Source organism: Lachnoclostridium sp. An131, from assembly GCF_002160825.1.
GTDB lineage: Bacteria > Bacillota > Clostridia > Lachnospirales > Lachnospiraceae > Laedolimicola.
The window spans coordinates 1-57,671 of record NZ_NFLI01000018.1; the positions used below are offsets into that span (position 1 = coordinate 1).

General features: G+C 53.2%; 46 protein-coding genes (1 of these 46 running past the window's edge). 7 read left to right on the top strand and 39 right to left on the bottom strand.

Going from position 1 to position 57,671, the window contains the following annotated elements:
- Positions 1 to 258: 258 nt before the first annotated feature.
- From B5E77_RS13865 to eno, 4 genes are all read left to right on the top strand, one after another.
- On the top strand, positions 259 to 567 hold the full coding sequence (locus B5E77_RS13865) for a DUF6514 family protein (protein ID WP_087165950.1): 309 nt from the start codon (positions 259 to 261) through the stop codon (positions 565 to 567).
- Between the two features lie 11 nt (positions 568 to 578).
- Positions 579 to 1,247: a YigZ family protein gene (locus B5E77_RS13870; protein WP_087165951.1), complete on the top strand. Its 669-nt coding sequence runs from the start codon at positions 579 to 581 to the stop codon at positions 1,245 to 1,247.
- The gene (locus tag B5E77_RS13875) at positions 1,244 to 3,712 is read left to right on the top strand and encodes a CotH kinase family protein (RefSeq protein WP_087165952.1); all 2,469 of its coding nucleotides are present in this window, start codon (positions 1,244 to 1,246) and stop codon (positions 3,710 to 3,712) included. The genes B5E77_RS13870 and B5E77_RS13875 overlap by 4 nt, the downstream gene beginning before the upstream one ends.
- Positions 3,713 to 3,829: 117 nt before the next feature.
- Positions 3,830 to 5,128 (top strand): phosphopyruvate hydratase, encoded by a 1,299-nt coding sequence (gene eno, locus B5E77_RS13880; protein ID WP_087165953.1) that lies wholly within the window; start codon positions 3,830 to 3,832, stop codon positions 5,126 to 5,128.
- A 483-nt stretch (positions 5,129 to 5,611) separates the two neighbouring features.
- Here the strand turns inward: eno and araD are convergent, their stop codons facing one another.
- The 29 genes from araD to B5E77_RS14025 all read right to left on the bottom strand — a co-directional run bounded on the left by araD (position 5,612) and on the right by B5E77_RS14025 (position 42,022).
- Positions 5,612 to 6,307 carry an L-ribulose-5-phosphate 4-epimerase gene (gene araD / locus B5E77_RS13885; protein ID WP_087165954.1) on the bottom strand — a complete coding sequence of 232 codons (696 nt, stop codon included), beginning with the start codon at positions 6,305 to 6,307 and terminating at the stop codon, positions 5,612 to 5,614.
- 145 nt (positions 6,308 to 6,452) lie between these two features.
- The gene (locus B5E77_RS13890) at positions 6,453 to 7,301 is read right to left on the bottom strand and encodes an L-ribulose-5-phosphate 3-epimerase (RefSeq protein ID WP_087165955.1); all 849 of its coding nucleotides are present in this window, start codon (positions 7,299 to 7,301) and stop codon (positions 6,453 to 6,455) included.
- A gap of 35 nt (positions 7,302 to 7,336) precedes the next feature.
- Positions 7,337 to 8,383, bottom strand: coding sequence for a hypothetical protein (locus B5E77_RS13895; protein WP_087165956.1), 1,047 nt, complete (start codon positions 8,381 to 8,383; stop codon positions 7,337 to 7,339).
- 9 nt (positions 8,384 to 8,392) lie between these two features.
- Entirely contained in the window at positions 8,393 to 9,151 is a 759-nt protein-coding gene (locus B5E77_RS13900) for a DeoR/GlpR family DNA-binding transcription regulator (protein WP_087165957.1), read from the bottom strand.
- Positions 9,152 to 9,247: 96 nt separating this feature from the next.
- Positions 9,248 to 9,544 carry a PTS sugar transporter subunit IIB gene (locus tag B5E77_RS13905; protein ID WP_087165958.1) on the bottom strand — a complete coding sequence of 99 codons (297 nt, stop codon included), beginning with the start codon at positions 9,542 to 9,544 and terminating at the stop codon, positions 9,248 to 9,250.
- A 37-nt stretch (positions 9,545 to 9,581) separates the two neighbouring features.
- Positions 9,582 to 11,072, bottom strand: a complete 1,491-nt coding sequence (locus tag B5E77_RS13910; RefSeq protein WP_087165959.1) for a PTS ascorbate transporter subunit IIC — start codon at positions 11,070 to 11,072, stop codon at positions 9,582 to 9,584.
- A 46-nt stretch (positions 11,073 to 11,118) separates the two neighbouring features.
- A complete protein-coding gene (locus tag B5E77_RS13915) occupies positions 11,119 to 11,586 on the bottom strand; it encodes a PTS sugar transporter subunit IIA (protein ID WP_087165960.1) in 468 nt (155 codons plus the stop codon).
- A 59-nt stretch (positions 11,587 to 11,645) separates the two neighbouring features.
- Positions 11,646 to 12,749 (bottom strand): L-ascorbate 6-phosphate lactonase, encoded by a 1,104-nt coding sequence (gene ulaG, locus B5E77_RS13920; protein WP_087165961.1) that lies wholly within the window; start codon positions 12,747 to 12,749, stop codon positions 11,646 to 11,648.
- A gap of 215 nt (positions 12,750 to 12,964) precedes the next feature.
- Positions 12,965 to 20,347 (bottom strand): Ig-like domain repeat protein, encoded by a 7,383-nt coding sequence (locus B5E77_RS13925; RefSeq protein WP_087165962.1) that lies wholly within the window; start codon positions 20,345 to 20,347, stop codon positions 12,965 to 12,967.
- A gap of 17 nt (positions 20,348 to 20,364) precedes the next feature.
- Entirely contained in the window at positions 20,365 to 20,757 is a 393-nt protein-coding gene (locus B5E77_RS13930) for a hypothetical protein (protein ID WP_087165963.1), read from the bottom strand.
- Between the two features lie 4 nt (positions 20,758 to 20,761).
- Positions 20,762 to 22,498, bottom strand: coding sequence for a serine/threonine protein kinase (locus B5E77_RS13935; RefSeq protein ID WP_087166011.1), 1,737 nt, complete (start codon positions 22,496 to 22,498; stop codon positions 20,762 to 20,764).
- A gap of 76 nt (positions 22,499 to 22,574) precedes the next feature.
- Entirely contained in the window at positions 22,575 to 23,333 is a 759-nt protein-coding gene (locus tag B5E77_RS13940; protein WP_087165964.1) for a PP2C family protein-serine/threonine phosphatase, read from the bottom strand.
- Entirely contained in the window at positions 23,330 to 24,889 is a 1,560-nt protein-coding gene (locus B5E77_RS13945) for a DUF6382 domain-containing protein (protein ID WP_162609708.1), read from the bottom strand. The genes B5E77_RS13940 and B5E77_RS13945 overlap by 4 nt, the downstream gene beginning before the upstream one ends.
- Before the next feature lie 13 nt (positions 24,890 to 24,902).
- On the bottom strand, positions 24,903 to 25,703 hold the full coding sequence (locus B5E77_RS13950; RefSeq protein ID WP_087165966.1) for a hypothetical protein: 801 nt from the start codon (positions 25,701 to 25,703) through the stop codon (positions 24,903 to 24,905).
- Positions 25,704 to 25,706: 3 nt separating this feature from the next.
- Positions 25,707 to 26,246 carry a hypothetical protein gene (locus B5E77_RS13955; RefSeq protein ID WP_087165967.1) on the bottom strand — a complete coding sequence of 180 codons (540 nt, stop codon included), beginning with the start codon at positions 26,244 to 26,246 and terminating at the stop codon, positions 25,707 to 25,709.
- Positions 26,247 to 26,248: 2 nt separating this feature from the next.
- On the bottom strand, positions 26,249 to 28,864 hold the full coding sequence (locus tag B5E77_RS13960; protein WP_087165968.1) for a DUF5702 domain-containing protein: 2,616 nt from the start codon (positions 28,862 to 28,864) through the stop codon (positions 26,249 to 26,251).
- A 10-nt stretch (positions 28,865 to 28,874) separates the two neighbouring features.
- Entirely contained in the window at positions 28,875 to 29,543 is a 669-nt protein-coding gene (locus tag B5E77_RS13965; RefSeq protein ID WP_087165969.1) for a hypothetical protein, read from the bottom strand.
- 14 nt (positions 29,544 to 29,557) lie between these two features.
- Positions 29,558 to 30,868, bottom strand: a complete 1,311-nt coding sequence (locus B5E77_RS13970; RefSeq protein ID WP_087165970.1) for a WG repeat-containing protein — start codon at positions 30,866 to 30,868, stop codon at positions 29,558 to 29,560.
- A gap of 39 nt (positions 30,869 to 30,907) precedes the next feature.
- Entirely contained in the window at positions 30,908 to 31,528 is a 621-nt protein-coding gene (locus B5E77_RS13975; RefSeq protein ID WP_087165971.1) for a prepilin peptidase, read from the bottom strand.
- Positions 31,529 to 31,619: 91 nt separating this feature from the next.
- A complete protein-coding gene (locus B5E77_RS13980; protein ID WP_087165972.1) occupies positions 31,620 to 31,841 on the bottom strand; it encodes a Flp1 family type IVb pilin in 222 nt (73 codons plus the stop codon).
- Positions 31,842 to 31,871: 30 nt separating this feature from the next.
- A complete protein-coding gene (locus B5E77_RS13985) occupies positions 31,872 to 32,750 on the bottom strand; it encodes a type II secretion system F family protein (protein WP_087165973.1) in 879 nt (292 codons plus the stop codon).
- A gap of 24 nt (positions 32,751 to 32,774) precedes the next feature.
- Positions 32,775 to 33,644, bottom strand: a complete 870-nt coding sequence (locus B5E77_RS13990) for a type II secretion system F family protein (RefSeq protein WP_087165974.1) — start codon at positions 33,642 to 33,644, stop codon at positions 32,775 to 32,777.
- Between the two features lie 19 nt (positions 33,645 to 33,663).
- The gene (locus tag B5E77_RS13995) at positions 33,664 to 34,902 is read right to left on the bottom strand and encodes a CpaF family protein (RefSeq protein WP_087165975.1); all 1,239 of its coding nucleotides are present in this window, start codon (positions 34,900 to 34,902) and stop codon (positions 33,664 to 33,666) included.
- Positions 34,903 to 34,984: 82 nt separating this feature from the next.
- Complete coding sequence (locus B5E77_RS14000) at positions 34,985 to 36,040, bottom strand: hypothetical protein (protein ID WP_087165976.1); 1,056 nt, start codon at positions 36,038 to 36,040, stop codon at positions 34,985 to 34,987.
- Positions 36,041 to 36,622: 582 nt separating this feature from the next.
- Positions 36,623 to 37,840, bottom strand: coding sequence for a S41 family peptidase (locus tag B5E77_RS14005; protein WP_087165977.1), 1,218 nt, complete (start codon positions 37,838 to 37,840; stop codon positions 36,623 to 36,625).
- A gap of 184 nt (positions 37,841 to 38,024) precedes the next feature.
- Complete coding sequence (locus B5E77_RS14010; protein WP_087165978.1) at positions 38,025 to 39,239, bottom strand: murein hydrolase activator EnvC family protein; 1,215 nt, start codon at positions 39,237 to 39,239, stop codon at positions 38,025 to 38,027.
- Between the two features lie 52 nt (positions 39,240 to 39,291).
- A complete protein-coding gene (gene ftsX, locus B5E77_RS14015; protein ID WP_087165979.1) occupies positions 39,292 to 40,200 on the bottom strand; it encodes a permease-like cell division protein FtsX in 909 nt (302 codons plus the stop codon).
- Positions 40,190 to 40,879 (bottom strand): cell division ATP-binding protein FtsE, encoded by a 690-nt coding sequence (gene ftsE / locus B5E77_RS14020; protein WP_087165980.1) that lies wholly within the window; start codon positions 40,877 to 40,879, stop codon positions 40,190 to 40,192. The genes ftsX and ftsE overlap by 11 nt, the downstream gene beginning before the upstream one ends.
- A gap of 54 nt (positions 40,880 to 40,933) precedes the next feature.
- On the bottom strand, positions 40,934 to 42,022 hold the full coding sequence (locus B5E77_RS14025) for a PucR family transcriptional regulator (RefSeq protein ID WP_087165981.1): 1,089 nt from the start codon (positions 42,020 to 42,022) through the stop codon (positions 40,934 to 40,936).
- Positions 42,023 to 42,387: 365 nt separating this feature from the next.
- Here B5E77_RS14025 and B5E77_RS14030 point away from each other — a divergent pair, with 365 nt between their 5' ends.
- A complete protein-coding gene (locus B5E77_RS14030) occupies positions 42,388 to 43,272 on the top strand; it encodes a YitT family protein (RefSeq protein ID WP_087165982.1) in 885 nt (294 codons plus the stop codon).
- Positions 43,273 to 43,292: 20 nt separating this feature from the next.
- Here the strand turns inward: B5E77_RS14030 and B5E77_RS14035 are convergent, their stop codons facing one another.
- The gene (locus B5E77_RS14035) at positions 43,293 to 44,678 is read right to left on the bottom strand and encodes an MATE family efflux transporter (RefSeq protein ID WP_087165983.1); all 1,386 of its coding nucleotides are present in this window, start codon (positions 44,676 to 44,678) and stop codon (positions 43,293 to 43,295) included.
- A 13-nt stretch (positions 44,679 to 44,691) separates the two neighbouring features.
- Complete coding sequence (locus tag B5E77_RS14040; RefSeq protein WP_087166012.1) at positions 44,692 to 45,108, bottom strand: MarR family winged helix-turn-helix transcriptional regulator; 417 nt, start codon at positions 45,106 to 45,108, stop codon at positions 44,692 to 44,694.
- A gap of 167 nt (positions 45,109 to 45,275) precedes the next feature.
- Here B5E77_RS14040 and B5E77_RS14045 point away from each other — a divergent pair, with 167 nt between their 5' ends.
- Positions 45,276 to 45,725, top strand: a complete 450-nt coding sequence (locus tag B5E77_RS14045; RefSeq protein WP_087165984.1) for an FMN-binding protein — start codon at positions 45,276 to 45,278, stop codon at positions 45,723 to 45,725.
- 52 nt (positions 45,726 to 45,777) lie between these two features.
- Here B5E77_RS14045 and glgB read toward each other — a convergent pair whose 3' ends face one another.
- From glgB to B5E77_RS14060, 3 genes are all read right to left on the bottom strand, one after another.
- The gene (gene glgB / locus B5E77_RS14050; RefSeq protein ID WP_087165985.1) at positions 45,778 to 47,733 is read right to left on the bottom strand and encodes a 1,4-alpha-glucan branching protein GlgB; all 1,956 of its coding nucleotides are present in this window, start codon (positions 47,731 to 47,733) and stop codon (positions 45,778 to 45,780) included.
- A 4-nt stretch (positions 47,734 to 47,737) separates the two neighbouring features.
- Positions 47,738 to 49,096, bottom strand: a complete 1,359-nt coding sequence (locus B5E77_RS14055) for an alpha-amylase family glycosyl hydrolase (protein ID WP_087165986.1) — start codon at positions 49,094 to 49,096, stop codon at positions 47,738 to 47,740.
- Between the two features lie 92 nt (positions 49,097 to 49,188).
- The gene (locus B5E77_RS14060; RefSeq protein ID WP_162609709.1) at positions 49,189 to 49,767 is read right to left on the bottom strand and encodes a TetR/AcrR family transcriptional regulator; all 579 of its coding nucleotides are present in this window, start codon (positions 49,765 to 49,767) and stop codon (positions 49,189 to 49,191) included.
- Positions 49,768 to 49,936: 169 nt separating this feature from the next.
- Between B5E77_RS14060 and pfkB the strand changes: the two genes are divergently transcribed.
- Positions 49,937 to 50,869 (top strand): 1-phosphofructokinase, encoded by a 933-nt coding sequence (gene pfkB / locus B5E77_RS14065; protein WP_162609710.1) that lies wholly within the window; start codon positions 49,937 to 49,939, stop codon positions 50,867 to 50,869.
- Positions 50,870 to 50,887: 18 nt separating this feature from the next.
- Here the strand turns inward: pfkB and B5E77_RS14070 are convergent, their stop codons facing one another.
- From B5E77_RS14070 to B5E77_RS14090, 5 genes are all read right to left on the bottom strand, one after another.
- Positions 50,888 to 52,282, bottom strand: coding sequence for an MATE family efflux transporter (locus B5E77_RS14070; protein WP_087165989.1), 1,395 nt, complete (start codon positions 52,280 to 52,282; stop codon positions 50,888 to 50,890).
- 36 nt (positions 52,283 to 52,318) lie between these two features.
- A complete protein-coding gene (locus B5E77_RS14075; RefSeq protein WP_087165990.1) occupies positions 52,319 to 54,901 on the bottom strand; it encodes a tetratricopeptide repeat protein in 2,583 nt (860 codons plus the stop codon).
- A 231-nt stretch (positions 54,902 to 55,132) separates the two neighbouring features.
- Positions 55,133 to 56,002, bottom strand: coding sequence for a DegV family protein (locus B5E77_RS14080; RefSeq protein ID WP_087165991.1), 870 nt, complete (start codon positions 56,000 to 56,002; stop codon positions 55,133 to 55,135).
- A 163-nt stretch (positions 56,003 to 56,165) separates the two neighbouring features.
- Positions 56,166 to 56,603, bottom strand: coding sequence for a PTS sugar transporter subunit IIA (locus B5E77_RS14085; protein WP_087165992.1), 438 nt, complete (start codon positions 56,601 to 56,603; stop codon positions 56,166 to 56,168).
- Positions 56,604 to 56,625: 22 nt separating this feature from the next.
- On the bottom strand, positions 56,626 to 57,671 hold the 3' portion of the coding sequence (locus B5E77_RS14090) for a PTS mannitol transporter subunit IICB (protein ID WP_087165993.1). Its footprint extends 379 nt past the window's final position; 1,046 of the gene's 1,425 nt are visible here — the last part of the coding sequence; its start codon lies beyond the right edge, outside the window — the gene reads right to left on this strand; it ends in the stop codon at positions 56,626 to 56,628.

The following is a 57,671-nucleotide window of genomic DNA, read 5'->3' on the forward strand; positions in this document are numbered from 1 at the left end:
CAATAACATAAAATAACATACTAAAAAGCAAAAAAATTGACACAAAAAAAGCAGGTTTTATGCGGCCTGCAAGGTATTTTTCGATTATTCAACTGTCAAACTCCCGGGTAAATTGAAAATTCACAATTTCACATGTTTTTCTTAAGCTGTTATTATGATATAATGCATTTGAATTTTTTTATCTCCTGACAGTTTTCGACAGTGTTTTTGATTCCCTGCCTGTATAATACTCCTAAACCAATCTATGGAGGAACTGGCATGCAAAAGGAATTCTTAATCGAAACGCGTTCTGTCACCGATGAAAAAGGAAATCTTTTGAATTTAAAATACTATCTCATAGAAGAGGAATCTGTTCAGACCCGCGCTCCTCTGTACCGCATCTGCATCAAAAAATCATCCGCAGGGCGCCCCGGTGTGGAAGAAGCGGAGAGCACGCCGCCCGTCTCCGGTTCGGAGGCTTCCGCCCGTAAAATGCTCCGCCAGCTTATCCGGAATGCGGTTACTCCCGTATGCCTGCTGGAAATTGTGGATGACATGATGACAAAGGAGGACATGCAGGTCTCCTGAAAGGAACAAAAATGGCTGAATCATACCGCTTTACATGGCAGGGCGGAACGGGAGAAATCGTAGAAAAAAAATCCCGTTTCATCGCCACTGTCGCTCCTGTAAAATCTGAGGAAGAAGCGCAGAGCTTCATAGAGCACATAAGAAAACAGTACTGGGACGCCAGGCACAGCTGCACAGCCTTTACCATCGGCAGCCGGCATCAGCTGACCCGCTGCAGCGACGACGGGGAGCCTGCCGGCACCGCAGGACGCCCCATGCTGGACGTACTGCTGGGCGAAAATATTCATGACACCTGCGCAGTCGTAACGCGCTATTTCGGTGGCACCCTGCTTGGGACCGGAGGCCTTGTCCGCGCCTATTCCGGAGCCCTGAGAGAGGCCCTGAACCACGCCGTCATTCTGGAAAAGCAGAAAGGTGTGCGCCTGGAGATCCGTTCTGACTACGCCGATCTCGGCAGAATCCAGTATCTGATTGGACAGAATCAGATCTCCATCCTGTCCTCCTCTTACACAGACTCTGTTTTTCTGGAAACACTTGTTCCAGAGGACCGGTTTGATTCCTTTTACGCTTCCATCACAGAAGGCACCGCCGGAAAGGCCGGCTTGACAAAGGGCAGCTTTGCCTGGTATGCCCTTCAGGATGGAAAGGTGATCCTTTTTGACAAGGAGGGAGAGGAATGAAATTTTTCTCAGTCAGAAGGCACGCTCTTTTCCCGGTATCCCTTTTCGCAGCGGGACTTTTTCTGGTGCTTTTCTTCTTCTTTGTCTGGAAATACCAAAACGGCCTTTATACAGATCCCGCCCTTTCCCTGCGCATCAATGAAATCTGTACCATCAATCCCGGTACGCAGGAGGGGGAATCCACTATCTATGAGGACTATATCGAGCTCTACAATCCCACGGAACAGGCAGTCTCCCTGGAAGGACTTTACCTCTCCGACGATCCGGGCAATCCCCTGCTGGCCTCTCTTCCGGAGGGAGAGATCCAGCCGGGCGGCTACTGCGTCATCTATGCCCTGGGGGAAGGGGATTCTGTGCCAGAGGACTGCCTCTCTGTACCTTTCGGACTGGCGGAGGAAGAAACGCTTCTGCTTACCTGGGTCAGCGAAACTGATAACGGCACAGTCACTACGCACACGGTTGATTCCGTGTATATTCCCTCTTCCATCACCTCCGGAGCCGTCTATGCCGCCGCCTCAGATGGAGGCGGCAGCTTCACAGAAGCCCGCCCCTCTCCCGGCTCCTCCAACTCTGCCGCTTCTCTTATTGTGGACGAGCCTGTATTTCACACACCGGGAGGCTTTTACGAGGACAGCGTAGAGGTCACGCTCTCTGCTGCAGATGGTCTTTCCATCCGTTATACGCTGGACGGAAGCGAACCCACAGCGGATTCCATGCTGTACACGGAGCCTCTGATCCTTACCGATCCGAGCTCCTCTCCGAACGTCTGGTCTGCGCGTGAAGATATTACCTCTGAGGATCGAAATTACCAGGTTCCCGGCGAACCGGTGGATAAGGCTGTCATTGTGCGGGCAGCGGCCTTTGACGAAAACGGAAACCGCAGCAATACCGTGACGTCTACCTATTTTGTCGATTTCAGCGAAAAGGAAGGCTATGACGGCGCTGTAATGCTTTCCCTTGTCACAGATCCTGACAGCCTGTTTTCTTCCGAGGAGGGGATCTACGTGCGCGGCTCCCTTTATGACGAGGCTCTGGAGAATGGACAGATTTACAGTGAGCTTCCCTGGATCGAGCTGATGGATTATACGCAATATTATCTGGAGGGCCTGTCTTCCGAGCGCTCAGCCCATATCGAGCTGTATTCCGCATATGGAGATATCCTTCTTGATCAGGAATGCGGCATCCGTATCCGCGGCAACGAATCCCGCAGCTTTCCTCAGAAAAGCTTTACCCTCTATTCCCGGAAGCGCTATGAGAAGGAGAGCTTTGATCCGGTTCTTTTCGGGACGGACATCTCGTATCCAAGCCTGATTCTGAACAACAGCAAGACTCTGAAAAAGGTATTTTTCTTTTCCCTTGTGGAAGACCGCAGCGCAGCTGTCCAGGAATACATCCCCTGCCAGGTATTTCTGAACGGAGAATACTGGGGAATGTATTATCTGATGGAACGCTATTCCTCTGAATACCTGGAAGGACACTACGGAGCAGGACTGGAAAGCTCCACGCTGATTAAGGATACCAGATATGTGGCCGACGGAGATTCGGAGGGCCTTGAGAGCTACCGGGAGCTCCGGGATTATCTGGACCGGGAGGATCTGGACGACCCTGAGGTCTATGCCGGGCTGCTGGAACAGATGGATATGCAGAGCTTTATCGACTGGATGTGCACCAATATCTATATCGCCAACACAGACAGCAAGCCTCTGGAAAATAACGTCTATACCTGGCGTGACAACGGGGGCGCAGATACAGAGAGCACCGGCAGCCTTCAGTACAGCGACGGCAAATGGCGCTGGATGCTTTATGATTTGGACGACTCTCTCGCTGTCGGCAGCGCCGTGGAAAATGGAGAAGCCTATACCATGGACTCCTTTATCGAGCACGCCGGCTACGCGCCTTCCGGTTATCTGGACGACAAGCCCATGCCGGCTCTGATGAAGAATGAGGAGTTCTGCCGCCAGTTCGTCCTGACCTTTATGGATATGGCAAACGAAAACTTCCGGGCGGACCGCGTGCTTTCGCTTCTGGACGAAATCGAAGCGCAGTACGTCTCCTGGGCTGATAAAAGCTGGGAACGCTGGAACACAAATCCTCAGGACAAAACCTTTTCCGAGCAGATAGAGGAGCTGCGCGTCTTTTTCGAAAACCGCTATGATTCTATTGTCCCCTGTCTTGCGGAACATTTTGGACTGACAGGAGAGCTCGTAACCCTTACCCTGTCTGTAGAGGACGGAAGCCAACTGGCCTTAAATACGCTGGAGCTTGACCTGTCCTCCGGGGACTGGCAGGGGCAGTACTACACAGATTACCCCGTGACGCTGACCGCTCCGGAGCAGGAAGGCTTCGAGTTTATCCGCTGGGAAATCGAAGGCGGGACGATCATGCAGGGGAATGAAAGCGACAGCGAAATCCAGGTACAGCTCGAGGGCGACACCCGGATCCAGGCTGTATACGATGAACAATAGTTTTCTCTTTCCATTTATGAGATTGATATTTTTTGTCAATAATAATCCTGAATGGCAGTTTCCGGCGCATTGACTTCCCGGGGTGCTCTGCCAGAAAAATGGAAGGAGAACATCACCATGGATTATTTACAGATTGAAAAGGTCATCGGAAGAGAAATTCTGGACTCCAGAGGAAATCCTACGGTAGAAGCCGAGGTGACGCTCGCCGACGGCAGCGCAGCCCGCGGAGCCGCGCCCAGCGGCGCGTCTACCGGGGAATTCGAAGCCCTGGAGCTCCGTGACGGCGACAAGGCCCGGTATCTCGGCAAAGGCGTCACAAAGGCTGTAAAGCATATCAACACCGTCATCAGTGAAGCCGTCACCGGCATGGACGCCTCTGATATCTACGCCGTCGATCAGGCCATGATCGAGGCTGACGGCACAAAGGATAAGTCAAAGCTTGGCGCGAACGCAATTCTTGCCGTATCCATCGCCACAGCAAGGGCCGCTTCTATCTCTCTCGACATTCCTCTTTACCGCTTTCTTGGCGGCGTCTCCGGTAACCGCCTTCCGGTCCCGATGATGAATATTCTGAATGGAGGCGCGCACGCAGCCAATACGGTCGACGTACAGGAATTTATGATCATGCCTGCAGGCGCCCCCAGCTTCCGGGAAGCCTTACGCTGGTGCGCCGAGGTCTTCCACGCATTGGCAGCCATTCTCAAATCTGAAGGGCTTGCTACCTCCGTAGGAGACGAGGGCGGCTTCGCTCCCAACCTCGCCAGCGACGAGGAAGCCATCTCCTATATCCTGAATGCTGTAGAAAAGGCAGGATATGAGCCGGGCAAAGACTTCATGCTGGCTATGGACGCCGCCTCCAGCGAGTGGAAGGGCAGCAAAAAAGGGGAATATGTTCTTCCGAAGGCCGGAACCCGCTTTACCTCCGAATCCCTGATCGCGCACTGGAAGCAGCTCGTGGAAAAATATCCGATCATCTCCATCGAAGACGCTCTCGACGAAGATGACTGGGAAGGCTGGCAGCTGCTCACAAAAGAGCTCGGCGGCAAGGTACAGCTCGTAGGCGACGACCTCTTTGTAACCAATACAGAGCGCCTCTCCAGAGGAATCGAGCTTGGCTGCGGCAATTCTATCCTGATTAAGCTCAATCAGATCGGTTCCGTATCCGAGACGCTGGAAGCCATCAAAATGGCGCACAAGGCCGGATACACTGCTATCGCCTCACACCGTTCCGGAGAGACCGGCGACACCACCATCGCCGATCTGGCCGTGGCCTTAAACACCTGCCAGATCAAGACGGGCGCGCCGAGCCGTTCTGAGCGTGTGGAGAAATACAACCAGCTTCTGCGTATTGAGGAAGAGCTGGGCGCGGCGGCTGTGTATCCCGGGATAAATGCTTTCCGCATAAAGAGAAGTTAAGGAACCAAAATCTTGCTTCAAATGGACGCAGAGGCTTCTTCTGATTCCGCCGTTCGTCCCTTCACGGACAGGCGTGTGCTTCCGGACGGACTAAAAAGCAGTCCGCCGGAATCCCACACCAGTCCGCGAAGAGGCCGGACGCGTGAATTCAGAAGAAGCCTCTGCTGTCGGTTGAAAAAGCCTCCTATTCTCTATCCGTATATACACGCAGCTGAATATCAATTGGCACCTGTGTTGTGCTTAAAACATGACCACATTTGCAATTCATTCTGACCATATACACTCCCTTGGCGATAGTATATTAAAACACTTTCACGAAACAGCCCCTGTGGGGTTTCTGATATCCCAGTGTCCGGCTTTCCGCGAACGGCTGTATGATTCAGGCGGACTGCTTTTTAGTCCGTCCGGAAGCATACAGCCGTCCGTGGAATGTCCGAACACAGGATACAGAAACCCCACAGGGGCGTCCCGTGAATTTATTTTTTATTTCTTTATCTGTCCGTAATAAGCATTCGCCCCATGCTTTCTCAGGAAATGCTTATCCTGAATCACCTGCGGAGCCGGAGCCACGCCGGGCTTCAGGGACTCGGTACGGTAAGCCATCTTCGCCACCTCTTCCAGCACAACCGCGTTGTGTACGGCATTGGCAGCGTCGGTTCCCCAGGTAAACGGCCCGTGGTTTGTGCAGAGCACGCCCGGAATATGCATCGGGTCCCTGCCCTGGAAGGTCTCAACGATGACAAGGCCTGTGTTCTTCTCGTACTCACCGTTTATCTCTTCCGCCGTCAGACTTCTCGCGCAGGGAATCTCCCCGTAGAAATAATCTGCGTGAGTCGTTCCGTAGCAGGGAATGCTGCGTCCTGCCTGCGCCCAGGAGGTCGCCCACGGAGAATGCGTATGTACCACGCCTCCGATCTTCGGAAACGCCTTATAAAGCTCCAGATGGGTCGGGGTATCGGAAGACGGGTTGTAATCTCCCTCTACCTTGTTTCCGTTCAGGTCGATGACTACCATATCCTCCGGCTTCAGGAGATCGTACTCTACGCCGCTGGGCTTGATGACAAACAGGCCGCTCTCACGGTCGATGCCGCTGACGTTTCCCCAGGTGTAGGTGATAAGTCCTCTCCTCGGAAGCTCCATATTGGCTTCATATACCTTCTTTTTCAGTTCCTCTAACATGTTATTTCTCCTTCCTGACCGGGCCTCCCCCAATCACACTCTCAATATACCGGCCTTCCTTGGACAGACGCTTTGTCCTCAGAGTCCTGTGACTATATTTTACAGTCTGCAGCCATTTCCTTCAAGGAAAATATGAAATCCTTTTTCAGACGTCTGTTTTCTGATCCAGGAGCTTTCTCATGGCGCCGCAGGCAAAGTGAAGATCTGCCTTCCAGTCTTCCTTGCCCAGGTACCAGAATTCTGTCACAAAACGGCGTACGCCGATCTCCCAGGCCGTATCGATCATAGCCGGGAAATCCACCTGCCCCTCCCCGTACATCATATCACGGAATTTTCCGGGAACCGTTTCCTTCAGATGCATGGCCACCACATGGCCGGCGCAGCTGCGCAGATCCTCCAGCACATCGGTCCCGTAGGTCAGGGACGCGTTGTTGATATTTCCGCTGTCCGGATACACATTTAAGTAGACAGAGCCCACTGCGTCCACATATTTCATGGACTTGGCGCAGGTGTTCATAAACTCGGTCTCCATCGTTTCAAAGCCCATGAGAACTCCAGCCCTCGCTGCCATGTGAACCGCTTTTTTCAGGTTCTCTCCAAAACGCGCCACCGTCTCCGGCGTGGACTCGTCATAATATACGTCGTAGCCTGCCAGCTGGATGATGCGCACGCCCAGGTCATCCGCCAGCTGAATGGCCTTTTCCATAATCTCCATGCCGCGGGCGCAGGTGGCCGGATCGCTGCTTCCGATGGGATACTTGCGGTGGCCGGACAGGCACATGCTGCGAATCGGGAGCCCTACCTCATACATGGTCTTTACGAGCTCCAGGCGCTCTTCCTTCGTCCATTCCAGACGGGAAAGCTTTTCATCGGTCTCATCGATGCTGATTTCCACGAAATCGTAGCCTGCCTCCTTCGCCGCCTCCAGCTTTTCCTTCCAGGTCAGAGTATTCGGCATGGCCTTTTCATATAATCCAATGGTATATGCTTTCATTCTGCTTCCTTTCCTTCCGCCTTTCGGGAAATTTCCTACAGGCTCTCAATCTCATAGAATGCAATCTGATCGATCTCACGGTTTGTGGATACCAGGCCTACCTTTCCAGGCTTTTCATAGACACGCACATTGGCCGGTCCTACATCGTGATCCAGAACCTCCATCACGTAGTCGCTGCCGTCATAGGTGCAGGCCAGCAGATCGCGCTCACCCTTGCGGTGGCCGATGATAGCAGCGCCTTTTCCGAAAATCTCCGCTCCCCAGATGCCGTGAGCAAACTCATACGGCTTATCAAAGGTCTTGATGCAGGTATATTTTCCGTCCACTTTTTTATAGATTTTGATAATTTCACCGTGGAAGGGAGTCATCACCAGCATCTCCAGCTCGCCGTCTCCGTCAAAATCCGCGAAGGTCATATCGCTGGCAGCGTCCTCCGTCAGCGTCTCTAAGCTCCACTCTCCGCCCTTCTGCGCAGGGGGAACCACTTTGAAGATTCCGTTGTCGGCAGCTACAGCAGCCCACATGCCGCCTTCCTCTTCTACACGGCAGTAACCGTGGTTTTTCAGAAGGCCGTCCTTCAGCACGGTCAGCTCTATCTGATGCTCTTCGTCGACTCCGCTCAAATCCTCAGGCAGCACGCCTACCCAGATCTTCCCCGGGAATCTCCAGTCGTCCTTATATTCATGGTCTGATTTCAGCGCGCAGGCGATAATATAGTTGACGCCGCCGCTGGTCAGAATGTCAAAACGGTGTACGAAGGGCAGATCCACGAGGGTCTTTACCTCCCAGTTATTTTTTGCCTTTGGAGTCACCAGGACAAGCTTCGCCTCCTTGGAATCGTTGGGCGAATAGAATTTATGGGTGGCAAGGAACTGTCCGTTGCTTCCGGGGACCTGCACCATGCTCATGGTTCCGCCCGGCTCCTCCCATACAGTCTCCTCCAGATTTCCATCCAGATCAAACAAAAGGCATTTATTCACCTTCTCCGCCGCGATCAGAATATGCTCCGCGCCGTTATAGGTCAGCGGGCTGATCGCATAGCATTTTTCCAGTTCATGAGTTTTTATTTTATTTACTTTCATTTCCGTCTCCTAATCTACCTGATATACCCAGGTTCCGGACTCCCGGAATCTCCGGACCATTTCAGCCGGAGCCTCCGAATCCGTTATAATATTCTCTATTTTCTCCGGCGGGCAAGACACGCATCCAATCTTTTCCCCAAATTTGGAGCTGTCCGCCAGAATATACGAGGATCCAGTGACGCGTTCAAACATCATCTGGTTCAGATTTACTTCGCTGACCATTTCGGTCGTCATGCCCAAATCAGGGCTTAGGCCGCTGCATCCCATAAAACATTTTTTTGCCGTAACCTGAGCCAGATTATTTCTGGTAAAATCCCCTACCATTGCTCCCTTCGTATAGCGGAGCTCACCGCCCAAAAGAATGATGGTCGCCTGAGAGGGATTTTCTTCATTTATAATATTTCCATTGTTTGTAATGATTGTGACGTGGCGGCTGGTAATATATTTCACCATGGCAACCGCCGTAGAGCTGGTATTGATAAAAATGCTGTCCTTTTCCTCCACAAGGCTGGCCGCGTAACGGGCTATCCTTTCCTTGCGGAGCTCCCGGCTGTTTTTCCGGGTCTCTTCCGCGCTTCCTGTCCGCGCTCCTCCATAGAAGCGTTCTAAAAGCTTATGCTCCTCCAGATACTGCAGATCCCTGCGAATCGTCAGCGGCGACACCTGAAGCTGTTCGGCAAGCGTATTGACTGTCACATCGCCTTCACTGCGGACAGTCTCAAGAATCCTTTCTCTCCGGCTGTTTACAATCGAACGGCTCGCTTTCATGCCGGTCGCTCCTTTCTGCTGAAATGTAGAGTAAGATAAAAGAAGGTTCTTCCTCAGGCCTTCCGGACCTGAGGAAGAACCTTCCCGATCTGTGGTTTAATTCAGCTGAATTCCAGACTCCTTCAGCTTCTCTTCCATCTCAGCCTGAGACATTACGTTTTTCAGGCCGATTACATGTACGCCCTTTGCCTCTGCATCCTTGAACATGGAAATAAAGTTCAGCGGGCAGAACACGATATCAAACTGAGTCGCAGCGCTCTTTCCCTCGGAAAGAGAGCAGTGATGCAGCTTTCCGACCTTAATGTTCAGAGATTTGATCACCTTCTCAGCAGTCATCTTCATCATCAGACTTGTTCCGGCGCCATTTGCGCAGCATACCAAAATGTTCAGCATCTTATCTTCCTCCAATACTTATGAAATTAAAGCAGTTTTATTCAGCCTTCTTGGACTTAAGCTCCTTGTAAGCCTCCCAGTCCTCTGTCATCAGGAAATATCCATCCTTGTCCAGTCTGTACTGAATCTGCGGAATCGCAATCAGCGCAATGATTACAATTGCCAGACCAGCATAGCTTAAATACTTCATCAGAACTGTGAATACCGGCCATACAACCGCCCAGTCCCACATTCCAAGGTATCCGCCGTATGCAGCCATGCCTACCCAGCTTGCGATAAATGCCGAGCCAAATACCTGGCACAGACCGGAGATAAACGGAAGGACGATAGCCGCCTTCAAACCACCTCTGTTATTAGCATACACCGCAATGGTCGCGTTGTCAAAGAAAACAGGTACGAATCCTGCGATTACAAGTACCGGGCTCTTCAGAAGAATCAGAGCTCCGATAGCCAGGAACTGTCCTACCGCTCCTGCAAGGAAGCCGATGGGAACCGCATTCGGAGAACCGAAGCCATAGGATACCGCACAGTCAACAGCCGGAATGGAGCCGGGCAGCAGCTTGTTTGCAATACCCTGGAAGGAATTCGTCAGCTCTGTTACAAAGGTACGTACGCCAAGCTGCAGAATTGCCAGATATACAGCGAAGTTAAAGCATGTATTTAATATGTAGAACAGGAAGCTTGCTCCCTCTGTCATGAACCCTGCCTCTGTCAGGTAATCGCGTCCCAGAAGCAGAAGGATAATTCCAAAGAAGAGGGTCATCAGAAGCGCCGTACATACCATGTTCTCATTAAAGATGGCCATGAAGCCCGGAAGCTCAATATCCTCAATCTTTTTGGATGCCTTTTTGCCCTTCTTAACGTCATGCTCATGCCATTTTCCGGCAATCCAGGAGAACAGCGCCACACCCATGATCTGCTGGTGTCCAAGACAGAAGCCTGCGCCGTCGGTCAGCTCCTGGGTCGGCTTGATAGTCAGGTTAGAGCCTACCGCCCAGTACAGACCAAGCACGACAGCCATAACAAGAAGCAGGGCAGTGTTGTTTGTCAGAAGTCCCGGCAGCGCGAACAGAATCAGCCAGTAAGCGGTAGACGCCTGCTGTACCTGTACATGGCCCGTGGTAAACAGGGAACGAAGCTTCGTGAGCTTGCGGAAACGAACCAGCACGATATTGATGATAAACGCAAGCAGAAGAAGAATCATGACCTGTGAAAACGGCTTTCCGAATGTCTCTTCCACGCCTGCGGTAACTGCGTTCTGTCCAAAATACGGATCGATAACCATAGCGTCCAGATTAAAACGCTCTCCAAGGCCTACCAGCACCGGACGGAAGTTATTTACCAGTCCGCTGGAGCCTACGGCCAGAATCATGTATCCAATGACAGCCTTCAGAGTGCCTCCCAGCACATCATACCAGGGTTTCTTAAGCAGGATATAGCCAATCAGTACAATCAGGCCAATCATCCATGCCGGCTGCTGTAAAATATTAGTAGCAAAATACGACCAAGCGTCCATTAAAAAATTCATACACTTTTCCTCCAGTTTTTCCCTCTCGTGTTTCGTCCGGAAAAGATCAGCTCTCTTTACCGTCCAGATACTTCTCCTGAAGCCTCAGAAGATCCTCGGGTCCCTTTGCCTTCAGAAGCTCCGCCACCAGTTCCTCGTTCATCAGCATTTCCGAAAGGCGCATCATATTGTTCAGATGCTGCTCCGGATTGCAGGAAGCCAGCGTGAAAAACAGCTGAGCGTCCTTCTCCGGATCCTCCGGGTCAAAGCTGACCGGTTTCTCCAGCTTCATAAAGCCGATAGCCGTCTTATTGACTCCCACTGCTCCTTCCTGGGAATGGGGCATCGCGACATTCGGCATAATCACAATATAAGGTCCATATTTACGCACGCACTCTACAATGTCATGAGCGTAATTGGGTTCCACAGTTCCATCCGCCTCCAGGGAGCGGCAGCTCATAATAATGGCGTCTTCCCAGTCCTTAGCTTCCTCAGCGAACAGATAATGCTTTTTTTCCACGAATTCTCTTAACATATCTTCTCCTTACCGCCGTCTGTCCGGGAGCTCCGGACAGACCGGTGAAATTTTAATGATTACAGGCAGGAACGGAACGGAATATTCTGCGGATGCTCGAAGCAGTCCTCAAATCCTCTTCTGTGATGATAATAAATCTTATCCTTATCCTGCGGGTAGGTGTACTTTCCGCCCACCTGCCAGAAGAACGGATGGAACTTATACTCGTTGCGGTCCTTCTTGAAATCATACAGAAGCTTAATCTCCTCGCAGTCCGCCTGGAAGTTGGTCCACACATCCCAGTGAATCGGAACGACTACCTTGCACTGCAGATTCTCAGCCATGCGCAGCACGTCGATAGATGTCATCTTATCCTGCATGCCGATGGGATTCTCGCCAAAGGAGCCGAACGCCACGTCAATATCATAGTCCTTTCCATGCTTTGCGAAGTAAATGGAGAAATGAGAATCGCCGGAGTGATAAATGTTGCCGCCCGGTGTCTTCACCAAGTAGTTCACTGCCTTGTCATCCATATCTGTCGGGCATACGCCGGTCAGCTCTTCTCTGTTCTCACTGGTGTCGTCCGTGGTCACGATACAGGTACGGTCAAAGCTGTCAAGAGCAACAATCTCAATATCCTTGATCTTGATCGTGTCTCCCGGTTTTACCGTAATGCAGCGGTCTGCCGGAACTCCCCATTTCATCCAGGTCTCTACGGACTTCTTCGGTCCGATGAATGGAACAGGAATCTCCTTTCCATTCTCATCGGTGGTGGTCATGCCGCTCTTAATTACGTGTGCCGCCCACTCTGCAGACATATGATCCTGATGATAATGCGTCGCCAGAACCGCATCTACCTGTTTGAATGCAAACGGATCAATTACGAACGGAACATTACGCAGGTTCGGCTGCATCAGGCGGCCGCCGCACATATTTGCCATCTGATGCCCCGGCTTCATCTTGTTGTCGCCATGGGTCCTCTTTCCGTTGCCGCACCAGAGGTCAATTGTAATGTTTGCCCCGCCCGGGGTCTTGAACCAGATGCCGGTACAGCCCAGCCACCACATGGCTACGTTTCCCGGAGCCACGACCTCGTTCTCAATGTCTTCCACGAGCCAGGTCCCCCACTCCGGGAAGGTACTCATGATCCAGCTGTCTCTTGTGATTTCGTCAATCTTCGACATATCTGTTCTTCCTTTCTTAAAAATGATTTTCAGTTCCTTATGGTTCTATTGTAACCGAGCAGCAATTGACTTGCAAACATTTTTACGATTGTTTCATGCGTTTTATGTTCATTTTATGTGCTTTTTGATAATTTCGTGTTATCCAACAAGCAAAACCCCCTATTTATATGTTTATGTAAACTAAAATCCGGCATTTTGCACAGCCGGATTTTAGTTTATGATTGTTTTGAATGTTTTTGCTTGTTCTTTTTGTGCACTGTTATAAGGATACAGCCGGGAATCAGAACCAGCCCACCACAGACGCAGGCTGTCATGGCTCTTCCATTCCGCACAAACTGAATCCACGCACTGGAGGTGACAAGGAATCGCAGCTCTTCTGTCTCCTGCCGGTTTCCCGCTTCATCCTCCGCCCGCACCATCAGCGTCTGCCAGTCCCCGCTCCCCGGCACCCGGAAGACAAGCTGTCCCCGGCTCTCCTGAAGCTGTGCCCGATCAAAGGAGGCCTGCTTTTCATCGTTGATCCAGATCTCCGCCTGGCTGAGAGCAATATTATCCTGTATATCTATCCGGATTTCCCGGCTGTCGCTGCGGTACCGTCCGTTGTCCTCCACGCCTGTCACCACGACGCTGGGAGTGGTCTTGTCAACAGCGAATTCTATGCTCTTTTCCTTGATGCGGTTGCTGGAGACATTTTCCGCCCTGTCCTTTGAATACACCGTCACCACATATGTGCCCTCTCCACTGAAATTACGCGCCGCAATCTGATACCGATAGGTTTTCCAGGAGTCCTCGCCGCCGGATTCCGTGACCGTATAGTCCCGTCCCTCCTGCAGCATGACTACCTGTCCGTCCCGGCTGTAGGAGACCTCACCGAACTCCAGCGTGTCTACATTATATTCCTCGATCACGATATCCTGCTCCTGGCTTGTATAATAGGAACCATTCCTTCCAGCCAGCTGCTCCGTGGCCGCATCCAGCACATAGACAGAGCCGAAGCGGTTCACAGAAAACAGGAGCTCTGTCTCCGTCACATTTCCAGCCAGATCTGTGATGCTGGCGGTAAGCCGGTACAGGTCGTCATTTTCCGGCACATGTTCGAAATCTCTCCATTTCAGAGTGACGCCGTCCGCGCCGGCGCTCCTTGAAAACGGCATTTCACGGAGTCCTCCGCCGCTTCCCAGAAGCTGTACCTGGATTCCCTCCATGTCATAATTGGTATCCGCAATCCGCAGTCCGGGAGCGACTGTGCCGTTGTTCGCTGAGTGGTTCTCGATATCAAAAAAATCTGCCTCAGGAGCTGTCAGATCCACCACAAACTCCTCCTCCGTATAGATCTCTGCCTCATTTCCGGCCAGATCCGTATACTGAAGCTCCATCATAAAGACGCCGTCGTAATCGAAATCCACCAACGCCCGGTGCTCATCACCGTTTCCTGAGAAGCCCGAAATCCGGGGCGCGGCGATTCTCTGTCCTCTGTCTGTGGCCGTGGTCTCCGCGATCACATCCTCTTCCCTGAAGTTTTTCTCTGTAATCAGAATCTGAGCGGAGCGCGCTTCCCCGTAGTAATTTCCGTTCAAGGCACTGCCGCCGTTCCAGCTGACCGAGAGTACGGGAGCTGTCTTGTCTATCACGAATTCCTCTGTCTCTCCATAGCCGCCTTCATTTCCCGCAGAATCCCGGCAGGAAAAGCCAAAGCTGTACTCGCCGTCCTGATCGAAGACCACCTCCGCCGTCCAGCTGCAGCTGTCTGTATGCCCCAGATCGTATGGATCCCCGGATCCGGAGCAGCCTCCGCCTCCGTGATGGCTCCAGGACAGCCCCGGCGTGTCCATGCCGGTGATCTCAAGCTGCACATCCTCCGGATCAAAGTTCCGCTCCGTCACTGTAATCAGCGCCGTACGGTCTGCCTTATAATATTTCTCATTCAGAACCTCCTCGTTGTCCCAGCTTACAGACACCTGCGGAGCCACCGTATCAATGTGTACCTCAGGCATTCCTGCTGTTCCGGCTGTATGGCCTGCAAAATCTGTCAGAATCCCCTGTATCGGGATCTCATTCCGGTTATTTTCCGAGGCACGGATGGTCATTCTGTAGCTCAGCTCTGTGACGATCTCCCGGCCTTTCTCCTCGAAGCTCTGCCGCTCCTCCTGGCTTCCCGCCTGATAGAAGGCGTTCCGGATTCCGGAAAAGCCGTCCTTCATCACGAACTGAATTGTCACATCTCCGCGGTAAAAGCCTTCTCTTTTGGCTGTTCCGTCCACCACGGACACCTCCGCTGAGGAGGTCTTCTCATGCATCGCGGTCGTCTCGGAGACGATTCCTCTGGTCGTCACGCTTCCTGGCATGGCTGTGCCTGCCCGGTCAGCGGCACGGACCGTAAAGGTTCCCCGGAAGGATTCCGGGAGAGTGATTTCCATGAAGCAGACCGACGGGTCTGCCCCGTCCCGCTTCAGCATGCCATTCTGAAGAGACGCTGTTCCTTCCACGGTCTTCCCTGTCTCTCCGTCCTCATAATAGACCTCATACCTGTACCAGAGCTCGCCCACTCCGCTGACCAGATCCCTGGCCTGCATGCGGACCGTCATTTCAGGCTTGCAGAAGCACCCGAATGTCACGCCGTTTATGAGCTTTTCAATGAAATTCTGTTCCTTTGCTTCATAAGTGATGTCTCCCGCCGGTTTTCCCTGGCTGTCATACCAGTCTGCCAGCTCCGGAGCTGTACGGTCCAGGCAGCAGCTTCCGAGATCCAGCCTGTGATCCTGCTCCTGCCCGGTGAAAGAGGCGTAATTGCCTGCCTTATCCCGTACCTCCATGCTCAATGTATAATGAGCCTCTGTCTCGAGCCTCAGGGTAAGCCTGTGCACACCGTCCTCGAAGGTTCCGCCCAGGTCTTCCGAAAGCTCCGCCCAGGTCTTCCCGTTCAGGCTGTCCACCTCCCCGCAGGGCACCTGAGCGCCACGGATATCCGCCGCTTCCAGCCAGAGACGGGTAGCCTCCATATCCAGGTTCGGCTCGGCCACAGCCAGCTCCAGTGTGAGGAATTCCCCGCTTTGGTAATAATCCTCCTCCCCGCTGATTTCCTGACCCTCTGCGTCCAGCCAGCGGAACGACACCTCCGGTGCAGTCCTGTCAATGATAATCACCGGGCTCATATAGAAGCCCTCTGTCACAGCCGTGTCTCCCAGGCCCTCCAGAATATTCCCGGCTCCATCCGAAAAGGCTCCCAGAGCGGCAGATGTGTCATAGCCCCCGGCTCCGGCCTCCGGCCAGGAGCCGATCCGGAACCGGTAGACTCCCTCCTCCGTCAGCAGATACTGCCCCCGGTACAGCCCATTTCTTTCATCCTCAGCCGAGGCCGCCGTAAGCGTGCGCCCAAGCTTCGTATCTGCAGTCAGCCTTCCGTCCTTTTCCAGCTCCAGATGCATCCTGTCCTGTACATAGGAAAAATACCGCTCTGATACAGTCAGGTCAAAGGGGACACTGCCGGCATAGTACAGGGACTCATCATTTTCATAGCCCTCCAGATGCTCTGCCTCTGTGCTCACGCCCAGCCGCGGCGCAGTCGTATCAATGATGAGAATGCTGCCATTCGCCAGCGCGGCTTCCTCCGCTTCCGCGGCATTTCCCGCTCCGTCTGTCATCACAAGCTCTGTAATGCGCAGCTTTTCTTCCTCCAGTTCACTGTCTCTTACATTCAGGAGCTGCTCAAAAAGCTGATATTCCCCTCCCTCTACAGAGCCCTGAGCCTCCAGCGTCACCGGCAAAGACTCCGTCAGCGTATATTTTTTCTCCGCGTAAGTAAAAACAAGCCTCCGGATCCCGGATGGACAGGTTCCCGGATCTCTCGCGTAAATCTTCACCCGGATCGCAGTTTTTCCGAATATGGTGTTGGCTATCTGGTGAAGCAGCCCCTGCTCCTCCGCTGCTTCGTACCCAAAATAGATATGGGTGGGATCCGGATCCTTCCCATCTATAAAAATTCCCTTTATCTCCTCTGTCTTCTCATTTCCGGCCCGATCCCGGGTGCGGATGTAGACGCTTCCCTGAAAATCCTCCTCGTGCAGCACGATGCGGTACGTTCCATCCTTCTCCGGCTTCAGCTCCTGTCCCTTCTGATTCAGTGTCTCCAGATCAAAGCCCGGCACAGTCCCATCCTCCGCCTGAACCTGCACATAATATTTTACAGACTCTGTTCCAGACTCGTCCGCCAGGCGGAACGAAAGCTCATAGTCCTCCGCATTTGTCCATACTCCCTCTCCGGCCGTCCGGGCCATCAGCTCATACCGGACAGGACTTCTGTCCAGAAACACCGCTGTACTCAGCGTCTCCGCTTCGTTTCCGGCTTTGTCCTTTGCCAGTACGGACAGCGTATAGGCCGCCTCTGTGGAAAATGGCAGTGTCAGCGTGTAGACTCCGTTTTCATGCGTACCACCGTACTGCCTGGAAAGCTCTTCCCAGCTCTTCCCGTTCAGCTTCTGCACCTCTTCACAGGAAACCGCCGCGTCGGAGCCATCCCGCGCCTCCAGCCAGATCCTCGTGTCCTCTGTGTCCAGATACAGCTCCTTTACGGCCAGCGTCACAGACAGCCCGTCTCCGCTCTGGTAATACGAGCCGGATTCCGCAGGATCAAAGGGCCGGCCGTCCGCGTCCTTCCACTGCAGGCCCGCCTCGGGCGCAGTTTTGTCAATCACGATCTGCGGCCCGGTATACACTCCGCTCTGAACCTCCGTATTCTCTCCGCCTGTCATCAGGTTCCCGGCCGGATCCGAGAAGCCCCCGAGAACAGACGTATCGTACCCTGCAGCCTCCCCCGTTCCTTCCGAAGGCTCTGAAGGCTCCGTCCCGGAAAACTCCGGATAGGCTCCGATCCGCAGCTGCCAGCTGCCCTCCTCCGTCAGCGTATATACAGTTTCGTAGATTCCCTTCTCCGGATCCTCTGCCTTCATGGCCGCTCCAAATCCGGTATCCGGCGTCCTTGTCTCTCCTTCTGCCAGCTCCAGGTGCAGGCGGTCCTTCACCTGATCAAACCATTTCTCCTCCACCGTCAGTCGGAAGACGGCGGCGTCCTTAAAATACCAGCGCTCATCCGCGGGAAAGCCATTCCGGTACCCGCTCTCCGCCTTCACTGTCAGCTTCGGCGCTGTCCTGTCTATAATCAGGGTATGGCCGCCCTCCAGGAGCTTTGCTTCCCCTTCCACCGTATTTCCGGCCAGATCCTTCAGCTTCAGGTCCGTGATTTCCAGAAGCTGATCCTCCAGCTTATCCTTTTTCACATCCAGGGACACCTCTGCCAGCTGATAGAGCCCCGCAGCCGCAGGATCCTTCACCTGCTCCGCCGTCAGGGACGCTTCCCCAAAGCTGCTTACCGTAAAATCCTGGCCTCCGCACCGGAAGGAAAGCTCAGCGATGCCTGATGGAAAGCTGCCCAGATCCCGGACATATACCTTCACCGTGATCGCCTCCTCCCCGAACACGCCGTTCCAGAAGCTGTCCCATACGCCTGTGTCTGTGTCCGCCTCGTATTCGAAATACAGATTCTCCGTGTCCGGATCGATTCCGTCTATCCGGATGCCGCCCACCGTCTCCGTTCCTTCATTTCCCGCAGCATCACGGCTGGAAATATAAACGCATCCCCGGAAATCCTCTTCGGAAAGCGTGACGGTATAGCTCCCGTCCTGGCCCGGGCTCAGCTCCCGGCCTTCCTTCTGCATCGTCTCTCCGCTGTAGGCCGGGACTGTTCCGTCCGCCTGCTGCTTCTGCACATAATACCTTACGCCCACTGTGCCGCTCTCATCCGTCAGCCGGAAGGTGATCCGGTAACTTTCCTCATTTGTCCATTCATTCTCTTCTGCTGTCCTGTCAAGGAGCTCGAAGGCTGCAGGGGAACGGTCCAGAAGTATCTCTGTCTTCCCGGCCTCTGCCCTGTTTCCGGCTCTGTCCGCCGCCTCGGCAGACAGCGTATAGGCCGCTTCCCCGGACAGGCTCAGGGTCAGGACACTGGCGCCGTTTTCCTCCGCCACGCCGTACCTTTCCGCAAGCCAGCCCCAGGTCTTCCCGTTGATATTCTCCGCCTCTGTGCCGGCCGGATTTCCCTGTCCGTCCACAGCCGTCAGATAAATACAGGTGCTGTCCGGATCCAGATTCCTTTCCTGGATGGAGATCACCGCAGTCAGGCTTTCGCCTCTCTGATAATAAGCTCCCGGCTCCGAGAGATCGACTGCCGTTCCATCCGCAGTCCTCCACTGTACGCTGATAACCGGATCTGTCCGGTCCACGCAGATTCCCTTTACCTTCTGCACGGTTTCATTTCCGGCCATATCCCGGGCGCAGATGTAGACACTGCCGCAGAAATCCTCCTCCGGAAGCGTGATGCTCCAGATCTCCTGCTCAGGAGAATACGCGGCCTCCTGTCCTTCCGCTGCCATAGTCTCCGCGCTGTATTCCGGCACGCTGCCCTCCCCGTCCTGCTCCTGGATATAGTAGCTCAGAGCCTTCACGCCGTTTTCATCAGAAACCTTCAGCTCAATCTGATAGAGCTGGCTGGTCCATACGCCTTCTTCCACTGTCCTGCCCACTGTCTCCACAGAGGGACCATCCTGATCGCTCACGATACTGGCCGCCAGGGGAGCAGAGACATTTCCCGCCTTATCCTCTGCATAGAAATACAGCGTGTGCGTTCCGCTCTCCGCAAAGATCAGGCTGCCGCCGGAGACCGGCTGCTTCTCTGCCGCTCCTCCCTCCGCGTACTCAGCATCCACCGTGTAAAAATATCCGGAAATTCCGGAGCCCGTCTCCCCATCCTGCGCTGCGGGAAGCGTAATGATAACTCCCATCTCTCCGCCGGTATAGACCGCCGGGATGTCTCCCGTATTCTCCACGGAAAGCTGTTCTCCGCTCTCCGCGTCCGCAACGGACAGGCTGCTTCCCTCCAGCCAGACCGGCGCGGCAGTGTCAGGGGGCTCCGGCTCCCGGATACCTGTGATTTCCACAGAATCAGAGACTGTCTGTCCCTCAGCATCTCCTTCCCCTCCGTAAGACAGAGAGATCGTGATACTTAAGGGCTCTCCGGCTTCCGCCGCGTTCTGCTGTAACTGCACACCGACCGTCAGGATACCCTCGCTGCCATCCCCGGAGATCTCATATGTCATGCTGTCCGCCAGAACTTCTGCGCGGCTGACATCCGAAAGGTCTGCGCTGAAATTTTCCACACCCAAAAGGGAAAGCGCATAAGGACTCTCCTCACCATCCGAATCCCTGGCAGCCACCGCCGCCCGGACAGTGAGGCGGTCCCCCGCGGTGATGACCGCTCCCTCCTCTGCATCCAGCTCCGCCGACAAGCTGAATTCAAAGCTTTCCTCAGCCGGTTCCTCTCCGTCTGGTTTCTCCTCTTCCGGTTCCTCTCCGTCTGGTTTCTCCTCTTCCGGTTCTTCTCCGCCCGGCTCTTCTCCGCCTTCTGATTCTCCTCCCGACACATTCTGCGTACCCGCAGAAACCTCCGGGATTTCTTCCGCCCGGACCTCTCCGGCCCCGGCCGCCTGCAGCAGCAGAAGTATGGCCAGCACCGCAGCCAGCGCCCTGTATCCCTTTCCTGCTTTCATCACTTTCTCCTCCCAGCCTAGATCGTTTCGTCCGTATGCGTCACCAGAATTTCTTCTTCGATCTGAAATCCATCGTTTCCAAGAGGGAGTGTCTCACTCCCGCCGGCATATTCCGGCATATTCCGGCGGCCCAGCGGAAGCGTCTCTCTGCCGCGGACAGCCTGGGCCGCAGGCGCTGACCGCCCTGTCCCCGGCGCAGCCGGCGCCTGACCGGCAGAACTGGAAAAGCCGCCCTGTTTCATCCTCTCTATGGAACGCTTCGCCGTTTTTCCGCTCAGATACCCTATCGTTCCGGGAATCCGGAAAACAAAAAACAGCGCCACAGCCAGCGTCAGGCACAGCACAGCCAGCACGGCACTCACAAGAAAAATCTGATGGTACATCGCGATTGCATTTTCCGCATGGTTCATCCCGCTACACCCCCTCATGCTCCGCCAGCGCCTGCGGCTGGCTGAATACTGCATCTACCTGCTCCTCTGCCTGTGCGGTAAGCTGCTCCAGGCTCTGCTCCATTTCCTCCAGGCCCTGCTCCTTCAGATCCACCTCCAGGAAATCTGTCTGAAGATGCTTCCGGATCCCCGCAAGCTGCTCCTTCATCTGTTCTCTGCTCACCCCGGCAGCCGCGAACTCCGGCGCCCGGGTGTACAGCTGGCCGGCCAGCTCCTGGTACATGCGCAGGGCTGTCATGGCATTGTCCTCATCCACCAGGTTGCCTGCCGTGAGCTCTGTAAGCTGATTCCAGTAGTCCAGATAGGAGACCGTAGAATCACCCGCCTTGTCTATCAGGCCAATCTGCGTATAATATCCGGCTATGGTTCCCAGCCTTTCGGCGCGCACTCTTTCCTTTCCCGGAAGGGTCTGAGACTGTGCCGCAGCATCCAGCCACTTCACCGCATAGGTTTTATTCCCTTCTGTCTCATAATAGTAGTAATAGGCCAGTCCCAGCTCATAGGCCAGCCTGCCGTATTCCTCTGCGTTTTCTTTTAGAAGACTCTCATACGTCCTTCCTTCCGCGTCAGTCCGTCCCAGAAGGCTCCGCAGCTCCTCGTCCTCCTCTCTGTCCAGGCTGACCGCTCCGTTCTCCGCCGTCAGGAATACATGCTCCAGAAGCTCCAGGTACCCATCCGCCCTTCCCGGCTCCAGGCTGACTGCCTGTTCACAGAGTCGGATCTGCTCTTCCTTTGTAGCTCCGGAACGGGCGTCGGCCATCAGCGACTGGTAGGTATTTGCCGTGAGCCCCCGTTCCATATTTCCTGCTGCCAGAGCAGTCGTGCCGAAAATCAGTGACAGAGACAGGGCCGCCGCAAACAGGCCGGCTCTCCTCTTCTGCTGTCTCCGGTATTTTTCATCCAGCTCGCCATAGTGCTCAAGAGCATAGTAAAGCTCCTCGCAGCTCTGATATCTTTCGCCGGGATCCCGCTGAGTACATTTGAGAATGACAGCTTCCAGTCCCGAAGAGAGGCCGGGATTCCACTGCCGGATTGGATAGATTTCATAGGGCGGCTCAGAAGGATTATGCCCGGTCAGAAGGTGGTAAAGCGTCGCGCCCAGGCAGTAAATATCTGTCCGGGCATCCGTCTGTCCGCTGCCGCCCCACTGCTCCGGTGCAGCATAGCCCGGCGTCCCCAGGCAGACGGTATCATCCCTGCTGCTTCTCTCCTTGAATTCCCGGGCTGTTCCGAAATCAATCAGGGTCACAGTACCATCTGATTTGAGCATCACGTTGGAAGGCTTCATATCCCGGTAAATGATCGGGGGCTTCTGCCTGTGCAGATAGCCCAGCACATCACAGAGCTGCTTTCCCCAGGAAATCACCTGTTCCTGAGGCTGGGCTCCTTCCTCCTTCAGAAGCGTCTCCAGGGAATTTCCCTCTATATAATCCATAACAATCAGGAAGGTGTCATCCTCGTCTATGACGTCAATGATGCTGGGCAGATTCGGGTGCTTCAGCTTTTTCAGAAGATCCGTCTCCACGATCAGCCCCTGGCGGACCACCTCATAATTCTGTACGCCGTCCTTGCGCACCTCCTTGACCGCCCAGGTTTTGTTCGCTTTTTCATTAATCGCAAGATAGACGACACTCATGCCGCCTTTTCCAATCTGATTCAGTATTTTGTATTTTCCGTCTATCAGAGAACCTATTTCCAGCATGACAGGTTTTTTCCTCCCTCTGTCTTTTTCGGCTTTTCCGCTCCACACAGGCCTTCCGGCAGTCTCCAGCCAAAGCTTAAAAAGTCCGGACAGCCAGCGCACTGATATTGTCTCTTTCTCCGCGGGACATAGCCAGTGCCGTCAGATATCCGAGCCTCTGCTTCAGAACTCCGGCGTCTGTGATTCCTGCCGGAGAAAGCTGCTCCTGAAGTTCCCAGGCAGAAAGCTCGTGCCGCAGTCCATCGCTGCACAGAAGATAGACTGCTCCCTCCAGCAGATCACCGCTCAGAAGCTGTGGCTGTACTGAATCAGAGGCTCCCACACACTGAAGCAGCACATTGCGCCTCGGATCTCTCTCCAGCTCCTCCGGGCGGAGCAGGCCCTGGCGTATCTCCCGGGCCACGAGTGTGTGATCCTCCGTCAGCTGCCGAATCTCCTGTCCTATCTCATAGACCCGGCTGTCTCCCACATGGGCAATGTAATACCGCCCCGCCGTGAGCAGCAGCACCGTGGCTGTCGTTCCCATACGCACGCCGTAGTGTTCCCCGTATGCGCGAATTCGCTCATTTTCCCGAACCAGAAGCCCGCAGAGGGATTCTCCGAGACGCGCCTCATCCCTGCGCAGTCCCGGGAATTCCCGTTCGAACCAATCCGCAAGGCAGCGCACCACCCGGGCACTGGCGGCCTCCCCCCGGGCAAGACCGCCCATACCGTCGCAGACAGCGGCGATGCAGTAATGGTTCTGCCCGTCCCCGGCCCTCTTCAGCAGGATGGAATCCTGATTTTCCGTCTTTTCGTTTCCCCTGTCCGTCTCATAAGAATAGAAAAAATTCATGTCAGATGCACCTCGAAATCCTCATCCGCAAGGCGGAGCCTTGCGCCGTCCTCCAGCCTGACCAGCTGTCCGGGAGCCACCGCCTGTCCGTTCAGATAGGTATGGTTGGTCGAATTGTTGTCGCGGACATAGTAGCCGTCCTCCTGGCAGAGGATATCCGCATGGCTCCTGCTCACGGCTCTGTTGTCCGGAATCACCAGATCCACATAGGACTGGTCGCTGCCCATGCGCACCACATTTTTGTCCAGATACATCCGCTGAGAATTTCTTACCCGCAGAAGCCAGGCTCTGGGATGGAGATCCGGCTGTGCGGAAAGCACGACTGTTCCTGCGGATTCTCCTCCGTTCAGGACTACAGTAGAGCCAAAGTTTCCCGGAACCGTTCTCACCGGCTGCCTGGAGCCGGACGAATTCTGCATTCCGCTCCGGGCAGCAGCCTGCGGTCCAGGCGCAGGAGCTCCTGCATGCCCCACAGAAGCAGAGGAGCCTGCCTGGGGCATGACAACCGGCTGTCCTGGTACCTGGAAGCCGACAGCCGCATAAGACGGCTGAGAGTCCTTTTCCTTTTTCTTTCCGCCAAACAGAGATTTTTTCTCCTTCACAGGCTTTTCCTTAGCTTTCTTTTCCTTTACCGGTTTTTCCTGCTTCTGGGCCTTCTCCTTTTTCGAGCCAAACAGGCTGAATTTCTGCTTTTTTCCCTGCTCTGCCTGTCCCACAGGCGTCCGGAGTTCTGCCGGGACGGTCCTCGGCTGGCCGGGAATGCCCTGAACGGAAACATCCTGGTCGGGAATGCCCTGAACGGGCATTTCTCCCGGCTGGCCTGTCTCGGGCCGGACTACCTGCTGAGGGCTGGTGTCTGGCCGGGACAAACTCAGGGCCCCGGCGGAGCCAGTCTGGAGAGCCCCTCCAGATCCTCTGTTTTCTCCCTGCCGCGCCAGAGCCTTCGGCCCGGACGTAGAGGCCTGAGGCTGCCTTTCCGCTGCGAAGGGAGCGTTCTCTTCCTTCATCAGCTCCTTCAAAAGCTTCTGAAGTTCCTGCAGGGAAAAGGTCCTTCCGCCATTCAGAAAGCTTATCAGCTTCGCTACATAGCCGCTGTCCTCTGCTGTGTCAAAGCGGACACCGAATACCAGCTGCTTGAAAAATTCGTCCAGGCGTACCTGCTCATCCTCCTCTTCCTCCTTTTCCACCGGAAGGCAGATCATGCCGGCCTTCACGCGGCTCACATCCACAAAGATCCATTCCGGATCCAGCTCAAAGAATTTCGGTTCCAGCATATATTCCTCAGCCGCCAGAAAAGCAGATACAAGGCTGAACAGAATTCCCAGCATCTGCCGCTTTGCCACGCTTCCGGAGAAGTACTGCTTCAGGCTTACCCTGGCAGATACGTTATATTTCAAAAGCCGCCTCTCGTCTATCTGTGTATAGACGGCCGGAATAATTCCTTCTATCCGGTTGTTTTCCATCATCCCCATAGTCATAGGCTCCAGGCCTTCGTCCCTGGACAGCTCATAGACCAGAAATGTGATGTTTCCCTGTGTCTCATAGATAAATCCCATGCTTTCCCCCTCCTTACCGGGCATACTGCTGAACTGTCTCGATCAGCTTCTTTACCTGCGCGGTATTTTCCGAAATCTCCTGCCTGTTCAGCTGACGGTAATCATAACGCTTTCTCCAGGCCGCCGTGGAGTCCGCGTCCTGCTCTCTGTGCTCCCCGTTCATATATTGATCCAGGCTCAGGCCGGGGCAGAAGACGTCCAAATACCCTTCCTCCGCAAAGACCTGAACTCTCCAGCCGCCAAACACCTTTTTCAGCCCTTCCGCAGCCTCAGCCGTATCTCCCCTCCAGGGAAGGCGGATCAGGATTCCCTGAAACCAGACCGCGTGATCACTTCCCGACAGGGCCATCTCATGCGCCATTCCGAAACCGTCCCTCGCCGGGAAGCTCAGGCTCCCGAAATAACGGATAAAGCTTCTGCGGAGCCTCGGGCATTCCTGCTTCATCTGCATCAAGGCCTTTTCGTCCAGAACCAGATAGGACCAGTCCGGATAAAAATATGAGGCAAGCGCAGGCCTGAGCCCAAAGATATGCCGGCGGTACAGCTCCGGCGCGGATACCGATCCGGAACGGCTCCCGGCCATCTTCAGAATGCCGACGGCTGCAAAAAGCGCCGTCAGGGCAGCGCAGCCCAGCACCGCTGCCGTCCCTGCGCCCTGATCCCGCAGCGCATAAATGACTGCCAGCATGATGAGCGCCAGAATCCACCAACTAATGGCTCCTCTCTGCTTTTTTCCCGTCTTCCGGTATTTCCCGATATCCCGGTCAAACTCTTCCATCTCCCGCCGCACTGCGGCCTCCGCATGTTCCTTCATATGCTACCTCCACAAATATGCCTTCGCATTCTGTACCAGCGTGATTGTGTCAATCCCAAAAAACGGATAGCGGAAGGCTACCTGATATTCCACCACAATATGAATCTCCCTGCTTCCCGCGTCGTAAGTGCTCCGGCTGAAATCCATTCCATCCTCCACCCGGAAGGATTTCAGATTTCCTTCCAGAATGCTCTGCCCTCCCGCGGCCTCCGCCATCTTGTCGGCGATCAGCGCCTGGGTCGACTTGGCCTGATCCGCCGTGTATTCGGCCTGAATCTGGCTGGAGCTTTTGAACATATCGCTGAAATTGTCAAACATCTTTGAGAGCTCCGTTCCCGCTCCCGCCAGAGCCGACACATCCTGCTCGTAGCTTTCCGCCGCAATCAGGGAGCTGGCCTGCAGAAGGTTGTGAGCGATATAATTCTGGGCCCGGTACACCTGGCTGAAATTCAGAAAAATCATGATGAAGAAGATAAAGATGGGGAGGACGATGGAGCCCTCCACCGTCAAAACCCCGTTCTGTTCCCGCAGCATCCTTTTCATAATCAGTACCCCACAAACCGGAGACTCCGAAGCTGCAGCGTATCCAGCTGCTGCAGCGGCTCGTAAAGCCCTGGTATCAGAGAATCATATTTGGCGTTCACGTTGACACGCAGATAGGTGTAGGAATCGCTCAGCGTAAAGCTGCTGTCCGACTGGCGCATTTCCATGTTGATGAGATCCCCGATGCGCTGTACCTTGGTCAACGTAGGCACCGTACAGAGCAGGACCCAGAGATACTCGTTATAACTCACGCCCAGCACTGCGTCCAGCCCCTCCATCCCTATAGAAAGCGCCGTATTGTCCTTCAGAGCCGTCTCGCTGTAAAGTCCGGAGGCCAGTCCGATGGGCTTGATAAACTGATCCATAAATTCCTTTGGCGTCTTGATTTTTCCCTTCGCGATTTCATCCGCGATCTTCGTGCCGCGCTCCATGACATTGCTGGGTGTCAGCAGTACCTGATAGGGGAATTTCACCAGCTGCACCTTGGCCGGATTCTTATCATAGGTGGAAAGGATCAGCGCCTTCATCTCCACGCAGGACTCCGCTACCACCCAGAGAGCCAGAATCACCGGAGCGAAGGGACCCGCGATCGCGGAGGTCTGGACGATCTCCGCATTTCCGATGACAGGCAGAATATTCGTCAGCAGCCGCATGATAAAGATGATATCGTAAACCGCAGCCTGATTCTCCGTCTCGTTCGGACTCCCGTTTACTATATATTCTACACAGGCTCCGTTGAACATCTCCCCGCTTTCTGTGGGAGCGCCCGTCCCGGCCCAGGCTGCAATCAGCCCGTCAAAGGCCCCCACCGCTTCATTCATATACTCGTCAGCGCTGTGAGCGGAGCTGTAAATGCTGCTGTACCTGTCGCCCCGGAAGCTCTTTCCGGTCTCCGCGCTGACCCTGTCCGGAAACATGGAGGTCGCATAGGAATTTACGTAAAAGCCTTCCGCCAGATTGTGGAGCATGGCGTCCAGCATGGACTGCATATTCGCGCAGGCCGTCGGGATATCTGTACAAAGCTGAACCAGGGCAGCCACAGCTTCCCCGAGCTGCGGCAGCAGCGTAAACACGTAGACCACTGCAGTAATCCCTTTTGTGAGCGTCCCGATTACATTTACCACAAAGCTTATGAGTGTCTTGATATTCTCTATGATCCGGTTGAGCAGTTCCTCCGCAAATACATAATTTGTCGAGGCCGTGATCCGTCCGGAGGTTTCAAATTTGGAGATATCATAACCCAGGCGGGAGGCCGTCTCCAGTGTCTCGTTCAGCAGAGACTGGATATAGGCTGCGTCATCGCCGGAGAGCTCCGCCTCTGTAGTAGTATTGGACGTATAGCTGGCCCCCGCCACCCCTGAGGTGAGCTGAATATTGTAGGCGTCGTCGATTCGCTCTGAGCCGGGAATCAGGTAAGGGAACAGGACTGCAAAGGCGTTGACCAGCGCCAGGACAGAATCTGTGGCGCCCTCCCCCATCATGGCTGCGCAGAGCTCCTCTACCGTGTCCACTGTCATGTATCCGCTGATGTCCGTATAATAGTCAGAGGCCGACAGGTCATAATCCGAATCCTCATTCACGCTGCTTCCGCTGATGGCATCTACATTTGTCTTATTCGTCTCCAGGCCGGACAGCATTGCGCTGACCCGCTGCTGATAAGCGTCGTAGACCGGCAGCACCTCGTCCAGCTTTCCATTGATATTCTCATAAGCCTTTCCAAAGGACTTGAAATCCGCGTTGTCTGCATTCTCTCCAATCATCTTCGCGTATTTTTCCTGAAGGGCCAGGGACTTTTCCTGAAAGGCTTTATAGGCGTCCTCATAGCTCTCCATATCGCTCTTTACGGATTCCAGGGCTGTGGAATAGTCTTCTGCCGCTGTGTCGATGGCCTCTGAAAGGCGGTCCAGCTCATCGTAATAGTCTTCCAGCTCCTCGTCCTCCATGGTGTCCGGGTCATTGGCCTCCATGAAGGAAACCTTGGCATCGATAGCTGACTGCAGGTCTGTCCGCGCCGTATCCGCTTCCGCCACGCTCGTGTTCAGGGCTATGGCTGCATCATTCATCGCATTGGTGGCTGTGCCCCATTCTCCCGCCGAAGCCGCGGCGTCCGCGCTGGAATTGATCATCTTGAAGGTCGTGCCCGCCTCGCCCATCTTCAGGTTTTTCTCGATGAACTCGGTCATCTTATTCAGATCCACCCGGTTCTCAAACACGGTAATCATGGAGCGGTATTCTTCAAAATAGAGGATCTGATTCTTCAGCATATCCATATTTCCCAGGCTGTAGATCGGCTCAAGCTCCACCGTCACGTCGCTGAACAGCCTGGAAGCCGTATAGGTATCATCCTCATTCAGATTGGCGTTCGTATTGAAATAATCCATATATACCGACTGATCTGCGTCGGCGTCCAGCGCCAGAAGCCCAAAGCGAGTCAGCAGCTCTGTATTGTAATGCGCCAGCGTAGAATAAGAGGCTGAAATATTCATTTCATCCAGAAGCGCCTTGGCGCTCCGGTAGCGGCCGATTTCCATAAGAAGCGTGCTTAAGGACAGCACCGGCACCAGAATCAGCGTCAGGAATACGGTGACCGCTCCCCGTTTTTTTGCGAATAGCTTCATGGCTCCCTCCTCAGAACAGACTGTTGATAAATTCTGCCACTGCTTTTACCGCGTCCAGAAGCTTTGACGCCGTCTTGGCTCCCAGCACGTTGTTTTCGATATGATAGGTCAGATCCTCCTGGAAATTCAGACTGTTTATAATATGGCGCATATCCTTGGATACGGCCGTTCCCACCGCATAGAAGGTGATCTCGTCAGAGACGCCGAAATACTGAAAGGCAGCGGCTCCCGGAATCTTATAGGTTTCCTGGAGGTTTACCGTAATCAGATAAGCCCCGCTTCCAAAGGAATCATGTTTATCCACAGATACCTCCACGAGCCGTTCCTCCGGCTCAATAATCCGCGCGTTGTCAAGCTGGGCCTCCGCCACCCACTGTGCCTTGGCCCGGTTTTCCTCCCTCGGAGACGCCAGAAGGAAGAAAAAGCCTCCCTTCTCAAACCAGTACTGGTACAGCTTCGGCTTGCTGAACTCGTTGTAATGCACATAGCCTGTGAAGGGCTCCGCCGCCTGCTGGCTGTAGACGCTGGCTGCCTTTGAGGCCGCGTCGTTGGCCGCCACGGTCAGGTTCGTCTGCTGGTAGAGGACAAAGCCAAGCCCCATAAGCACTGACATCAGAAACACTGTGATCACCATGACGAATACCGCTTCTACGATGACATAGCCGCCTTCTTTTTTCATCTTCTCTCCCCCTGTCAGGTCCAGCCTACGAAATTCAGCATCTTCCAGACGTCGCTCTCCCGGACAAAGCAGCCGCCCCGGTCATTCACATAATCCACTTCCAGAAAGGTGTACGGGACCACGAGCTCTCCGCTCTCGTTGATAAAGCCCCACAGACCGTCCTTCTTTACGCCTGCGAGACCGCAGCTGAAGGATTTTGCCTCTTCATAGGCCGGTTCAATCAGAACATTTCCGCTCAAATCTGCAAAGCCCCAGAGCCCGTCTCTCTCAAACGCAAAGACGCTTTCCACGCAGAAATCAATATCTCCGCAGGTAAAGTCCAGAGCCGGATTCAGCTCTCTGTCATAGAAGCGGTAAACTCCGTCAGATTTCGCGATAATATAGCCGTCGCTGTAGCAGCTTCCCGTGAAGCTTAAAACCACATCCTCAAAGATCCTGTCGCTTATGGGCGTCCCCGTGGTATCAATGATCTTCCAGAGGCCGTCCTCCTTTACAGCCGCGATTCCGTCCGAAAACCGCCCGGCCTCCTCGTAATTTCCAAAAAATTCTTTTGTCTGGGGATTATAATACTCAAAGCCTCCCGTCCGCTTCAGGGCCACCAGACCTTCGCTGTAAGCGCCTGCCTGCGTCACTCCCTCCGGGAGCGTCAGCTGCTTTTCCCCTTCACTGTCAATCATCCAGGAGCCTGTGTCATCCGTTACAGAAGCCAGATCTCCGTAAAAAATCGAAGCGCAGTCATAATCGCCCGTCAGATACAGCTCTCCGCTGCGGTTCGCGTAGTTCCACCCCTCATTGCTCTGAACCGCATACAACTCCTCCGTCAGCGGAAGAAATGCAAGATAGCTGGAAAAGCCCAGGTCGTACTGGTAATGCAGCTGTTCCTGGCAGGCCGTCAGCACAGGCGTGCTCACTCCCACGCTTTCTGCCTGGGACAGCGTCTCCAGAATCCCGTCCCTGTCCTCCTGCTGCTGATAGAAGCTGCAGGCAAACTCATAGATCCGGGGTTCCTTCGGGTATTTTTTCCGAAGTGCCTCCAGACACTCCTCTACCTTCTGAATCCTGGTATAGGTGCCGGATTCCAGGGCCAGAGCCGCATAATTTTCCGTCATCTTCATCCGGTTTTCCAGATTGTCCTGATACTGAAGACATTCTTCATATTTCTGGGCCGCCTTTTCGTAAAGCCCTTCCATCTCCGCCGCCCCTGCCTCCGCCTGAAGGGCATGGTAGGCCGCATAGGTCTCTCCTGTCTGCATGCCGAAGCTTACCCAGCCGGCAGCCAGCAGGAGGACCATCAGACATGCCAGCAGCTTTCTGTTGATTTTCATCCTTCCTTCCCTCCTCAGACATGAATGCCGTCCCTGCGGCTACAGAACCGCCGTAATCAGATAGCCCGCCAGAAGATAGGGCGCAAAAGCTATCTGGTATTTCCTGCCCGCTTTTTTCACTGCCAGCAGATAGACCGAGGCGAGAGCCGCGGCAATCAGCCCGTAGAGAAAGCAGGAATAGGTCCAGGAAAGTCCGCAGAACAGGCTCACCACTCCCAGCAGCTTCACGTCGCCAAAGCCCATGGCACTCCGGCTGATAAAGACAATCAGAAGAAGCGCCGCCAGAGTGATTCCGGTTCCCGCCAGATCCCGGAGCACCAGCATTCCAAAGCCGGAAGGATCTGACAGAAGCTCTGCAATATATATCAGGCAGCGTCCGGCAAGGCCCAGCAGAATCAGCTGGTTCGGCACGATCTTTTCCCGGGCGTCCACCCAGCCGGCGGCAAGCATCAGCGTCAGGACCCAGAGAATCTTTACCATCCCCGTCACATCCGTCCCCTTCTGCTCCAGCCGGAACACCGCGAAAGCCGCCGCCGCGCAGGCTGCCGCCGCGATCAGCCACTCCCTTCCGGACAGCTTGCATTTCTTTCCCATATATAAATAGACAAGCGCCAGTCCCGTACAGGCCAGGGCCGCGCATACTGCAATACAGATTTCCATACATTCTCCCCGCCGCCCTCCCCGGAGGACACCCGAAAAAGTTCTTCAGGCGTCCCCCGCAGGAAATGACACGGCTGTGTTTTTCACAGAATTATTTTGTAGGTGAGCCAACTACATTCGCCTGGTTCACAATATTGCCCAGCAGGCTCTCTACCAGACTGCTGATCTGCTCTCTGAAAATAGCTGCCAGCATGATCACGATTCCAATCAGAACCACGATGGATACGATGTTGGTATCACCCTTCTCGTCGTAAATGAAGCGGTGAAAGGCCATTTTTGCTGCCAGACAGCCGTGCAGTAATAAATTGTTCATCACGTTCTTCCTCCTTTCCCCTCATATTTATTAAAGCCCCAGGTTTGAAAACACAGGAACTAAAACCATAACCAGGATTCCCGCGAACATAATCAGCATGGGAATCATAAGCTTGCCGGAAGCCAGTTCGCCCTGTCTGGCCACGGTCTGCTTGCGCGTCTCCCACATCTCGGAGGACATGTCCGCCAGCAGATAGGCCAGCTCTTTGTTTCCCTTCTCCAGCCCCTGAATCACCGAAGAGGTAAATTTCCGGATTTCCGGCACTACTGTGCGGATTCCAAACAGATAATAGGCCTGGGCCTCAGAGACGCCGTTGCGGATATCTTCGCCAACCTTCCGCATCTCCTGATACAGAGGCCGGTCCGCCGAGGACGCTGTCATTTCCCACGCCTCCCGCATGACCATCCCGGCATTTACCAGAAGGGCCAGCTTGGAAAGCACATCAGGGAAATCGCTCATATACTTCTGCGTCCTTTCCTTGATTTTTTCCGCGTTGCAGGTCGTATAGTAATACCAGGCTGTTCCGGACAGCATAGCTCCCACCAGAAATACCAGCAGAGCGTCGCTTCCTCCTGCCAGGCAGCTTACCGCCGTAAAGCCGAACAGGCACAGCAGCGTGATGCTGAAGCGTCTGGCATGGAACATGCGCAGGTAGTATTCCACATATTTCTCTTCACAGAGCAGCCCCAGCTCCTTACGGAGCTTCTTATCCTCCTCAGTCCGGAAGGTATAGCCGCTCTTCTCACACCAGTTCATTCCAATCACATAGGTATCCTTCAGAGGATATTCCTTGTCATCCAGCGGGGTCAGAAGCGCCTCATACTTCTCTCCCCCTGCCATCAGAAACAGAGTAAGGCCCCCGAGAACCGTCTCGATTACAAGCAGAATCAGCTGTGTCCAGGAAATCATCGCTTTCTCCTTTTCTCTTCGGGCCTAAACCCGGATATCCAGAATCTTCCGGCTGACCACCGTGGCCGCCACAAAGCAGCCGATGGCAAAGGTGCTCGCCAGTACGCCGGAGGGTGTCGCAAAATTCTTCGCAAAATCCGGATTGCTGACCTTGATCAGCGCCACCAGGACCACAGGCATGACGCTTAAAATCAGCTGCTCGTTTTTATTGGCCGCAAGCTTCGTCTCAATCTCTCTTTGAATCCGGCTCTTTTCTTCCAGTATCATGCTGGTGTTGCGGATAACCTCTTTGATATTTCCGCCCTTCCGGTAGCAGGTATCAAAGACATTGGCGAAGCTTTCGATATCGTCCACGCCGCTGCGCTTTCCGAAATCCAAGAGCAGGCTTTCCACGGAAATATTATTGTCCAGACCGTTCAGAATCACAGCCAGCTCCTTCTGAATATCAGACTCCGCAGAATACTGAATGCTCAGATCCCGCTTCGCGTCCCGGAAGGACTGGTTCACATTTTTTCCGGCAAGGAGCGAGGTAGACAGGGATTCCAGCAGATCCAGAAACTGTTTTTTCAGATTGCTCTGCCTGCTTTCCTGCTGCCTCTTCTCCCAGATGGGAAGGAAGAAAAAACCTGCCGCGATTCCCACCACCGACGGTATCGTCAGATTCAGCATATAGGTAAGAAGGGTCGCGTTCCCGTAAGGATCCTTTGCCAGCCCTCCGTAGAACAGGTAGCCGCAGAAGGCCCCCGCCGCGAAGGCCGCCAGAAATACCAGTATTCTCTCTATCGGAGACATCTCATAGACCCGGTAATTCCGCACCTGCATATTGGTCAGCGACTGCCGGTACTGAGGCTCTCTCTCCTTCTTTTCCTTTTTCTTTCCCAAGGTGATTCCCATACCCTGTCCTCCCCTGTCTCTAAATCGTTCCCCTGTAGCCCATCAGCCGCAGCTTCAGATCGTTTCTCAGAGGATTAGATGTCCGCTTCAGCGAACCTGAAACCCGATCCAGCGTGCTTTTTTCATCCTCCTCAAAGACATAGAGCGGATTCAGGACGATGTGTCCGTTTTCATATCCCACGACCTCTGTGATCTCCATGGTCTTCCGGCTTTTATCCCGGAGCCGGGACAGATGGATGATGATATCCACCGCCGACGCGATCTGCTGGCGGATAGCCTCCAGAGGCAGTCCCTCCGCTCCCTGGAGAACCATGGTTTCCAGACGACTCAGCATGTCCGCCGTGCTGTTGGCGTGGCCTGTGCTTAAGGAGCCGTCGTGGCCCGTATTCATGGCCTGAAGCATGTCAAGCGCCTCCCCTCCGCGGACCTCGCCTACCACGATGCGCTCCGGGCGCATACGCAGGGAGGATTTGATCAGATCCCGGATGGTCACCGCCCCGCTCCCGGAGGCGTTGGCATTTCTTGTTTCCAGGCGGACCAGGTTCTTGACGCCCACGATCTGAAGTTCCGCCGAATCCTCTATGGTAATCACACGCTCATCCTTGGGGATATAATTGGAAAGCGCGTTCAGAAACGTAGTCTTCCCGGAGCCCGTGCCGCCGCTGATAAAAATGTTGTACTTGGCCCTCACAAGGAGCTCCAGCACATCCGCGATATCCTGTGTGATGGAGCCAAAGCGGATCAGCTGGGCGATGGTCATGGGCGTCTTCGAAAACTTACGGATCGTCACGATGGCCCCTTTAAGAGAAATGGGCGGCAGCACCACATTCACGCGGGAGCCGTCCGGAAGCCTCGTGTCCACAATCGGATTGGCCTGATTGACCTCCCGTCCCGCCAGCCCCACGATACGCTGCACCACGTCCTCCAGCCTCCGCTCGCTCTCGAAGGTCTCCGGCAGCTGGTACAGCCTTCCAGCCTTCTCAATAAAGATTTCCTCCGGCCCGTTGATCATGACCTCGGTAATGCTGTCGTCATTCATAATCGTGTCCAGAAGACCGAAACCACGGATGGAGCTGTACACCTGGCGCACGATATCCACCCGTTCCTCTATGGTCAGATATTCGTCCTGGAGCCGGACACGGATCAGCTCTTCGATCCGCTCCTCCAGTTCCTCGTCCGAGAGCTGGTTCAGATTAAAATTGTCGAATATATACTCCTTGATTTCCCTGATAAATTCATGGAGCCTTGCTTCCTCCATACCATTCCCCCATCTCTGCTGTCTATACGTACCTGCCTCAGCATCAGTATACAAGGGACAATACGCCCTTGGTGCACCGGTGTTACAGCTTTTCGAACACCGGAAGAACTGACAGCTTCTCCGCCAGCGCCCTCGGGGACGCCCCCTCATACCGGGGAATCCCTCCTGCCTCGGAAACCGGAAGCTTTTCCAGCTTTCTTCCATGGCTGGATGAAAACCGGTTATACAACAGCACACATTTCGTAAGAATCGGAACGCCTTTTCTTTTTTCCAGTACCTTCACAGCCTCCAGAGCCTTCAGAAGCTTCCGGTTTCCTGTCTCGCTTCCATCATCCACCAGCACAATCTGAGAAACCATCCCGGCCGCCAGCTCCGTAAATACCGGATCCAACGTAAGCTCACGATCCACAATCAGCACGTCGTATTCCTGCACCGCCGACAGCTCCCGGAGCAGCCGCTCGATCTCCTCCACACCCAGCTCCGTCCTGTCGAATGGATTCTCTCCTGCCTCAAAATACTGGACGCCCGAACTGTCCGTCCGGATGGAGCTCTCTATCTTCACCGACAAGCTGCTTTTTTTACTCTTGAGAGAAAAAATCACATCACTGAAATTCTGATTCCCTTCGCCCTCAAAATAAAGTCCGCTTTCTCCAAAGCTCTCCAGGTTCAGATAAAAGACTCTTTTCCCCTGAACCGCCAGGTGAAGCGCCCAGGCGGCCGCCGCCGTGGAGGTTCCTGCTCCGCCCTGGGCAGAGGTAAACAGGCACACCCTTGTACTGCCTTCTCCCCCTCCGAACCCAAAGCAGCCGTCCACCTCAGAAAAGAGACTCAGGATCTCGCGGTAAATGCGCTCCGCCTTCTGGAACCGGCAGATAGCTCTCCTTCCTTCAAATTCATTCAGTCCTGCCGCGTACACCAGCCAGGCGCAGGCCGTATGCTCCGGCAGCTCTGCAAAGCCCTTCATATCCTCCCCCAGCAGAATCACATGAACCACATTCTCTTTCAGAAAGTCCCTTAGAGCCTCTTTGGAGCTGAACAGATACAGCTCCAGCTTATCCGCGTAATGGATCTGAAAATAGGAAGAAAGTCTCCGGATATATTTTTCGTCGCTGTCCGCAATAACCAGTTTGATCTTCATACTGCCCCCTCCTCATGTCACACAACCCTCCGTCGTTTTGCACTAAAGGGATCGTATCACAGCTTTGTAAGGCTCTTTTCTTCCCCAGGTAAAGAAATTGTCAAAAAAATATTCAGCCTTTTCTCTCCACACCAGAAAAAGCTGAATATTAATCAAAAATTATTTTTATTTTCACAATCGTTTACATTTCATTTAACCTATTATTCATCAAAACTTTTCAAAGCCAGATCTGTTTGTCTTATCAGTGAACCTGGACCCTGTATTAGATTCCCAATCCACGCAATGCCTTCACGAATGAAACTAAAACAAAAGAACACTCCCTGGCTTTACTGAGCCTGATTCTGCCAATTGCAGCCGGCATATTAGTGGTATTTCTTTAGGTATCCTCCCCTCTCTGCTAAAGGCGGCCCTTGAGGCGCTGCATATGAGAACTGAAAACCTTTCAACATACAGTTTCCCCGATTTCCATTATCCAAGTGTCCGTGAAACGTCCGCAAGGTGAATTGCCGCACAGCGGCAAGAGAAGGCGGCCTGGGCCGAACACCGGATATGGAAACCGGGGAAACGTCCCTGAAAGCTTCTTCAGTTCCCCTGCAGCGCCTCGATAGCTGCCTGCAGCTGATTATCCTCCTCCTTCGGCACCTCCACCTCATACATCAGATCCTCATCCAGCTCCACCGTTACGTCCGGCTCAATCCCGGTCCCATGAATATTATTTCCATTGGGAGTATAGTATTTGGAGACCGTCAGCTTCACGGCTGTTCCATCACTCAGGGGGTAAATCTTCTGCACGATTCCCTTACCATAGGTCGTCGTTCCCACCAAGGTTCCGATGCCATAATCCTTGATGGCTCCAGCGAAAATCTCAGAGGCGCTGGCACTGTTTCCATTTACCAGAACGGCCATGGGCTTGTCGAAATAATTCTCCGCATCGGAAAATTCCTCTTCCCGGTTTCCGTATTTATCCTCCGTATAAACGATCAGTCCTTCCGGGAGCAGGCGGTCCAGAATCGCGCAGACACTGGACACGAGGCCGCCGCCGTTGTTCCGCAGATCTACAATCAGCGCCTCCATGCCCTGGCTCTCCAGAGTATCCAGAGCAGTCATAAACTGCTCTGTCGTCACGTCGTCAAAGGAAGTAATTGCGATATAGCCGATATTATCCTCCAGCATCTCCGATTCCACAGTAGGTACCTCTATCGTGCGCCGCTCTACTTCAAATTCCAGATATCCACTCTGTCCGTCCCGGGCCACCTCTACAGAGACCGTCGTGTATTCTTCGCCCTTAATCAGAGAAACTACCTTATTCAGGTCCTCGCCCGTCACCTCCTGGCCTGCAATTTTATAGAGCACATCGCCGGGAAGCAGGCCGGCCTCCTCCGCCGGAGAGCCCTCAAAAATCCGGCTGATCGTGATGATGCCTGTGCTCATATTCTGAGAAATCTCCACGCCAATGCCATAATAGCTGCCATTTGTACTGTCAATCAGGCTCTGGTATTCCTCCTCTGTGTAGTAAGCAGCATAGATATCTCCCAGTCCGGCTACAGCACCCTTATACAGATAATCCTCTACCTGCTCCGTATCGATCTCTTCCAGATAATAGGTCTCCATCAGAGCCTGAATTTCCTCCAGCTTGGCTTCCACGCCGGAGCCAGTCAGATCCAGCTGTCCATTCTCTTTTCTGGATTCCGATTCCATATCTGCCAGTACATTCTGGCCAAACATCACCGCCTCTACCAGAACCATCGTGATCACAAAGCCCGCCGCTATTCCTGTCAAAAACTGCTTTTTGTCCTTCATATGCCGCTTTCCCCGTCTTCCTGTAAGCAGGCTGCCGCAAAGCCTGTTTTCGGATCTTCATCCAAAACACACGCTTTACAGCAGCCCCGCCCCTTTCAATCCAATATACGCTTTTTTCTTTTGTTTCATTCCCGCGTCCTACCTGCCAGAAGGACAAGCCGTCCGGCAGACCGGCCGCCGCTTTTTATCCTACATATCCCAGAGGATTCACATAGGTACCATTTTTAATCACGCCAAAGTGAAGATGGTTTCCTGTCGAATACCCAGTAGATCCGACCGCCGCAATCGTCTCGCCCTGGGACACCGTCTGGCCCACCGACACATAGAGGGCCGAGCAGTGCATATACACGGTCGATATTCCATTTCCATGGGAGATGACCACATAGTTTCCTGCAGAGCTGCTGTAAGTGGCTGTCGTCACCCGGCCCGAAGCAGACGCCACAATCGCAGAACCATAGCCGGCTCCGATATCAATTCCCTTATGGTTTGTGGACGCTCCTGCCGTGGGCTGCTCTCTTGGGCCAAAATAGCTCGTGATCCGGTGGCTGCTGGGACAGGGCCAGATAAAGCCCGAAGCTCCTCCGTCGCCGTCGCCTTCCTGCGCCGCAGCCGCGGCCGCAGCTGCGATCTGCTGTTCGATCTGATCGAGCAGCTTTTCCTGCTCTGCCAGATCCGCCTCATAGGCGTCCGCATTACTGCTTTCGCTGTCGATCTGAGCCTGATAGCTGGCTATCTCCTGATTTTTTGCCTGAATCAGAGACTCCACAGCCTTCTTTTGTTCCTCTGCCGCATCTGCCAGCAGCTTCAGCTCCTCTTCCTCCAGCTCAAGCTCAGCCTTTTTCTGCTCTACCGCCTCCTTCTGGGCAATATATTCATCCAGCATCTCCCGGTCATAGCGGGTCATTTGAGAAGCATAGGTAGACCGGTTCAAAAAATCCGTAAAGCTCTCTGAGGTCAGAAGCAGCTCCAGCATGGACGGCGTCCCGTTTTCATAAAGATACTGAATCCGTTTTTTCATATCCTCGTACTGCTGATCTGCCACAGCCTCCGCTTCTTCAAGCTCCACCTTGGCAGCCTCCACCTCCTCTTCCTTATCCGCAATGTCTCCCTTCAGATCCTGAATCTTCTGCTCCAGCGCGTTCGACTCCTGATCCAGCTGGGAAATATAGCTCTGAAGGCTGCTCTTGCTGCTCTCAAGCTCTTCTATCTTTTTTTCGGCTGACTTAATATCCTCTTTGATATCGTCTATCTTTTCCTGTGTCTCCTGCCTCTGTTCTTCCAGCTCGCTCGTATCTGACGTCTGAGACGCAGATACCTGAGACATCTTATCTGACGTGAAAATACCGGTTAATGCAAGCGCAGCCGCAAGGCAGACGCCTAACAATCGCTTTCTTTTCATAGCTTTTCCTTTTGCCGCACCTGTCTGTGCGTATCGTAAGTTCAGAGTCCTCTCAGACCTTCAGATGCTTGCGAATCGTAAAGAAGCTTCCGAAAAATCCGATTCCCACGCCCAGGCCTAAGCCTACCGGAAGCAGAATCCGGAACATCTCATTGACAGGAAGAAACTGCAAAAGCCCTGTCAGTATATTAAACTTATCTCCCATAAAGTTAATCAGTCTTGTGTACAGAAGATACAAAAGCCCCAGCGGAATGGACGCTCCGATGATACCGATAATGATTCCCTCCACCACAAAGGGCGCCTTTACGAAACCATTTGTCGCTCCAATCAGCTTCATAATCGCAATCTCTTCTCTCCTGACTGCGATGCCGATGGTGACGGTATTGCTGATCAGGAATACGGATACACAGAGCAGAAGAAGAATCACCGCAATGGAAATATAGCCCACCAGCAAATTGAAATTCGTCAGGATATCCGCCACCTGAGCCGACTCGTTGATTCTGCGGATTCCCTCCACAGACTCCAGCCAGGTCACCAGGGCATCCTGGCTCTCCACATCCGTCAGATAAATTTCATAATGAGCCTCATTTGCCAGAGGATTATCATTCTCAAAGCCCTCCGCAAGCTCCGGAGCTTCCTCAAAATAGATCTCCTTATACTCGTCCCAGGCTTCCTCCGCAGTCACAAATACCACGCCAGCCACTTCTTCTCTCGCATCAATCTGCTCTCCGATGGCGTCGATCTGCTCCTGGGAAAGCCCCTCGTCAAAGAATACCGTGACAGCCACGGATTTCTCCATCTCCCGCACCATATGCTGGAAGTTTTCCACTACGCAGAAGAAAATGCCAAACAGGAAAATACAGGCCGACATCGTGGCAATGGACGCCAGGGAGAACATCTTGTTTCTCCAGATATTTTTCAGGCCCTGCTTTATGCAGTAGGCGATTGAACTAATCCGCATGCTGTGTGTACCCAGCTTTACGCTCGTCACTGATGATGACGCCTTTGTGCATTGCAATCACGCGCTTCTTCATGGCATCCACAATCTCCTGATTGTGTGTTACCACCACAACCGTCGTTCCACGCTCGTTGATAGTCTCCAGAAGCTTCATGATCTCCTTTGAATTCTTCGGATCCAGGTTTCCGGTGGGCTCGTCCGCCAGCAGAATATTGGGCTGATTTACCAGCGCTCTGGCCAGGGCCACCCTCTGCTGCTCTCCTCCGGAAAGCTCCTTCGGATATGCCTTATATTTTTCCGCCAGCCCTACCAGGGACAGCATCCGGGGCACATTCTTCCGAATCTGCTTTGTCGGCGTGATAATCACGCGCTGGGCAAAGGCCACGTTCTCATAGACATTTCTGTCCTTCAAAAGGCGGAAATCCTGGAATACGACTCCAAGCTTTCTGCGGTATTTTGGAATGGCTCTCGGCTTCATTTTATTCAGGTTGATGCCATTTACCTTGATAGTCCCCGACGACGGATCGAGCTCCTTGAGCAGAAGCTTGATCAGCGTCGATTTTCCGGAACCGCTGTCTCCTACAATAAAGACGAATTCGCCCTTGTCAATATGCAGCGTGATGCCGTTCAGCGCCTGCACGCCTGTGGCATACGATTTCTTCACGTTTTGCAAATCAATCATTTTTTCTCTCCTCAATTCTTTTGTCCGCCGACAAAAAGCCGGAGGCGGAATGCTTTAATAATCCGCGTTCTCCATGTATTTCATATACTTGACCACCATCAGCGCGATTTTGAACGTAATCGCATCCTCAAAAACGCGCAGATCGAGCCCTGTGCTCTTCTGCAGCTTATCCAGCCTGTACACCAGGGTATTCCTGTGGATATAGAGCTGTCTGGAGGTCTCCGAAACGTTCAGGCTGTTCTCAAAGAACTTGTTAATGGTAGTCAGCGTCTCTTCATCAAAATCATCCGGGGATTTTCCGTCAAAAATCTCGCGGATAAACATTTTGCAAAGCGGAATAGGCAGCTGATAAATCAAACGGCCGATTCCAAGTGTGCTGAAGCCCACAATGTCCTTATCGTCAAAGAAAATCTTTCCCACGTCCAGCGCCATGCGCGCTTCCTTATAAGAGCGTGATACCTCCTTGATCTCTCCGACAATGGTTCCATAAGCGATACGGACAGGCTGATTGCTCTCGCTGTTCAGCAGATCACGGATGACCCTGGCGGTTTTGTTCAGCTCCGGATACCCCTCATTCTCCCCGAGCTCCTTCACTACAATAATATTCTTCTCGTCCACTGCAGTCACAAAGTCATGAGACTTGGAGCCGAACAGGGCACGTACGCTCTCCAGAGAACCGGTATCCTTATCGTGCCCTGTCTCTACGATGAGCACGGCACGGCGCACCTCTGTCTGGATATGAAGCTTCTTGGCTCTGTTGTAGATATCCACCAGCAGCAGATTGTCCAGGAGAAGGTTTTTAATAAAGTTGTCCTTGTCAAATCGCTCCTTATAGGCCACCAGAAGATTCTGGATCTGGAAAACCACCAGTTTTCCAATCATATAAGCGTCTTCGCTTCCGCCGCCCGCCAGCAGAATGTACTCCAGCTGGTTTTCATCAAAGATTTTAAAAAACTGGAAGCCCTGAATCACCTGGCTGTCCGCCGGGGAATCAATAAATGCCAGAACGGAGCCCGTATAAGAATCTGCTTCCGGAAAGGTGGATGCCAGCACCTTTCCTTCCGTATCTATAATACAGAGATCTATCCTTGTTATTCCCTTAAGTCCGTCGATCGTATTCTGCAGTATTTGATTTGAAATCATAGCTTTTCTCCGCTCCTTCTTAATTATATAGTTTTGTGCATATCGCTGACAATAATGCCGGCTCCCTCTCCTGTCTGTTTCCGGCAATATTTACAATAAAAAACCCCATTTCTCTGTAACAAAAAAATACCTAAGATATATATTAATGCAAAATTGTAAAAAAGGAAAGAGGAAATGCAAATTTTTTTATGCACTTCCTCAATATTTCCAGAAAAACATCCTAAATTTTTCCTATGCATTGTTCACAAATTTTCTTTTGCCCTTTTTTCTGCCCATTTTCCTCCTGCCGGGGCCTTGCATTTTTCCACTTCCTGTGATAGCGTCAGAATAGGCCTGTTTTTACCATGCCAGAAAGGAAGGATTCCATGCCCGCAGCAACTATAAAAACTACTGTCAGAAATTATGCTCTCATCATCATTGGAACTGCTCTGATGGCCTTTGCCACAGCTTCTGTACTGGAGCCTGCCAGCCTGATTACCGGGGGCTTCTCCGGTATCGCCATCATCGTAAAACAATTCACCGGGCATCTGATACCTGGCGGCATACCGCTGTCTGTCACGAACCTTGTCCTTAATATCCCTGTCCTCCTTATCGCCATGCGGCTGAAGGGCATACGTTATCTGCTTCACACCGGCTTTGCCACTGTCATGCTGTCCTTCTGGCTTTCCGTGCTTCCAGTGGTGCCTCTGGCAGAAGGCGATCTTCTGCTCTCTTCCTTATTCGGAGGCATTTTCATGGGCGCAGGCATCGGCCTTGTGTTTATCACTCAGGCCACGACAGGCGGTACCGATCTGATCGCGGCTTTGATACAGCATTTCCTGCGGCATTACAGTATCTCTTCTATCCTCTGGGTAATCGATACCGTTATCGTTCTGGTGGGCGCTTTCCTCTATGGAATTCAGGTCACGCTCTATGCAGTCATAGCCATCTACCTGACCTCCAAGATCTCCGACGGCATCATCGACGGCCTTAAATTTTCAAAGGCTGCCTTTGTAATTACAGAAAAGCCGGAGGAGCTGGCTGCTCTCGTCATGAAGGAGCTTGACCGGGGAGTAACCGGCATCTCCGCTACCGGCATGTATTCCGGCGAGGCAAAGACCATGCTCTTCTGCGTCGTAGCCAAAAAGGAAATCGTCCGCTTAAAGGATCTGGCCAAGGGCTGCGATCCAAATGCTTTCGTCATTGTAACCGATGTGCGCGAAGTGCTTGGCGAAGGGTTTATCGAGCATCAGAACGTCATTTCTTCCTAAGACTTTTTGTCCGGGGCTTTTCAGACCTCCGGGGCCTGGACATACTGCTGCTGTCCGCAGTTCCTGCCGCCGTTTTTTTCGCCCAGATTTTTACGCACTCTGTGCCAGATCACGACCGACAGGCCCACCGCAATATAGTCTGTGATGCTCTGTCCGTAAATCACGCCGTTCAGGCCGAACAGAGCGTCCAAGAGATACAGAAGCGGTATCAGAAGCACTCCCTGGCGCAGAATCGAAAGGATCGTAGCCGGAAAAGCATGCTCCACAGACTGCAGGCAGTTCATATTCATAAAAAGAATTCCAATCACCGGGCCGGACAGCATATATCCAATCAGTATCTGCACACCGTAACGGATCACCTCCTCATCATTAATAAACATTCGGATCACAGGCTCTCTGCAGGTATAATACAGGATTACAGACGCGATTCCCACAATCAGGCAGCAGCCTTTCGTGAATCGTTCCACTGCCCGGAAGCGTTCCGCATTCCCTGCTCCGTAATTATAACCCAGCAGGGGCTGCACACCGTTTGCAAGGCCCATCTGCAGGAAGGTGATAAACATGTTCGCCTTAAACACAATGCCGATCGCCGCCACAGGAGCGTTCCCGTAAGCCACCAGAATCTGATTCAGCACAATGGTGGACAGGCTCATAAGCGCCGAGAAGATCGCCGTAGGCAGGCCAATGCTGCAGATTTTCACAAGAATCCCGTCCCCGCACCGGAAATATTTCGGGCTGAGGGACAAAAGTCTGGACTTCTTCCGAAAATACCACAGAAAATAGAGGCAGGACAATACGTTTCCAATGGTCGTGGCAATCGCCGCGCCCGTAGCTCCCATGCCAAATACAGAGATAAAAATCGGATCCAGCACAATATTGGCGATGGTTCCGATCATACTCCCAATCATGGCTTCCCGGCTCGCTCCCTCCACACGGATCACAAAGCTGCAGGCCGCCGACCAGATAATAAACGGAGCCCCGTAGGAGATATGGAACGTATATCCCCTGGCAAGCTCATAGGTCTCGGCGTCGGCTCCAAACAGGGTCAGAACCGACTGCATGAAGATCATAAGAACCAGCATAAACGCGATTCCCACTATGAAGGACGCATACAGCACAAAGGCCGACACGTTTTTGGCCCGCTTTTTATTCTGCTCTCCCAGAGCCATGGAAGCCACCGCGCTTCCTCCCATTCCAAACATGTTGGCAAAGGCCATCATCAGAATAAATATCGGGTTGGTGAGGCTCACCGCCGCCACCTGAAGTGCGTCTCCCGTCTGTCCCACGAAGAAGGTATCGGCCATGTTATAAACCACCGTCACCAGGCTGCTGATGACGCTGGGTATTGCCATCTTCGCCACAGCCTTCGATACCTTCATCCTCCCCATCAGTTCATTGTCTTCCATCTGTTCCACTCCTCTATTCCAGATTTTTCAGCATCCGCTCCGCCAGCTCCAGGAACACTGCCTTTTCCTCCTCCGAGATTCCCTGCAGCATCCGCTTCTCCGTCTCTTCTATTTCTCCCTGAAGGGCCGCCCGGATCCCGTCCGCCTTCGGCGTAAACACCAGCTTTTTCAGCCTGCCGTCTCTCTCGTCCGGCACTCTGGCAATCAGCCCTTCCGTCTCAAGGACAGTCAGCGCTCCCGTCACCGTAGAAGAGCGCAGGTCAAACTCCTTTTCAATATCCTTCGGATATACCGGACGTCTGGCTCCTTCCACCAGAATATAGTCCAGGATTCTCCCCTGGGCCTCACTGATTCCCACAGTCTTCTGCACAGCCTGGGAACGCCTCCGGAGCCGGTGGGCGATCTTATTGATGATTTTTCCTGTTTCCATAAAATCACGCTCCTCCATCCGTTTTCATTTTACTAGTTTCCTAGTAATTTTAGCGCCAGGCTTGTCCGTTGTCAAGAGGAATCCCGGCGGAGCAAAAAAAGCTCACGTATATTTCCCCGTTTTCTCTCATACCTTATAACAATCGAAACATACAGGAGGGGCTTTCCTTGAGCTCAAAAACCAAAATCGTCGTCCTCCGCATGAAAGAATTAATCTATACGGGAATCTTTGTGGCCCTTGGCATTCTTCTTATCCTTCTTCTGGTCTATATGTTCTCTCCGAAGGATAAAAGCAGTGACACGGCCGCAGCCTCCGAAAAGTACATACCGGGCGTATACACCTCCTCCATCATGCTGAACGGAAGCGCCGTCGATGTGGCGGTAACCGTAAGCGCAGACGAGATTGAGACCATCCAGCTGGTAAATGTCAGCGAGGCCGTTGAAACCATGTATCCCCTGATGGAGCCCGCGCTGGAGAACCTGGCGGAACAGATCTGCTCCACCCAGTCCCTGGAGGGGCTTACCTACGCCTCCGAAAACCAGTACACCTCTCAGGTGCTTCTGGACGCGGTCAGCCGGGCGCTTGACAAGGCGGCTGTGCCGGAGGACACAGAATAAGGGGCAGCACATGGCTGCCCCTCTTCTATTCACAGTTTATTCTATTCCAGCACTAAAACTCAAACACAGCCACCCCATAAGGCGCCAGCGGATAGGAAATCGAGTAGGGCTGACCATCACACTCGCCCTTGACCGCTTTGTAAATCAGGGGCTTCTCCTGCCCGCTTCCGCCGTACATCGCCGCGTCGCTGTCCAGAATAAGCTTATACTGCTTTCTTCTGGGCACGCCTACCCTGTAATCAGGACGGGCCATCGGCGTAAAGTTGCAGACAAACAGAAGATTCCTTCTGCCGTTTTTCGCGAAACGCATAAATGAGAAGATGCTGCGGTCCGCGTCGTTTGGATTGATCCACCGGAACCCTTCCGGATATGTATCCTGCTCATAAAGAGCCGGATGGCTCCGGTACAGGTGAAGCAGAGCCTTGACATAATTCTGAATCTGCTGGTGGCGCTCCTCTCCCAGAAGATACCAGTCAAGCTCCCTGGCCTCGCTCCACTCCTGAAGCTGTGCAAATTCCTGTCCCATAAACAGCAGCTTTTTACCCGGATGCCCCATCATAAATGAATAAGCGGTTTTCAGGTTCGCGAACTTGTCATCCGGGTAGCCCGGCATCTTATTGTACATGGAGCATTTCAAGTGCACTACCTCATCGTGAGAGAGCACGAGGATGTATTTTTCACTGTAGGCATAGGTCATCGCAAAGGTCATCAGATGATGCGCCCCTTTTCGGAAATAGGGATCCAGCTTCATATATTCCAGAAAATCATTCATCCATCCCATATTCCATTTGAAAGAGAAGCCGAGACCGTCATTTTCAGGCTTATCTGTTACCTTCGGCCAGGCCGTGGACTCCTCGGCAATCATCATTGCTCCCGGATTGCGCCCCAGCAGCACGGAGTTCAGATGCTTGAAAAATTCCACTGCTTCCAGATTTTCATTTCCGCCATATTTATTGGCTACCCACTGCCCCGACTGCTTTCCGTAATCCAGATAGAGCATGGACGCCACCGCGTCTACCCTGAGACCGTCCACATGGAACTGCTCCACCCAGTACAGGGCGTTCGCGATCAGGAAGTTTTTGACCTCGTTCATCTCATAATTAAAGATTTTGGTCCCCCAGTCCGGATGCTCTCCCTTTCTCGGGTCAGGATATTCATACAGGGGCTGGCCGTCAAAATCTGCCAGGCCATGGGCATCTCTCGGGAAGTGTGCCGGAACCCAGTCCAGAATCACCCCGATTTTCTTTTTGTGCAGATAATTCACAAGATACATGAAATCCTGCGGACTTCCGTATCGTGAGGTCGGAGCATAGTACCCGGTAACCTGGTATCCCCAGGAACCATCGAAGGGATGCTCCGCAATCCCCATCAGCTCCACATGGGTGTAGCCCATCTCATGGACATAGTCTGCCAGGCTGTGGGCCAGCTCACGATAATTATAGAAGCCGTCCTCATCCGGACCGTGGGGATGCTTTTTCCAGGAGCCCGGATGTACCTCGTAAATGGCCATAGGCTCCTCCGTCATGGTCTTGGCGCGCCGCTGCTCCATCCAGGTGCCGTCCGTCCACTTAAAACCGGAAATGTCCGCCACGCGGGAAGCCGTACCCGGCCGCATCTCTGCGGAGGAAGCATAAGGATCCGCCTTATAGAGCCGGCGGTGATCCTGCGTCTCAATCAGATATTTATACAAAGCCCCCTGCCTTACGCCGGGAACAAACAGCTCCCAGATTCCCAGCGGCTCCAGGCGCTCCATCGCATGGCTCTCCTCATTCCACCCATTGAAATCTCCGATCACATGAACCTCCAGCGCATGCGGCGCCCACACCGCAAAATATACGCCATTCCTTCCGTCCACCGTCATCAGATGGGCGCCAAGCTTCTGAAAGATATCATAATGCGTCCCCTGACCGAACAGATATTGATCCAGATCTCCTACAAAGCCCTCCGGCCTCTTTTTTCTGCTCCCCTTTCTTTTTGATGCGGCAGCTTCCTTTTTCTTTTCTTCCATAATCTCACCCCTGTTTTACTGTAAATACCGCGCTTCCGTAAGCGGGCATCTCCCATATGATTTTTCCATTCTCTATGGCCTGCGTCTTCTCCGTGAAGATCTCCGCAGCCTCTGTCCCCGGAACCGGACAGGGTATCTCAAAGCGCGCCTCCTTGTCGTCGTTATTCACAGCTGTAATCACTGCTTCTCCATCCAGGATTCTGGCGAAGGAATACTGGCGGTTCGTCAGCGTCAGCTCCCGGTACACGCCATCTGTCAGCGCTTTTTCCTGCGCGCGTACCCGGGCCAGCTTCCGGATCAGTTCCGGAAGCCCCGGCACCGGAGGCTTCTCCTCCAGCTCCGAAAGCTTCAGGCAGGGACGAAGCTTCTCGTCGCCTCCCCACTCTTTTTTCCCCTCCACTCCCCACTCGCTTCCATAGTACACCGACGGGATACCCGGCAGGGTATAGAGAAGCGTGTAGACAGAGCGAAGGAAGCCTTTATCATTCAGCGTATTTACAATCCTGTCCACATCATGGTTATCCACAAAGGTGTACAGGCGGCAGCCCTTATAGATGCCTCCGTTTGCATCGAACTGGCGGCGGATCGTGTGCGCGATTTCAAAATAATTATGATCGTTGTGTCCGGAGTAAAGCCCCTTCCACAGCTCATAGTTTGTAACAGAATGAAGCGTCTCCGGATTCACCCAGCGGGCGTAATCCCCGTGAATCACCTCACCCATCAGCCAGAAATCCTGTTTTTTCTCTTCCGCAGCTCTCCGGAGCTCCTTCATAAAATCAAAGGAAAGGCAGTCGGCGCAGTCCAGGCGGATTCCATCGATATCGAACTCATCGATCCAGAAACGCACGACATCCAGCAGGTAATTCCTGACCTCCGGATTTCCCAGGTTCAGGTTCGCCAGCTCATAGCAGTTATGCCATGCCCTGTACCAGAACCCATCATGAAATGGGCTGTTCCCGCCAAAATCTACATCCTGGTACCAGTAACGGTACGGAGAATTCTCACGGTTTCTCTGAAGATCCTGGAATGCGAAAAATTCCCGGCCCGTATGGTTAAACACGCCGTCCACAACGACCCGGATGCCGCTTTCATGGCATTTCTCCACAAAATGACGGAAGTCCTCATTGTCTCCCAGCCGGCTGTCTACCCTTTTATAATCCTTTGTGTCATACCCGTGGGTGGTGGACTCAAACAGCGGTCCGATATACACAGCGGTAAACCCGTATTCCCGCATATGAGCGACCCACGGATCCAGCTCCTTCAGCCTGTGAACCTCTCCTTCCTCCTCATGAGCCTTAGGCGCCCCCAAAAGCCCCAACGGGTAAATATGATAAAAAATGGCTTCCTCATACCATTTTGACATGATGCTTCCTCCTCCGATTTTTCTTCACAGCCCTGTCTGTCCCGGCCCTGCAGAAGCTCCGCCCGGGAACCGTTCTGCCTAAAACGTTCTGCCTAAGAATAGATCCCATGCATAAACTGGTGTACCAGCGCCTCGATCTCCTCTTCCGAAATCTCGAGCCGCTTCTCCTCCCCCGTCTCATGCTTCATGATAAGATAGAGAATGACCAGGCCGATAAAGCCGAGAGAAAACTGCCTCTGCCGTCCGTGCATATTCCCCAGATCCGAGGCGGCAGCCTCAAAAATACCTTCTATCTCCTTCTGCAGACGGAACACCAGCGGACGTACAGCCTGATAGGTCTCGCTCTCCCTGGCAGAATAGTACTGCGCCACAAAGAGAATCGAAAATTTAGGTTCTCTCTGCGCAAAATCAGCTACTGCTCTGGCAGCCGCGCACAGCGTCTCTCTTAAATCCCCATGATAGATGCACGCCGTTTGCAGCTCCCTCAGAAACGGCTCCCCCCTGCTCTCCAGAAGCTGCTCCAGAAGGCCGTATTTACTTTTAAAATAGTAGTAAAGCGTCGGCTTGGTGACACCTGACTTTTCCGCAATCTCCTGAACTCCCACCGCGTCATAGCCCCTGGCGTAAAAAAGCTCCAGCGCGGTCTCAAGGATCCGTTCCCTGTTGTCCACAGGCATCCCTCTTTCCATCCTGACAAACACTGTGTTTTTGTTCTGTCTTCATTCTATACCGAACGGTATAACCTGTCAAGCAGTCCTCAGAAATTTCTTTTTGACATTCCATTTTTCCCTGCCTATAATGAATCTATACAATAAACAAACGGAAAAGAAAGGACATCCGATGATATTATCTGTAACCTTGAACCCCTGCATTGACAAAACCATATACCTTGACCGGCTGGACGTAGGGGCCTATAACCGGGTAAAAAATGCGAGAATTGACGTGGCCGGAAAAGGCCTGAATGTGAGCACAGTTCTGAATCACCTGGGAGAAGATACCCTGTGCATGGGACTGAATTTTCGGAATAACGGCAGTCTTCTGGAGCAGACACTGAACAGCCGCGGCCTGAAGCACCATTTTATCTATGCCGACGGCTCTATCCGGACAAACATCAAGCTTTTTGATCAGGCCTCCCATGTGATGACCGAAATCAACGAGGCAGGCCCCGAAGTCTCCCCTTCCTCTGTCGACAGGCTGATTGACGAGATCGACGCCCGTCTGGAGCACGCGCATATTCTGGTCTTGAGTGGAAGCATACCTCCCGGAGTGCCCTCAGATATCTATCAGAGGCTGATCCGCATGGCCCATAGAAAAGACGTCAAAACCGTGCTGGATTCCGCTGGCGAGCCCTTCCAGCTGGGCCTTCAGGAAAAGCCTTTTTTGATCAAGCCCAACAGCCTGGAATTTGAACAGACCTTCCGGCAGAAGCTGAAAGCCGGCCAGGGGCCTCTGGAAATCGCCCGGCAGGTCGTAGACGGAGGCATCCCTTATCTCTGCATTTCCATGGGCGCCGACGGAGCGCTCCTTCTCGATCAGGAGCATGCCTACCGCGCGAAGCCGCTTCCCATAGAAGCAAAAGGCCTGACCGGAGCCGGCGATTCCATGGTCGCCGGCATGTGCTATGCGCTCCGAAAGCATCTGGACTCTGAGGATATGCTGCGCTACGCCATGGCATGCGCTGCTGGCTCTGTCCGCCAGGAGGGCACGCTGCTGGCAAGGGAAAGCGATGTACAGGAGCTGCTGCCGCAGGTAGAGATCGAAAAAATTGCCTGAAGCGGGATGCATTCCCGTTCAGGCAGAAGGCTGGCGCTTCGTTCCGGCTGCCTCCCGTCCCAGCTCTTTTGTTCTTTTTGCAATCACCCGCGGAAAGAAATACAGAAACAGGGCTGTCGTCACCGCGGCTGCGATGACGTCCGCTGCCGGTTCTGAGAAAAACGCCGCCTCCGCCGAGACGAGCGCAGGGAGCGTCAGCAGGCTTGCCAGATAAACAAGCTTCCGGAACGCTGAGCAGAACAGGGCTAGCTTTACCTGTCCCAGCGCTGTCGTCTCATCTACCAGCGGGTACTGTACCGCCAGCGGGATAATCATGGCAGTGAATATTTTTATGTATCTTACCGAACGCGCCAGAATCTCACTGTCTTTCGTGAACAGCGAGACATAAAGAGGCGAAGCCGTATAGGTCAGCGCCATCATAAAGACACAGAAGCTGATACATAGCCCTACGATACACCGCAGGGCTTTTTTGATGCGGCCGGCATCCCCCATTCCGTAATTAAAGCTGATCACAGGCTGGCTTCCCAGCGTAATTCCTCCCATCGGCATCGTAATCAGCAGAAGGTAGCTCTGCACAATCGTCGCGCAGGTCACAAGTGTGTCGCCCTCGCCCGGTCCCCCGTAGCGCTGAAGCACAGTATTCAGAACAATCAGAAGGATGCTGTCACTGGCAATAATCAGAAACGGAGACAGTCCAAAGGCTGCGATTCTTTGCACGGTCTTCCACCGGAAATCGCCCCAGCTCAGACGCACGGGCATTTTCCTGCTCCAAAGCGTCAGCAGAACAAAGGCACAGGAGGCAATCTGGGAAATCACCGTAGCAATAGCTGCACCCGCCACTCCCATATCAAAAACAAAGATGAAAACAGGATCCAGCACAATATTCAGCACTGCTCCCAGCATCACCGTCGCCATTCCCAGGCCGGAAAAGCCCTGGGCAATCAGAAAGCTGTTCATTCCTCCGGCCATCAGGGCGAAAAAGGTTCCCGCCGTATAAATAGTCATATAAGTATCCGCATACGCAAACGTGGCCTGGCTTGCGCCAAACCACATAAGCAGATGCTCTTTTGAAAATAAGAATACAATTGTCAAAATCACGGACAGAACCAGAAGCATCAGAAAACCGTTATTCAGTATTCTCCGCGCCTCTCTGGTATTTCCCTCGCCCATCCGCATCGCCATGAGCGGAGAACCTCCCATTCCCACCAGAGAACCGAAGGAAGAGAGAAGGGTCACAATCGGCGCGCAGACGCCCACGCCTGCCAACGCCAGACTTCCTACCCCCGCACCGATATACATGCGATCCACGATGGAATACAGCACGTTTACCAGCTGGGCAAGCATCGTGGGAACCGCCAGCCTCAGCACCAGCGGAAAGACAGGATCATGTCCCAAATCATTTGTATGTTTCATATTTTTTCAGCCGCCGCAGGCGGCATTTGTGCACCTCTACTTTTCAAAATCCTTTTCCAGAAGAATCAGATGGCCAAACTCGTCCATACGGCTCTTCTTCGTCTTGCCGAACAGGCCCTTCTTTCCGCGCTTTTCAATGGCTTCGTCTACCATCTCCTTGACCTCGGCTACGTTCACCAGATGATCGCTGGTCTGATTGTTTCCAATCCGGTTGTACAGAGCCAGCACAGCCATCTCGTCCAGCACGCAGTCTCTCTCCTGCGCATAGGATTCGCCGAATGCCACCAGCTCCTTATTTGTAAATACAGGGATCTCTATCGTGCGTGTGAATTTGGCTCCCAGGCTCTCACAGCGGATAAAGAGCTTCCGGATCTCTTCCTTGTCATCCTCCAGAATCACTAGCAGCCCGCCTGTCTTTCTCGTCATGGCATGAGAAAGCTGGACAGCCGTCTTTGTCTTCAGGTTCCCTGCTCTTTCTATCAGAAGAGCTCCGCCGCCAAGCTTCGCAACCACCGCAGACACATCCTTGCCATTCAGGCTCTCCGCAGCCACCTTCGCCATCTTCGCGCCTTTGACACGCCGCTGCTTCTGAAGCGCCTTCACAATATCCGCAGCCAGCGTGGATTTGCCATTCCCCCGTTCTCCGGTAATCACGATATTGCCCACCAGAGAATCCTCGCGCCGTTCCTTGCGCATCCGGTCTTCCTCCAGAAGCTCTGCCAGCTGCCTGTTCATTCCGCGCACAGAGGTAAAGTAGGCAAAAAGCTTCTTCTGTTCCTCGGAAAGCTGTCCAGGCGGTATCGCAGAAATCGTCTCCTCCAGAGATTTCTCCAGCTCCTCCAGCATCGGAGCAGCAGGCTCTTCCTCCTTCTCCTGCTCTGTCTCCGCCTTCCGCCGGGCGTCATCTTCCGCTCTTTTCTGTGAAGCAGGCTGCTCTTCTGGCTTCTGTCCAGCTGCCGGCTGCTTCGGCTGTACTGCAGAGTCTGCTGCCGGCTCTGTCTCCTGCCGGCTGGAACCTGCCGCTGCCGGCTGCAGCTCTTCCAGAGACGCAGCCTCCAGAATATCCAGGATCTCCCGGCTGTCCATCCTCTTTTGCCCTTTGCTTTCCGCCGGAGCTTCCAGGATCTCCAGAATCTCCTGCGGTTCCTTCGCCGCAGGCGCAGCAGACGGCACGGCCTTCTGCAATGTGTTTCCTTCCAGCTCTTCTTTTTCCTGCTGCCGTCCCGATTCCGCAGTCTTCTTTCTGATCGGCTCCAGCTCTACGTGAACCGGATATCTGCCCTCTATCTCCTCAATCAGGCGCTGGATCTCCTCCGGAACCGTGGTTTTAACCTCGATGTTCAGCTCCGGAAGCTGGCCTGTGGCACGCAGGCGCTCCCGCTCTCTGCGGCGCTCCTCATCCCTTTTGGCTGCTTCCGCAATGGCAGCTTCCGTCTCCCGCTTCTTGACCTCCCAGTCATTTAAAATATCCTCGATGCTGAGCTGACCAGTAATCTGTCGGTCCAGCACATTCTCTTCCATGTCAAAGGTCAGCTGGCCGCTCTCATCCTGTCCGATAAATTTCGGAAGCTGCATGGTATCCTTTGACGCACCTGACCACGATACCGCCGTGCCCTGACCCGCCGCAGGAGCCGCAGAAGTCCCCCGGTCTTCCGCTCCTTCCGCCTTATCCGGAGCGCTCGTTTCCTCCGGCGCTTCCTGCTGCTTAGACGTCTCCTGCTTCTCCGGCGTACCCTTCTGTCCGGAGGCTTCCTGCCCTTCCGGCGTTTCCTTCTGTCCGGAGGCTTCCTGCCCTTCCGGCGTTTCCTCCTGTCCGGAGGCTTCCTGCCCTTCCGGCGTTTCCTTCTGTCCGGAGACTCCCTGTCCTTCCGGCGCCTCTGCTTTCCGCTCCGTCTCCTTCCGGATCAGATCTTCCAGGCCTTCCGCGAGGGCCGCCTGGAGATTCGTGGTATTAAACTGCTCCATATTTACCGGACGAACCTTGATCTCCTCCGCTGTCCGCGGATCCGTCACCATCTGGCGGTACTTTTCCTCCTGAGAAGCAGTCAGCGGCTGAATCCGCATCTTCAGCTCCATCGCCTTTATGACATACTCACCTTCGCTGAACCACAGAATCAAATCATCACATTCTTCCACACATTTCAGAGACATACCCGCCTTATAATAGAGCTCTGCCAGCTCATAGGCCCATTCCTCCTGGTATTCCCGGCTCTTGTATTCTTCAAGAATCGCAATCTGATCCTCTATGGAGGAACCGCGTCCCTTGTAAATCTCGTATTTCAAAACATAGCGTCCCAGATCATGAGGCGCAATTCTGACAAATTCCTTGTACAGCTCCACTGCTTCGTCGAAATCCTTCAGCTTTACTGCAATCTCCACCATCTTATAGACGATCATCCGTCCTATCGGCGCACAGTCATAAGCGATATTCAGGATCTCGTAGCAATCCTCGTACCGTTCCGTCTTTTCATAAGCCTCCGCAACCTGCAGAAGAAGTCCTACATTCCGCACCTTACGCCAGTCAATAGAGTCCGCGATCTTGGCGGCTGTTTTATAATCCTCTTTTTTTATCAGCTTTCCCAGCTGCTCTGTCTTTATCTGAAATTCATATTTATCCAACGATTTCCACCTCAGTCATCCTGTCAGACTACTATATTTTGTTGCTTTTCCGTTCCCTTTGTCAAAATATGCTATAGTTAGCATTAGTGTATCACAGGGCACTTTTCTTGTCAAAAAAATTTCTTCTGGATCCAGGAAATATCCGGGCGGAAATAAGGGCGCCTCAATCAATTGAGGCGCCCTCCTTCCAGGCTGAATTTTCAATCCAGCGCTGTCTTTCGAAAATAAATTTTATCTGTTCAAAATTCTCGTAGCCGCTATCGCAAGAGATCCATCTCCGATATGGCAGGATACGCTCAAAGACAGGGAATCCACAAAGCCTACCTGATATCCTGGAAACGCCTCTTCCACTTCCTTTTTGAAATCCAGCGCCTCTTCATAATTGTTTGTGTGGGCGATATCCAGATAGACTTCATGCGCGTCCACGCCGCCGAAACGGGTCTCGATATCATTTCTTACCGCGTCAAGCATGGTCTGACGGGCTTGCCGCATGGTTCTTGCCTTTGAAAAGGAATCCAGCCTTTCACCCTGAATAGTCAGCACCGGCTTCAGGCGCAGCATCGTACCGATAGCCGCTACCGCCGGAGTGATACGGCCGCCCTTCTTCAGGTATTTCAGTGTCGCTACCGTAATATAGATGCTGGACTCCAGCTTCGTCTCTTCGAGGATCTCACGGATCTCCCGGGCGCTCTTTCCGGCCTTCGCCAGACGAACCGCATCCTCCACAGAACGTCTCTGGGTGATGGAAATCCGATGATTATTTACCACCTGGACTTTTCCGTCAAAATCATCTGCCAGGGCAATCGCCGTCTGGCAGGAACCGGACAGCCCGCTGGACATCGGAATATGCACGACCTCATCATATTCCTTCAGCAGTTCCTTCCACAGATTCATCACCGATTCCGGGGAGGGCTGGGAGGTGGCAATATCCGCATCCTGCTTCAGATATTCATAAAACTCTTCCTGAGTTAAATTGATTCCTTCAAAATATTCCTTTCCATCGATCGTAAAAGGCATCGGCAGAACCGAAATTCCCATTGCTTCCGCCAGTTCCTGGGTAATTCCGCTGTTGCTGTCCGTTACAATCGCTACCTTACTCACCAAAAATCTCTCCTTCCGCGTCCTTGTGCTGTTATCAACCCGTATCCGCGGCAGACGCAGCCTGCGCTGCCGCCGTGGTAAGTATAACAGCTTACCGCAGAAAAGTCCAGTTTTTCGATGCTTTTCTTCTTTTCCTGCCCGGAAGCCAGCAGATGCCGTACACTTATATGGGGACAGAATTTAAAATCTGCAGCATTTCCTCCTTATCCTCTGTTATACGCATACGCTCTACCTTTTCCGTTTCCATGCATACCTGCGCAATTCTGCTCAGCAATTCAATATGCTCCCCATCCTTTCCCGCTATACCAAACAAAAGATACGCTGTTCCCGTGCCGAAATCCACTCCTCTTTTCAACTGCAGTACAGATATGCCCGAGTGAAGAATATTCCGTTCACTGCCCTCAACACCATGCGGAATCGCGATCCCATTCCCCATATAGACACCAAAAAGACGTTCCCGCTCCATCATATCGTCAATATATTCCCCGCGGATATACCCCTGCTGAAAGAGAATTTCTCCGCAGGCCCGGATCGCTTCCCAGCGATCCGGGTAATCTGCGCCCAGTACAATATTATTTACCGTCAATACCTGTTCTTTCATCTTAGTCCGTCTCTCCCTGCTGTCAGAGAAGCATTTTTATTAAGCGGTCATAAGCTTCGTTGTCCAAAAGATTCTCTACCGGAAATACCTGGTTCTTCATTTGGTTTGTCTCCAGCATGCTCCTTACCCTGTCCTCCAGAGGCTTTGTTGTCACAATCAAATCGCCTTCCCTGACATTTTCTCCAATGGAAGCAACTGAAGTATGTACTACTTCCATACTCAGCATTGCTTTGTTCAGCTTTGTTTTCATAATGGATTCTCCCATCACACTGGATCCCATTCCGGCGTCGCAGGCAAACACGATTCGGGATATAGTCATCCCTGCACCATGCGCGGCTGCCGCTGCTATTGGCTGGACTGCTGCGTTTCCTGTCACTCCCATTTCACTCAAAGTCTTTTCCATGGAAAAATTCGCTCCAGCCACTTCTTCTGACTTATCCATCTTCAGGAAGAAACCAGCTACCAGGCAGGATGTGATCATACCGGCAAAATAGGAAATAACATTCACTACAAGACTGCTCTTTGCAGAGACAGCTACCAGCGCGAAAAAGCTTCCCGGTGAAATCGCCGCCACCGTTCCGCCTCCAAAATTTTGAATGATCAGAATGGATACAAAGCTTCCTGCTATCTGTCCTATCAGCGTCACCGGCTTACTTAAAACAAACGGGTATACAACCTCTCCGATTCCTCCGAAGAAATTGATAAAAGCCGCTCCAGGAGCAGCCTTTTTCGCTGTCCCTTTTCCAAAAATTGCAAAGGCCAGAGCCACGCCCAGAACACAGCCGTTATTTGCCTCCAGCATAAAGAGAATCGATTTCCCCGTCTCTGCCGCCTGCTCCACTCCGAGCGGAATCATGATACCATGATTGATAGCATTATTCAAAAACAAAACCTTTCCAGGCTGTACGAAGAATGCCATCAGAGGCAGCAGTCCCCTGCTTATCAGCGCATTGATCGCTGCGCTGAACACGGTAATCAGTCCTTCAATAATCGGCACAAAAGCAAAAAATCCGATTACCATCAATACCGCTCCGACCAGGCCCAGGGAAAAGTTATTGACCATCATTT

What these genes read in the sequence shown, in the direction of transcription:
- B5E77_RS13905 (WP_087165958.1), bottom strand. Translation starts at nt 9,544, where the DNA reads ATGCTGAACATTTTGGTATGCTGCGCAAATGGCGCCGGAACAAGTCTG.
- ftsE (WP_087165980.1), bottom strand. Translation starts at nt 40,879, where the DNA reads ATGATTGATTTGCAAAACGTGAAGAAATCGTATGCCACAGGCGTGCAG.
- B5E77_RS13955 (WP_087165967.1), bottom strand. Translation starts at nt 26,246, where the DNA reads ATGAAAAGGATGCTGCGGGAACAGAACGGGGTTTTGACGGTGGAGGGC.
- B5E77_RS13910 (WP_087165959.1), bottom strand. Translation starts at nt 11,072, where the DNA reads ATGAATTTTTTAATGGACGCTTGGTCGTATTTTGCTACTAATATTTTA.
- B5E77_RS13935 (WP_087166011.1), bottom strand. Translation starts at nt 22,498, where the DNA reads ATGCTGGAAATAGGTTCTCTGATAGACGGAAAATACAAAATACTGAAT.
- B5E77_RS13890 (WP_087165955.1), bottom strand. Translation starts at nt 7,301, where the DNA reads ATGAAAGCATATACCATTGGATTATATGAAAAGGCCATGCCGAATACT.
- ulaG (WP_087165961.1), bottom strand. Translation starts at nt 12,749, where the DNA reads ATGTCGAAGATTGACGAAATCACAAGAGACAGCTGGATCATGAGTACC.
- B5E77_RS14040 (WP_087166012.1), bottom strand. Translation starts at nt 45,108, where the DNA reads ATGGAAACAGGAAAAATCATCAATAAGATCGCCCACCGGCTCCGGAGG.
- B5E77_RS13925 (WP_087165962.1), bottom strand. Translation starts at nt 20,347, where the DNA reads ATGAAAGCAGGAAAGGGATACAGGGCGCTGGCTGCGGTGCTGGCCATA.
- eno (WP_087165953.1), top strand. Translation starts at nt 3,830, where the DNA reads ATGGATTATTTACAGATTGAAAAGGTCATCGGAAGAGAAATTCTGGAC.
- B5E77_RS13915 (WP_087165960.1), bottom strand. Translation starts at nt 11,586, where the DNA reads ATGTTAAGAGAATTCGTGGAAAAAAAGCATTATCTGTTCGCTGAGGAA.
- B5E77_RS14070 (WP_087165989.1), bottom strand. Translation starts at nt 52,282, where the DNA reads ATGAAACATACAAATGATTTGGGACATGATCCTGTCTTTCCGCTGGTG.
- B5E77_RS13990 (WP_087165974.1), bottom strand. Translation starts at nt 33,644, where the DNA reads ATGGGAATCACCTTGGGAAAGAAAAAGGAAAAGAAGGAGAGAGAGCCT.
- B5E77_RS13960 (WP_087165968.1), bottom strand. Translation starts at nt 28,864, where the DNA reads ATGAAGCTATTCGCAAAAAAACGGGGAGCGGTCACCGTATTCCTGACG.
- B5E77_RS13870 (WP_087165951.1), top strand. Translation starts at nt 579, where the DNA reads ATGGCTGAATCATACCGCTTTACATGGCAGGGCGGAACGGGAGAAATC.
- B5E77_RS13985 (WP_087165973.1), bottom strand. Translation starts at nt 32,750, where the DNA reads ATGATTTCCTGGACACAGCTGATTCTGCTTGTAATCGAGACGGTTCTC.
- B5E77_RS13980 (WP_087165972.1), bottom strand. Translation starts at nt 31,841, where the DNA reads ATGAACAATTTATTACTGCACGGCTGTCTGGCAGCAAAAATGGCCTTT.
- B5E77_RS14035 (WP_087165983.1), bottom strand. Translation starts at nt 44,678, where the DNA reads ATGGAAGACAATGAACTGATGGGGAGGATGAAGGTATCGAAGGCTGTG.
- B5E77_RS13975 (WP_087165971.1), bottom strand. Translation starts at nt 31,528, where the DNA reads ATGGAAATCTGTATTGCAGTATGCGCGGCCCTGGCCTGTACGGGACTG.
- B5E77_RS13995 (WP_087165975.1), bottom strand. Translation starts at nt 34,902, where the DNA reads ATGGAGGAAGCAAGGCTCCATGAATTTATCAGGGAAATCAAGGAGTAT.
- B5E77_RS14030 (WP_087165982.1), top strand. Translation starts at nt 42,388, where the DNA reads ATGCCCGCAGCAACTATAAAAACTACTGTCAGAAATTATGCTCTCATC.
- B5E77_RS14085 (WP_087165992.1), bottom strand. Translation starts at nt 56,603, where the DNA reads ATGAAAGAACAGGTATTGACGGTAAATAATATTGTACTGGGCGCAGAT.
- B5E77_RS13970 (WP_087165970.1), bottom strand. Translation starts at nt 30,868, where the DNA reads ATGAAAATCAACAGAAAGCTGCTGGCATGTCTGATGGTCCTCCTGCTG.
- B5E77_RS14055 (WP_087165986.1), bottom strand. Translation starts at nt 49,096, where the DNA reads ATGTCAAAATGGTATGAGGAAGCCATTTTTTATCATATTTACCCGTTG.
- B5E77_RS13875 (WP_087165952.1), top strand. Translation starts at nt 1,244, where the DNA reads ATGAAATTTTTCTCAGTCAGAAGGCACGCTCTTTTCCCGGTATCCCTT.
- B5E77_RS13930 (WP_087165963.1), bottom strand. Translation starts at nt 20,757, where the DNA reads ATGAACCATGCGGAAAATGCAATCGCGATGTACCATCAGATTTTTCTT.
- araD (WP_087165954.1), bottom strand. Translation starts at nt 6,307, where the DNA reads ATGTTAGAGGAACTGAAAAAGAAGGTATATGAAGCCAATATGGAGCTT.
- B5E77_RS13900 (WP_087165957.1), bottom strand. Translation starts at nt 9,151, where the DNA reads ATGAAAGCGAGCCGTTCGATTGTAAACAGCCGGAGAGAAAGGATTCTT.
- B5E77_RS14025 (WP_087165981.1), bottom strand. Translation starts at nt 42,022, where the DNA reads ATGATTTCAAATCAAATACTGCAGAATACGATCGACGGACTTAAGGGA.
- glgB (WP_087165985.1), bottom strand. Translation starts at nt 47,733, where the DNA reads ATGGAAGAAAAGAAAAAGGAAGCTGCCGCATCAAAAAGAAAGGGGAGC.
- B5E77_RS13865 (WP_087165950.1), top strand. Translation starts at nt 259, where the DNA reads ATGCAAAAGGAATTCTTAATCGAAACGCGTTCTGTCACCGATGAAAAA.
- B5E77_RS13940 (WP_087165964.1), bottom strand. Translation starts at nt 23,333, where the DNA reads ATGAATTTTTTCTATTCTTATGAGACGGACAGGGGAAACGAAAAGACG.
- B5E77_RS13895 (WP_087165956.1), bottom strand. Translation starts at nt 8,383, where the DNA reads ATGAAAGTAAATAAAATAAAAACTCATGAACTGGAAAAATGCTATGCG.
- B5E77_RS13945 (WP_162609708.1), bottom strand. Translation starts at nt 24,889, where the DNA reads ATGGGATTTATCTATGAGACACAGGGAAACATCACATTTCTGGTCTAT.
- ftsX (WP_087165979.1), bottom strand. Translation starts at nt 40,200, where the DNA reads ATGCGGATTAGTTCAATCGCCTACTGCATAAAGCAGGGCCTGAAAAAT.
- pfkB (WP_162609710.1), top strand. Translation starts at nt 49,937, where the DNA reads ATGATATTATCTGTAACCTTGAACCCCTGCATTGACAAAACCATATAC.
- B5E77_RS14000 (WP_087165976.1), bottom strand. Translation starts at nt 36,040, where the DNA reads ATGAAGATCAAACTGGTTATTGCGGACAGCGACGAAAAATATATCCGG.
- B5E77_RS13950 (WP_087165966.1), bottom strand. Translation starts at nt 25,703, where the DNA reads ATGAAGGAACATGCGGAGGCCGCAGTGCGGCGGGAGATGGAAGAGTTT.
- B5E77_RS14010 (WP_087165978.1), bottom strand. Translation starts at nt 39,239, where the DNA reads ATGAAAAGAAAGCGATTGTTAGGCGTCTGCCTTGCGGCTGCGCTTGCA.
- B5E77_RS13965 (WP_087165969.1), bottom strand. Translation starts at nt 29,543, where the DNA reads ATGAAAAAAGAAGGCGGCTATGTCATCGTAGAAGCGGTATTCGTCATG.
- B5E77_RS14005 (WP_087165977.1), bottom strand. Translation starts at nt 37,840, where the DNA reads ATGAAGGACAAAAAGCAGTTTTTGACAGGAATAGCGGCGGGCTTTGTG.